This window comes from Pseudomonas sp. JR33AA, from assembly GCF_021378985.1.
Classification (GTDB): Bacteria; Pseudomonadota; Gammaproteobacteria; order Pseudomonadales; family Pseudomonadaceae; genus Aquipseudomonas; species Aquipseudomonas alloputida.
The window spans coordinates 57,672-113,104 of sequence record NZ_JAJSAW010000004.1 but is presented as its reverse complement, the minus strand read 5'-3'; the positions used below and the strand labels follow the sequence as shown (position 1 = coordinate 113,104).

Annotated in this window: 60 protein-coding genes and 1 pseudogene; 28 read left to right on the top strand and 33 right to left on the bottom strand. The window is 62.4% G+C overall.

Features of this window, described 5'->3' with window-relative positions; translation table 11 throughout:
- Positions 1–88: 88 nt before the first annotated feature.
- The 7 genes from LVS58_RS08655 to LVS58_RS08625 all read left to right on the top strand — a co-directional run bounded on the left by LVS58_RS08655 (position 89) and on the right by LVS58_RS08625 (position 5,595).
- Positions 89–535: a PAS domain-containing protein gene (locus tag LVS58_RS08655; RefSeq protein ID WP_233690711.1), complete on the top strand. Its 447-nt coding sequence runs from the start codon at positions 89–91 to the stop codon at positions 533–535.
- A gap of 103 nt (positions 536–638) precedes the next feature.
- Positions 639–1,061: a nuclear transport factor 2 family protein gene (locus LVS58_RS08650; RefSeq protein ID WP_233690710.1), complete on the top strand. Its 423-nt coding sequence runs from the start codon at positions 639–641 to the stop codon at positions 1,059–1,061.
- Entirely contained in the window at positions 1,058–1,810 is a 753-nt protein-coding gene (locus LVS58_RS08645) for an SDR family NAD(P)-dependent oxidoreductase (protein WP_233690709.1), read from the top strand. The genes LVS58_RS08650 and LVS58_RS08645 overlap by 4 nt, the downstream gene beginning before the upstream one ends.
- Before the next feature lie 6 nt (positions 1,811–1,816).
- Positions 1,817–3,064: an NAD(P)/FAD-dependent oxidoreductase gene (locus tag LVS58_RS08640; RefSeq protein WP_233690708.1), complete on the top strand. Its 1,248-nt coding sequence runs from the start codon at positions 1,817–1,819 to the stop codon at positions 3,062–3,064.
- Positions 3,061–3,870: a DUF1365 domain-containing protein gene (locus LVS58_RS08635; protein WP_233690707.1), complete on the top strand. Its 810-nt coding sequence runs from the start codon at positions 3,061–3,063 to the stop codon at positions 3,868–3,870. Before LVS58_RS08640 ends, LVS58_RS08635 begins: the two co-directional genes overlap by 4 nt.
- Complete coding sequence (locus tag LVS58_RS08630) at positions 3,845–5,107, top strand: SAM-dependent methyltransferase (RefSeq protein WP_233690706.1); 1,263 nt, start codon at positions 3,845–3,847, stop codon at positions 5,105–5,107. The genes LVS58_RS08635 and LVS58_RS08630 overlap by 26 nt, the downstream gene beginning before the upstream one ends.
- The gene (locus tag LVS58_RS08625; RefSeq protein ID WP_233690705.1) at positions 5,107–5,595 is read left to right on the top strand and encodes a DUF2878 domain-containing protein; all 489 of its coding nucleotides are present in this window, start codon (positions 5,107–5,109) and stop codon (positions 5,593–5,595) included. The genes LVS58_RS08630 and LVS58_RS08625 overlap by 1 nt, the downstream gene beginning before the upstream one ends.
- Here LVS58_RS08625 and LVS58_RS08620 read toward each other — a convergent pair.
- Genes LVS58_RS08620 through LVS58_RS08600 form a run of 5 tightly spaced genes read right to left on the bottom strand, consistent with a single transcriptional unit; the run spans position 5,533 to position 8,624 of the window.
- A complete protein-coding gene (locus LVS58_RS08620; RefSeq protein ID WP_233690704.1) occupies positions 5,533–5,715 on the bottom strand; it encodes a DUF2256 domain-containing protein in 183 nt (60 codons plus the stop codon). The genes LVS58_RS08625 and LVS58_RS08620 overlap by 63 nt on opposite strands.
- Positions 5,712–7,238, bottom strand: a complete 1,527-nt coding sequence (locus tag LVS58_RS08615; protein ID WP_233690703.1) for a cryptochrome/photolyase family protein — start codon at positions 7,236–7,238, stop codon at positions 5,712–5,714. Before LVS58_RS08615 ends, LVS58_RS08620 begins: the two co-directional genes overlap by 4 nt.
- A gap of 8 nt (positions 7,239–7,246) precedes the next feature.
- Positions 7,247–7,552: a DUF6482 family protein gene (locus LVS58_RS08610; RefSeq protein WP_003254009.1), complete on the bottom strand. Its 306-nt coding sequence runs from the start codon at positions 7,550–7,552 to the stop codon at positions 7,247–7,249.
- The gene (locus LVS58_RS08605; RefSeq protein ID WP_233690702.1) at positions 7,549–8,085 is read right to left on the bottom strand and encodes a DUF3833 domain-containing protein; all 537 of its coding nucleotides are present in this window, start codon (positions 8,083–8,085) and stop codon (positions 7,549–7,551) included. The genes LVS58_RS08610 and LVS58_RS08605 overlap by 4 nt, the downstream gene beginning before the upstream one ends.
- A gap of 2 nt (positions 8,086–8,087) precedes the next feature.
- On the bottom strand, positions 8,088–8,624 hold the full coding sequence (locus LVS58_RS08600) for a chalcone isomerase family protein (RefSeq protein ID WP_233690701.1): 537 nt from the start codon (positions 8,622–8,624) through the stop codon (positions 8,088–8,090).
- Positions 8,625–8,783: 159 nt separating this feature from the next.
- Between LVS58_RS08600 and LVS58_RS08595 the strand changes: the two genes are divergently transcribed.
- The 4 genes from LVS58_RS08595 to LVS58_RS08580 all read left to right on the top strand — a co-directional run bounded on the left by LVS58_RS08595 (position 8,784) and on the right by LVS58_RS08580 (position 11,543).
- Positions 8,784–9,275, top strand: a complete 492-nt coding sequence (locus LVS58_RS08595; RefSeq protein ID WP_233690700.1) for a DUF1543 domain-containing protein — start codon at positions 8,784–8,786, stop codon at positions 9,273–9,275.
- A 76-nt stretch (positions 9,276–9,351) separates the two neighbouring features.
- Positions 9,352–10,122 carry an SDR family NAD(P)-dependent oxidoreductase gene (locus LVS58_RS08590; protein ID WP_233690699.1) on the top strand — a complete coding sequence of 257 codons (771 nt, stop codon included), beginning with the start codon at positions 9,352–9,354 and terminating at the stop codon, positions 10,120–10,122.
- 95 nt (positions 10,123–10,217) lie between these two features.
- Complete coding sequence (locus LVS58_RS08585; RefSeq protein ID WP_233690698.1) at positions 10,218–10,910, top strand: DUF421 domain-containing protein; 693 nt, start codon at positions 10,218–10,220, stop codon at positions 10,908–10,910.
- A gap of 93 nt (positions 10,911–11,003) precedes the next feature.
- On the top strand, positions 11,004–11,543 hold the full coding sequence (locus LVS58_RS08580) for a type 1 glutamine amidotransferase domain-containing protein (RefSeq protein ID WP_233690697.1): 540 nt from the start codon (positions 11,004–11,006) through the stop codon (positions 11,541–11,543).
- A 56-nt stretch (positions 11,544–11,599) separates the two neighbouring features.
- Here the strand turns inward: LVS58_RS08580 and LVS58_RS08575 are convergent, their stop codons facing one another.
- Positions 11,600–12,124, bottom strand: a complete 525-nt coding sequence (locus LVS58_RS08575; protein ID WP_233690696.1) for a hypothetical protein — start codon at positions 12,122–12,124, stop codon at positions 11,600–11,602.
- Positions 12,125–12,318: 194 nt separating this feature from the next.
- Between LVS58_RS08575 and LVS58_RS08570 the strand changes: the two genes are divergently transcribed.
- The gene (locus tag LVS58_RS08570; RefSeq protein WP_233690695.1) at positions 12,319–13,176 is read left to right on the top strand and encodes a glucose 1-dehydrogenase; all 858 of its coding nucleotides are present in this window, start codon (positions 12,319–12,321) and stop codon (positions 13,174–13,176) included.
- A 142-nt stretch (positions 13,177–13,318) separates the two neighbouring features.
- Here LVS58_RS08570 and LVS58_RS08565 read toward each other — a convergent pair whose 3' ends face one another.
- The 13 genes from LVS58_RS08565 to LVS58_RS08505 all read right to left on the bottom strand — a co-directional run bounded on the left by LVS58_RS08565 (position 13,319) and on the right by LVS58_RS08505 (position 23,196).
- Complete coding sequence (locus LVS58_RS08565) at positions 13,319–13,546, bottom strand: hypothetical protein (protein WP_233690694.1); 228 nt, start codon at positions 13,544–13,546, stop codon at positions 13,319–13,321.
- A gap of 79 nt (positions 13,547–13,625) precedes the next feature.
- Entirely contained in the window at positions 13,626–13,799 is a 174-nt protein-coding gene (locus LVS58_RS08560) for a hypothetical protein (RefSeq protein ID WP_233690693.1), read from the bottom strand.
- A gap of 163 nt (positions 13,800–13,962) precedes the next feature.
- Positions 13,963–15,327: a sensor histidine kinase gene (locus LVS58_RS08555; protein WP_233690692.1), complete on the bottom strand. Its 1,365-nt coding sequence runs from the start codon at positions 15,325–15,327 to the stop codon at positions 13,963–13,965.
- Complete coding sequence (locus tag LVS58_RS08550) at positions 15,324–15,986, bottom strand: response regulator (RefSeq protein ID WP_233690691.1); 663 nt, start codon at positions 15,984–15,986, stop codon at positions 15,324–15,326. Before LVS58_RS08550 ends, LVS58_RS08555 begins: the two co-directional genes overlap by 4 nt.
- Before the next feature lie 2 nt (positions 15,987–15,988).
- On the bottom strand, positions 15,989–16,630 hold the full coding sequence (locus LVS58_RS08545; protein WP_233690690.1) for a hypothetical protein: 642 nt from the start codon (positions 16,628–16,630) through the stop codon (positions 15,989–15,991).
- Positions 16,627–17,433: an SDR family oxidoreductase gene (locus LVS58_RS08540; RefSeq protein ID WP_233690689.1), complete on the bottom strand. Its 807-nt coding sequence runs from the start codon at positions 17,431–17,433 to the stop codon at positions 16,627–16,629. Before LVS58_RS08540 ends, LVS58_RS08545 begins: the two co-directional genes overlap by 4 nt.
- Complete coding sequence (locus LVS58_RS08535) at positions 17,420–18,100, bottom strand: TenA family transcriptional regulator (RefSeq protein ID WP_233690688.1); 681 nt, start codon at positions 18,098–18,100, stop codon at positions 17,420–17,422. Before LVS58_RS08535 ends, LVS58_RS08540 begins: the two co-directional genes overlap by 14 nt.
- Before the next feature lie 8 nt (positions 18,101–18,108).
- The gene (locus LVS58_RS08530) at positions 18,109–19,578 is read right to left on the bottom strand and encodes an AMP-binding protein (RefSeq protein WP_233690687.1); all 1,470 of its coding nucleotides are present in this window, start codon (positions 19,576–19,578) and stop codon (positions 18,109–18,111) included.
- Positions 19,568–20,248, bottom strand: coding sequence for a thermostable hemolysin (locus LVS58_RS08525; protein WP_233690686.1), 681 nt, complete (start codon positions 20,246–20,248; stop codon positions 19,568–19,570). The genes LVS58_RS08530 and LVS58_RS08525 overlap by 11 nt, the downstream gene beginning before the upstream one ends.
- A 113-nt stretch (positions 20,249–20,361) precedes the next feature.
- Positions 20,362–21,162 carry an exodeoxyribonuclease III gene (xth, locus tag LVS58_RS08520; protein WP_233690685.1) on the bottom strand — a complete coding sequence of 267 codons (801 nt, stop codon included), beginning with the start codon at positions 21,160–21,162 and terminating at the stop codon, positions 20,362–20,364.
- Positions 21,159–21,401 carry a hypothetical protein gene (locus LVS58_RS08515; RefSeq protein WP_233690684.1) on the bottom strand — a complete coding sequence of 81 codons (243 nt, stop codon included), beginning with the start codon at positions 21,399–21,401 and terminating at the stop codon, positions 21,159–21,161. Before LVS58_RS08515 ends, xth begins: the two co-directional genes overlap by 4 nt.
- 66 nt (positions 21,402–21,467) lie before the next feature.
- Positions 21,468–21,725 (bottom strand): hypothetical protein, encoded by a 258-nt coding sequence (locus LVS58_RS08510; protein WP_233690683.1) that lies wholly within the window; start codon positions 21,723–21,725, stop codon positions 21,468–21,470.
- Positions 21,726–22,695: 970 nt separating this feature from the next.
- A complete protein-coding gene (locus LVS58_RS08505; RefSeq protein WP_233690682.1) occupies positions 22,696–23,196 on the bottom strand; it encodes a peroxiredoxin in 501 nt (166 codons plus the stop codon).
- A 205-nt stretch (positions 23,197–23,401) separates the two neighbouring features.
- Here LVS58_RS08505 and LVS58_RS08500 point away from each other — a divergent pair, with 205 nt between their 5' ends.
- The 8 genes and pseudogenes from LVS58_RS08500 (at position 23,402) to LVS58_RS08465 (ending at position 31,671) form a co-directional block, all read left to right on the top strand.
- A complete protein-coding gene (locus tag LVS58_RS08500) occupies positions 23,402–24,385 on the top strand; it encodes a DUF1852 domain-containing protein (RefSeq protein ID WP_233690926.1) in 984 nt (327 codons plus the stop codon).
- Positions 24,386–24,411: 26 nt separating this feature from the next.
- The gene (locus LVS58_RS08495; RefSeq protein WP_233690681.1) at positions 24,412–25,446 is read left to right on the top strand and encodes a methionine synthase; all 1,035 of its coding nucleotides are present in this window, start codon (positions 24,412–24,414) and stop codon (positions 25,444–25,446) included.
- A pseudogene (locus tag LVS58_RS08490) lies at positions 25,446–25,713 on the top strand (flavin reductase family protein); the annotation flags it as partial. The gene LVS58_RS08495 and the pseudogene LVS58_RS08490, both read left to right, overlap by 1 nt.
- A gap of 330 nt (positions 25,714–26,043) precedes the next feature.
- Positions 26,044–27,453, top strand: coding sequence for a circularly permuted type 2 ATP-grasp protein (locus LVS58_RS08485; protein WP_233690680.1), 1,410 nt, complete (start codon positions 26,044–26,046; stop codon positions 27,451–27,453).
- Between the two features lie 3 nt (positions 27,454–27,456).
- Entirely contained in the window at positions 27,457–28,407 is a 951-nt protein-coding gene (locus LVS58_RS08480) for an alpha-E domain-containing protein (protein WP_233690679.1), read from the top strand.
- Positions 28,404–29,183 (top strand): transglutaminase family protein, encoded by a 780-nt coding sequence (locus LVS58_RS08475; RefSeq protein WP_233690678.1) that lies wholly within the window; start codon positions 28,404–28,406, stop codon positions 29,181–29,183. The genes LVS58_RS08480 and LVS58_RS08475 overlap by 4 nt, the downstream gene beginning before the upstream one ends.
- A gap of 73 nt (positions 29,184–29,256) precedes the next feature.
- Complete coding sequence (locus tag LVS58_RS08470; RefSeq protein ID WP_233690677.1) at positions 29,257–29,979, top strand: proteasome-type protease; 723 nt, start codon at positions 29,257–29,259, stop codon at positions 29,977–29,979.
- Positions 29,980–30,279: 300 nt separating this feature from the next.
- Positions 30,280–31,671, top strand: a complete 1,392-nt coding sequence (locus LVS58_RS08465; protein ID WP_233690676.1) for a D-serine ammonia-lyase — start codon at positions 30,280–30,282, stop codon at positions 31,669–31,671.
- Positions 31,672–31,732: 61 nt separating this feature from the next.
- On the opposite strand, the gene LVS58_RS08460 is transcribed toward LVS58_RS08465, so the two are convergent.
- From LVS58_RS08460 to pedF, 10 genes are all read right to left on the bottom strand, one after another.
- On the bottom strand, positions 31,733–33,403 hold the full coding sequence (locus LVS58_RS08460) for a PAS domain-containing hybrid sensor histidine kinase/response regulator (RefSeq protein WP_233690675.1): 1,671 nt from the start codon (positions 33,401–33,403) through the stop codon (positions 31,733–31,735).
- Positions 33,387–34,550: an alcohol dehydrogenase-like regulatory protein ErcA gene (gene ercA, locus LVS58_RS08455; protein ID WP_004576476.1), complete on the bottom strand. Its 1,164-nt coding sequence runs from the start codon at positions 34,548–34,550 to the stop codon at positions 33,387–33,389. Before ercA ends, LVS58_RS08460 begins: the two co-directional genes overlap by 17 nt.
- An 89-nt stretch (positions 34,551–34,639) precedes the next feature.
- Positions 34,640–34,912 (bottom strand): pyrroloquinoline quinone biosynthesis peptide chaperone PqqD, encoded by a 273-nt coding sequence (gene pqqD / locus LVS58_RS08450; RefSeq protein ID WP_233690674.1) that lies wholly within the window; start codon positions 34,910–34,912, stop codon positions 34,640–34,642.
- 51 nt (positions 34,913–34,963) lie between these two features.
- A complete protein-coding gene (gene pqqA, locus LVS58_RS08445; RefSeq protein WP_071984777.1) occupies positions 34,964–35,035 on the bottom strand; it encodes a pyrroloquinoline quinone precursor peptide PqqA in 72 nt (23 codons plus the stop codon).
- Positions 35,036–35,267: 232 nt separating this feature from the next.
- The gene (gene exaC / locus LVS58_RS08440) at positions 35,268–36,788 is read right to left on the bottom strand and encodes an acetaldehyde dehydrogenase ExaC (RefSeq protein ID WP_233690673.1); all 1,521 of its coding nucleotides are present in this window, start codon (positions 36,786–36,788) and stop codon (positions 35,268–35,270) included.
- 162 nt (positions 36,789–36,950) lie between these two features.
- On the bottom strand, positions 36,951–38,738 hold the full coding sequence (gene pedH / locus LVS58_RS08435; protein WP_019436699.1) for a PQQ-dependent alcohol dehydrogenase PedH: 1,788 nt from the start codon (positions 38,736–38,738) through the stop codon (positions 36,951–36,953).
- 194 nt (positions 38,739–38,932) lie between these two features.
- On the bottom strand, positions 38,933–39,856 hold the full coding sequence (locus LVS58_RS08430; RefSeq protein ID WP_010953597.1) for a quinoprotein relay system zinc metallohydrolase 1: 924 nt from the start codon (positions 39,854–39,856) through the stop codon (positions 38,933–38,935).
- A 38-nt stretch (positions 39,857–39,894) separates the two neighbouring features.
- Entirely contained in the window at positions 39,895–40,656 is a 762-nt protein-coding gene (locus tag LVS58_RS08425; RefSeq protein ID WP_233690672.1) for a quinoprotein dehydrogenase-associated SoxYZ-like carrier, read from the bottom strand.
- Between the two features lie 8 nt (positions 40,657–40,664).
- Positions 40,665–41,540: a substrate-binding periplasmic protein gene (locus LVS58_RS08420; protein ID WP_233690671.1), complete on the bottom strand. Its 876-nt coding sequence runs from the start codon at positions 41,538–41,540 to the stop codon at positions 40,665–40,667.
- Between the two features lie 5 nt (positions 41,541–41,545).
- A complete protein-coding gene (gene pedF / locus LVS58_RS08415) occupies positions 41,546–42,007 on the bottom strand; it encodes a cytochrome c-550 PedF (protein ID WP_233690670.1) in 462 nt (153 codons plus the stop codon).
- A gap of 254 nt (positions 42,008–42,261) precedes the next feature.
- On the opposite strand from pedF, the gene exaA reads away from it, so the two are divergent.
- Together exaA and LVS58_RS08405 are read left to right on the top strand one after the other, a co-directional pair.
- Positions 42,262–44,157 carry a quinoprotein ethanol dehydrogenase gene (gene exaA, locus LVS58_RS08410; RefSeq protein WP_233690669.1) on the top strand — a complete coding sequence of 632 codons (1,896 nt, stop codon included), beginning with the start codon at positions 42,262–42,264 and terminating at the stop codon, positions 44,155–44,157.
- Between the two features lie 66 nt (positions 44,158–44,223).
- Positions 44,224–44,883 (top strand): pentapeptide repeat-containing protein, encoded by a 660-nt coding sequence (locus tag LVS58_RS08405; protein ID WP_233690668.1) that lies wholly within the window; start codon positions 44,224–44,226, stop codon positions 44,881–44,883.
- Between the two features lie 30 nt (positions 44,884–44,913).
- Here LVS58_RS08405 and LVS58_RS08400 read toward each other — a convergent pair whose 3' ends face one another.
- Together LVS58_RS08400 and LVS58_RS08395 are read right to left on the bottom strand one after the other, a co-directional pair.
- Positions 44,914–45,552, bottom strand: a complete 639-nt coding sequence (locus tag LVS58_RS08400) for a response regulator (RefSeq protein WP_003254098.1) — start codon at positions 45,550–45,552, stop codon at positions 44,914–44,916.
- On the bottom strand, positions 45,552–46,826 hold the full coding sequence (locus LVS58_RS08395) for a sensor histidine kinase (RefSeq protein WP_233690667.1): 1,275 nt from the start codon (positions 46,824–46,826) through the stop codon (positions 45,552–45,554). Before LVS58_RS08395 ends, LVS58_RS08400 begins: the two co-directional genes overlap by 1 nt.
- A gap of 150 nt (positions 46,827–46,976) precedes the next feature.
- On the opposite strand from LVS58_RS08395, the gene LVS58_RS08390 reads away from it, so the two are divergent.
- From LVS58_RS08390 to LVS58_RS08365, 6 genes are all read left to right on the top strand, one after another.
- The gene (locus LVS58_RS08390) at positions 46,977–48,170 is read left to right on the top strand and encodes an ABC transporter substrate-binding protein (RefSeq protein WP_233690666.1); all 1,194 of its coding nucleotides are present in this window, start codon (positions 46,977–46,979) and stop codon (positions 48,168–48,170) included.
- Positions 48,171–48,200: 30 nt separating this feature from the next.
- The gene (locus tag LVS58_RS08385) at positions 48,201–49,190 is read left to right on the top strand and encodes a YVTN family beta-propeller repeat protein (protein ID WP_233690665.1); all 990 of its coding nucleotides are present in this window, start codon (positions 48,201–48,203) and stop codon (positions 49,188–49,190) included.
- Positions 49,187–49,927 (top strand): ABC transporter ATP-binding protein, encoded by a 741-nt coding sequence (locus tag LVS58_RS08380; protein WP_233690664.1) that lies wholly within the window; start codon positions 49,187–49,189, stop codon positions 49,925–49,927. Before LVS58_RS08385 ends, LVS58_RS08380 begins: the two co-directional genes overlap by 4 nt.
- The gene (locus tag LVS58_RS08375) at positions 49,924–50,715 is read left to right on the top strand and encodes an ABC transporter permease (RefSeq protein WP_233690663.1); all 792 of its coding nucleotides are present in this window, start codon (positions 49,924–49,926) and stop codon (positions 50,713–50,715) included. The genes LVS58_RS08380 and LVS58_RS08375 overlap by 4 nt, the downstream gene beginning before the upstream one ends.
- 277 nt (positions 50,716–50,992) lie before the next feature.
- The gene (locus LVS58_RS08370; protein ID WP_233690662.1) at positions 50,993–51,541 is read left to right on the top strand and encodes a PQQ-dependent catabolism-associated CXXCW motif protein; all 549 of its coding nucleotides are present in this window, start codon (positions 50,993–50,995) and stop codon (positions 51,539–51,541) included.
- A 54-nt stretch (positions 51,542–51,595) separates the two neighbouring features.
- The gene (locus LVS58_RS08365) at positions 51,596–52,261 is read left to right on the top strand and encodes a response regulator (protein WP_233690661.1); all 666 of its coding nucleotides are present in this window, start codon (positions 51,596–51,598) and stop codon (positions 52,259–52,261) included.
- Between the two features lie 45 nt (positions 52,262–52,306).
- Here LVS58_RS08365 and LVS58_RS08360 read toward each other — a convergent pair whose 3' ends face one another.
- Positions 52,307–54,205: a PAS domain-containing hybrid sensor histidine kinase/response regulator gene (locus LVS58_RS08360; protein ID WP_233690660.1), complete on the bottom strand. Its 1,899-nt coding sequence runs from the start codon at positions 54,203–54,205 to the stop codon at positions 52,307–52,309.
- Positions 54,174–55,337, bottom strand: coding sequence for a nitric oxide-sensing protein NosP (nosP, locus tag LVS58_RS08355; protein ID WP_233690659.1), 1,164 nt, complete (start codon positions 55,335–55,337; stop codon positions 54,174–54,176). The genes LVS58_RS08360 and nosP overlap by 32 nt, the downstream gene beginning before the upstream one ends.
- Positions 55,338–55,433: the final 96 nt, after the last annotated feature.

Here is a 55,433-nt window from a genome sequence, read left to right as displayed (position 1 = left end):
TGGTTCATCATGCAACAAACGGCGCCAAACGCTGCTGCACGCAAGCCTTTGGCGCACATCGCATACGAATTGTCTGTAGGTGAGCCCCATGATCAACGCAAAACTCCTGCAACTGATGGTCGAGCATTCCAACGATGGCATCGTCGTCGCCGAACAGGAAGGCAATGAGAGCATCCTTATCTACGTCAACCCGGCCTTCGAACGTCTGACCGGCTATAGCGCCGACGATATCCTCTACCAGGACTGCCGTTTCCTTCAGGGCGAGGACCACGACCAGCCGGGCATCGCAAACATCCGCGAAGCGATACGCGAAGGCCGCCCCTGCTGCCAGGTGCTGCGCAACTACCGCAAAGACGGCAGCCTGTTCTGGAACGAGTTGTCCATCACCCCCGTGCACAACGAGGCGGACCAGCTGACCTACTACATCGGCATCCAGCGCGATGTCACCGCGCAGATATTCGCCGAGGAAAGGGTTCGCGAGCTGGAGGCTGAAGTGGCGGAACTGCGCCGGCAGCAGGGCCAGCCCAAGCGCTGACAAAAAACCTATACAAGACCGTTGACTTGTATAGATAAAAGCTTAGGCTTCAGTTATACCTGTACAACAATCGAATTTTGTACAGGATTGCCTGGAGCCCAGTATGTCAGCGTACCTACAGCATTTTGCCGAGCGCTTCGCCCGCCTTGACGGGGCTAGCCTCGACACGCTGGATAAACTGTACAGCGACGATGTCACCTTTCGTGATCCCCTGCACCAGATACAGGGGCTGCAGGCCCTGCGCGCCTACTTCGAGCAGTTGTACGCCAACGCCACCGATATCCGCTACGCCTTCACCAGCGCTGACGAGGTAAAGCCCGGCCAGGGCTACCTGCGGTGGACGCTGCAGTTTTGCCACCCGCGCCTGGCTGGCGGCCAGCCGATCACGCTGCAAGGGTGCAGCTGCCTGCAGTGGCGCGACCGTGTGCATTTTCACCAGGACTATTTCGACGCCGGTGCCCTGCTTTATGAGCACCTTCCCGTCATGGGCACTGCGATCCGCTGGCTCAAAGGCAGGCTGGCATGAGCCGCTGCTGGCTGACCGGCGCCAGCAGCGGTATCGGTGCCGCGCTCGCGCAAATCCTCCTGGAGCAAGGCCACCAGGTCGCCGTGGGCGGGCGTCGCGCCGATCGCCTTGCCCCGCTGGCCGAACGGTTTCCCGGGCAGGTACTGCTGGCCATCGGCGATCTTGACAACCCGGAACAGGTCGCCGGCATCGCTGCGCATATCGAGCAGGCCTGGGGCGGCCTGGACATGGCCATTCTCAATGCCGGCACCTGCGAATACCTGGAGCCTGAGCGCTTCGATCCGGCGTTGGTCGAGCGCGTCATGCGCACCAACCTGCTGGGCGTCAGCTACTGCCTGGCGGCGGCTCTGCCCTTGCTTCGCGCCGGCCAGCGCCCCCATCTGGTGGTGATGGGCAGTTCGGTGACCTGGCTGGCCTTGCCCCGCGCTGGCGCCTATGGCGCGTCCAAGGCCGCAGTGCGCTATCTGGTGGAGTCACAGCGAATCGACCTGGCTCGCGAGGGCATCGCGGTCACCCTGGTAAGCCCAGGCTTCGTGGACACGCCACTGACCCGTCGCAACGATTTCCCAATGCCACAGCTGTGGTCTGCGCAGCGTGCCGCTCGGCATATCGCCAGGCGCCTGCCCCGCCGCCCCCTGGAAATCAACTTCCCCGTTCTTTTCACCCTGGTGTTGCGCCTGCTCGGGGCGCTGCCCGCGCGCCTGCGCCTGGCGCTGGGCCAACGCCTCGCCCGTCATGAACAGGAATGATGACCCATGCGTATAGCAATCATCGGCAGTGGCATCGCGGGGCTGACCTGCGCCCATTTGCTGTCACGCAAACACGAAGTCACGGTTTTCGAGGCCGAGCAATGGGTCGGTGGCCACACGCACACCCTTGATGTGGTCTGGGAAGGCCAGCGCCATGCAATAGATACCGGTTTCATCGTCTTCAACGACTGGACGTACCCGCACTTCATCCGCTTGCTCGACCAGCTCAAGGTCCCGTCACAGCCGACCGAGATGAGTTTTTCCGTGCATGACCCGATCACGGGCCTGGAATATAACGGCCACGACCTGAACACCCTGTTCGCCCAACGCAGCAACCTGGTGTCTCCAGGGTTCTGGGGGATGATCCGGGACATTCTGCGTTTCAACCGTCAGGCACTGACCGACCTGGACCACCAGCGTATCGATGCCAGCACCACGCTGGGCGCCTACCTTCAGACGCACCGCTATGGGCAGCGCTTCATCGAACATTACATCGTCCCGATGGGGTCGGCGATCTGGTCGATGTCTCGCGCAGACATGCTCCACTTCCCGCTTGAGTTCTTCGTGCGCTTCTGTCGCAACCACGGCCTGCTGTCGGTCAACCAGCGTCCACAGTGGCGTGTGATCAAAGGCGGCTCGCGCAGCTATGTCGCGCCGCTGTGCCGACCGTTCGCCGAACGTATCCGCCTCAACTGCAAGGTTTACCGCGTCAGCCGCGACGACGGTGGGGTGACCCTCGTGAGTGCGGCCGGCACCGAACGCTTCGACAATGTGGTGTTCGCTTGCCACAGCGATCAGGCCCTGGCACTGCTGGAAAGCCCCAGCAACCAGGAGCGCGCCGTACTCGGCGCCATCGATTACGCCAGCAACGACGTGGTGCTGCACACCGATACTCGCCTGCTGCCACGCCGCCAGCGCGCCTGGGCCAGCTGGAACTACCGCCTGGGCGGCCCTGAGCACGCTCCCGCCGCGCTGACCTACAACATGAACATTCTGCAAGGTATCCAGGCACCGACAACCTTCTGCGTGAGCCTCAACCAGACCGCACTGATAGACCCGGCGCAGGTCATCGCCCGCTTCCAGTACGCACATCCCCAGTACAGCGTTGCAGCGTCGGCCGCCCAGGCATGCCAGGGGCAACTGCAGGGTCAGCAGCACAGTTACTTTTGTGGCGCCTACTGGGGCAATGGCTTTCATGAAGACGGGGTGGTCAGCGCACTGAAGGTGGCCGCGCACTTCGGAGAGCAACTGTGAACAGCAGCCTTTGCCTGGGCTGGATCAGCCACCGACGGCTGACGCCGCGGCTCCACGCGTTCCGCTACCGGATCGGCATGTTCTACCTGGACCTGGACGAACAACCCTGGCTGCTGGGCCTGTCACGCTGGCTGGGGCGCTGGCGCCTGGCGCCGTTGTGCTGGCGCGAGACCGACTACCTGCCCGCCCAGACCCGCCAAGGCGAATCGCTGGCCCAGGCTGCACGCTCGCTGGTCGGGCAGGCGACGGGGCGCCTGCCCGAGGGCCGGGTACAGTTGCTCACGCAACTGCGTTGCTGGGGGCTGTCGTTCAACCCGGTGAGTTTCTATTTCTGCCATGACCGCGACGGGCACCTGACCGCGATCCTGATGGAAGTGCGCAACACGCCCTGGCGTGAACGCTTTCATTACGTGCTACCGGTGCAAGGCAACCTTGCCAGGCCCTTCAGCGTGACCAAGGCCTTCCACGTGTCGCCGTTCATGCCGTTGGACATGGACTATCGCCTGCGCTTCTTCCTGGACACGGACCATGTACGCATTCACATGCAGAACTGGCAAGGCGGCACAAAGGTGTTCGAGGCCGACCTCGCCCTGCGCCGCACGCCACTGGATGGCACAGCGCTACGTCGGTATGTCCTGAACTTCCCATGGATGAGCCTGCGCACTGTCTCGGCCATCTACTGGCAAGCGCTGCGCCTGTTACTCAAACGCACCCCCGTGCATGACCACACCACCTGCCAGGGTGACCTGGCGCTCGGCCAACCTTGCGAGGACCTTGATGATGTCGAATCCCACCCTGAGCGTTAGCAAGTTCGCAGGCCTTGCGCCGTTGCTTGGCGGCCTGGCACGAAGCGCCGTGCTGACCCAGTTGGGCAAGCTGCGTCACGGCCACCTGCGGCTGCTCAGCCACGGGCAGCAGTGGAGTTTCGGTGATGCCGACAGCCCGTTGCAGGCCGAGGTGGAGATCCTCGATGACGCCACCTGGAGCCTGATCGCCGGCAATGGCTCGATCGGTGCTGGCGAAGCCTACATTCACGGCTATTGGCGCAGCCCCGACCTGGCGCTGGTGACCCGCCTGTTCGTCGCCAACCTCGAAGTGCTCGATGCGCTCGAGGGCGGCCTGGCCCGCTTGGGCCGCCCAGCCCTGCGCCTGCTGCACCGGCTCAACCGCAACGACAAGCGCGGCGCCCGGCGCAACATTCTGGCGCACTACGACCTGGGCAATGCCCTGTTCGAGCGGCTACTGGACCCCACCATGATGTATTCGGCCGCGCAATTCGAACACCCTGGGCAAACGCTGGAGCAGGCGCAGTTGCACAAGCTGGAGCGCATCTGCCAGAAACTCGAACTGAACCCTGACGATCACCTGCTGGAAATTGGTAGCGGCTGGGGCAGCCTGGCGATCCACGCAGCCACCCGTTACGGCTGCAGGGTCACCACCACGACGCTCTCCGAGGCGCAGTACAGCCATACCCTGGCGCGTGTTCAGGCCCTGGGGCTGGGGCAGCGCGTGCAAGTGCTGCGCGAAGACTACCGCGACCTTCAAGGCACGTTCGACAAACTGGTTTCGATCGAGATGATCGAAGCAGTCGGCCATCGCTACCTGCCGGTGTATTTCCGCCAGTGTGCTTCGCTCATCAAGCCTGAGGGCCTGATGCTATTGCAGGCGATCACCATCCGCGACCAGCGCTATGCCCAAGCGCAGCGCTCGGTCGACTTTATCCAGCGCTACATCTTCCCCGGTGGCGCCCTGCCTTCGCTAAGCGTGTTGCTCGACACCGCCAGCCGGAACACTGGCCTCAACCTCGTGCACATGGAGGATTTCGGCCTGGACTATGCACACACCCTGCGACACTGGCGCGAAAACCTGCGTCAGGCACGCACTGCGCTGACGGAGCTTGGCTACGACGAGATGTTCCAGCGCCTGTGGGAGTTTTACCTCTGCTACTGCCAAGGCGGTTTCGAGGAACGCGCCATCGGTGTCGCACACCTGCTCTGGGCAGCCCCCCAGGCACGCCGCGCGCCCTTGCCTGGCAGTGCCTGATGCGCAGCCGCTGGCTGATCGCCAATGCCCTCTGGCTGCAAGCCGGCTGGTGGGTCTGCGTGCTGGGCGCCGAGCGCCCCTTGCTGTTGCTGCTGGTGATTCCGGGCGTGGCAGTGCACCTGCGCCTTTGCCCGGACATCAATGCCGAGGTCAAGGCGCTGTTGCGGGTGACGGTTGTCGGCTGCGCGCTCGACAGCGTGCTGGGAGCACTGGGGGTGTTTGGTTTCGATGCCTGGCCCCTGCCGCTGTGGCTGGCGCTGCTGTGGTTGGTGCTGGCCAGCGGTATGCGTCACAGCCTGGCATGGGCCGGCAGGCACTGGCGAAGCGGCGTACTGCTGGGGGCGATTGGCGGCCCTTTGGCCTATGTAGGCGGCGCCAGGCTGGCAGATGTCGCCTTGCCATTCGGCGCGCTGGAAACCAGCCTGCTACTGATGCCGATATGGGCTTTGGCCCTCCCCCTGCTGGTACGCGTCGCGTCGCGGCGCTGACCGGCGACATCGCTCGGAGCAGTAGCGCACCTGCTCCCAACAGCGTGCCCAGCGCTTGCGCCAGTTGAACGGCCGGCCACACACCACGCACACCTTGCTCGGCAGAAGGCTCTTTTTCATAACGCCTGCCCCGCATCGAGCCGCGCCAGCAATGACTGGCCACGTTGCCACACGGCATCGCGACGCCCAGGGGGCATGCCTTCGAGGCTGCGATAGACCAGGGCCAGGCGCGGGTTAGCCGAAAGCTGGGGGCGATGGCGAATGAGAAAGTGCCAATATAAGGCATTGAACGGGCAGGCATCCTCTTCGGTCACCTGGTCGACCCTGTAACTGCACGCCTTGCAATGATCGGACATGCGCTGGATATAACGACCACTGGCGCAGTACGGCTTGGACCCTAGGTAGCCGCCGTCGGCGTGCATCACCATGCCAAGCGTGTTGGGCAGTTCGACCCACTCGAAGGCGTCCATGTAGACCGCCAGGTACCACTCACAAATCGCGGTTGGCACGATACCGGCCAGCAAGGCGAAGTTGCCGGTCACCATCAACCGCTGGATATGGTGAGCGTAGCCCAACCGCAGGGTCTGCCCGATGGCGTGCGCCATGCAGCGCATGCGGGTGCGCCCGGTCCAGTAGAATTCGGGCAGCGCCCGGTCGTTGTTCAGGTGATTGAGCCCGGCATACTCCGGCATACGCTGCCAATAAATGCCGCGCACATACTCACGCCAGCCGATCAACTGGCGAATGAAGCCTTCGGCGGCATTGAGCGGCGCCCGCCCCTCGCGCCAGGCTTTATCGACGTCGTCGCACAGACGACGCACATCCAGAAGCCCGATATTGAGCGCCGCACTGATGCGCGCATGGAACAGGTACGGCTCGCCTTCGGCCATCGCGTCCTGGTAGTCACCGAATGCCGCCAGGCCGAAATCCAGAAAATGCTGCCAGAGCTGTTGTGCCTCGGCGTGGGTCACGGGGTAGTCGAAGCCGTCGATATCCCCATAGTGGTCGCTGAAGCGCTGACGCACCAAGGCCACCACCGCTGCCGTGATGTCGTCTTGCGCGAAATGCGCGGCGAACGGGCCACGCAGCTGCCGTGGCAATGGCTTGCGATTGTCGCGATCAAAATTCCAGGCCCCACCTGCCGGGCTGCCGTCAGGCTCCATGAGCAGGCCGGTTCGCTTGCGCATGCCACGGTAGAAGTGCTCCATACGCAGCTGGCGACGTGCTGTGGCCCAGCGCCCGAAGGCTTCACGCGAGCACAGAAAACGCGTGTCGCGAAACCACACAAGCGGCAGTGCGGCATCACGCAAGGCCTGCTCCAGGCGCCACTCACCGCACTCGGTCAGGTGAATGTGGGTGGCGCCCAAGGTGTGTTGCCATCGACGCAGCTCACCCACGATGCTGCCGCTGTTACCTGCGGCGTCCAGCTCGACATAGTGCACCTGCCAACCCCGTTCACGCAGGGCCTGGGCAAAGTGCCGCATGGCGCTGAAGATAAGCACGATCTTCAGCGGATGATGCGGTACGTATCGGGCCTCCCCTTCCACTTCCGCCATCAGGACCGCATCGCGATCAGGGTCAAGGGACGCCAGACTTGCCAGGTCGAACGACAGTTGGTCACCCAGCACCAGGCCCAGGCGCATCGTTCGGGCTACCACTGGCTAGTGAGCGTGACCGGTACGCGCAGCGGCGCGATGGGGCCGTCGCGTTGCCCGCACATCTCATCGTGCACCACCTGCTGCACCAGCATGCACGGCACCGGTGGCAGGTCAGCCAGCAGCTGCCGCAGTTCGGTCGTGGAGCGCACGCGCACGGGCTGCCCCTGGGCATCGCTCAATGTCACGGGGCCGGCGTCGGTCAGGGCGCGCAGGAGGTAGAAGCCCCCCTCTAGCGACAGCAGTTCAAGTTCCTTTGCTTCGCCGGTCGAAACCAGCTGGGTCAGCGCGATCAGGTTCATGGTGTGCCCTCTGGCAGGCGGCGGAAGAACAAGGTGATCTGGCCAATCTCAACGCCCAGTTTGCTCATGCTCGAGCGGTTGATCAGGGTGTCTTCATCCATGAGGTACATCCAGTCGTCCAGGTCTACCTGCCAGTGCCGCCCGTCGACCGGCAGGTCCAGTTGGTAACGCCATCGCAGCGCGTTGCCCGCCACTTCGCCACGCGCCTCGCCGATCACGTCCCCCGCTGTTCCCCGCCAGCGCCCGGGGCCGTTCGGCACCAGCGTCCAGGTACGCCGCTGGCGTGTGCCATCGCTATACAGGAAATGTTCGTCGAGGATCAGCCGCTCACCCTCGCGGCGGCTGTCGATGCGCACGTGGAAGCGCTTGACCACCTCTCCGGAACGCTTCTGGAACATCCCCCACGCCTGAACCGGGCGCGAGAAGAACGCCGCAAGGTCCAGCTTCGGCTGCTCCTGGGCATAGTGCTCGACACCGACATTGCCACAACTGCCCAGCAGCAGGCAGGAAGCCAGCAACAGCGCTTTGTACATGTTCAGGTTCCTCGGTCATCGCCAGCCAGCCCAAGCAGCCGCTGACGCAATTGTGGGTCTCTGGCCCGCGGGTCGAGCCAGATGGCGAAGAAGGCCCGGGCGAACACCGGATCGTTGATCGCGTGGCTCAGTTTGCCGTCCACGTAAAAGCGGCAACCCTGCCCCGGCAGGTACAAGCCCGTGATGCGCATGCCAGGGCTCACGTCCACGAATGCCTGCTCTATCGCCCTGGTCCATGCCGCGCGTTGCTGTGCCGTCATGCTGCCGCCATCCAGGCGTTGCATTTCCTCGAGGCTGGCCTTGACCAGCGTGTCCCTGGACAATGATCGGTGATAGAGCAGCTCAAGGGCGAACGGCTGGTTCCAGTCCTGAACCGGGCCCACTGCCCATAACCGGGCGGTATACAGCCGCAGGCCAAACCAGGTGAAATCACCTGCGCCCAGCCGTTGCGCCGCCGGCAGTTCTGCTCGCCAGTCTGCTGCCGACGACATGGCGGCTAGCAGCAGGCACAGACAGGTCCAACGTGCGGGGTGCGCCATTCTGACCTCGAGCACTTCAGAAAATATTATACAATAATAGACGCTTGTACACATTTATGATGATACATGTACAGTTTTTTATGCTTGGCATGCACATTTCTGCAAGCGTCGCGTCCCGTTATCGAACCCCCATGAAAGTCGAGATAGAAGGATTTGCTCATGCTGTACGTCGTCATGCTCGGTGGACGCCACCCACGGGCCAATATCGAGGTCCACGACGTGTTGTTCGCGCAGGCGGACTCACTTGAACAGGCCTACCCACATCTGCGCCAAGCCTGGTTCGGGAGCCGAACGGGCCTGCACATCGACGCGTGGATGGAAGTCGACGGTATTGACCGCTACCGCGTCGAATTCAGTCAGGTAGCGCCTGGCCCACATGATCCCAGGTTGTTCTTCATCAACCTTGGCGGCTACGAGCCCGGGGTGTTTGGCGAGGCACACCGCTACCTGCTGGTGGTGGCCAGGGACAAGGCCGAGGCCAGGCAACTGGGCAAGCAGCGCCTGCAGGCAGACTGGCTCAAGCCGCATACCGACGCGGTACTGGACGTAGACGATTGCCTGCCGATCGACTGGGTGAACGGCTGTTACGTGCACCTGATCGAAGGGCCCCATGCCGGCTTACGGCAGTACAGCGACTATATCCTGCTGTGAGCTTACCCCTGCCTTGTAACAACGTTGGCCGGCACCACTGGACGAGGCGCCAGTGCCTAGCCAAGAGGACACGCCGATGAGCCTGATAAACGACCTTCACACACCCGCCAACGTGCTGGTCTGCGGGGCCAGTGAAGGGATTGGCCTTGCATTGTGCACGCAGTTGCTGGCGCGCAATGACATCGGGCTGGTGTTCGCCGTTTCGCGACGCGCCACCACCAGCCCTGCGCTGAGTACCTTGTTCACCGAGCACGCGCAACGGTTGGTTCGCCTCGACTGCGACGCCCGATCCGAGCAGGCACTGCAAACACTGGCCGCGCAGGTGGGCGCCTGCTGCGACCAGCTGAACCTGGTCTTCAGCACGCTTGGCGTGCTGCAAGAAGGCCCCGCACGGGCTGAAAAAGCGCTGACCCAGCTTGATATGGCGGGGTTGCTGAGCAGTTTCACAACCAATTGTTTCGCCCCCGTTCTGCTGCTCAAGCATTTGCTACCGCTGCTGCGTCGGCAACCGATGGCCTTCGTCGCCTTGTCGGCGCGCGTCGGGTCGATCGGTGACAACCACCTGGGCGGTTGGTACAGCTACCGTGCCAGCAAAGCCGCGCTCAACCAGCTTCTGCGCACTGCAAGCATCGAGCTGAAGCGACTGAACCCGGCTTCCACGGTACTTGCATTGCATCCCGGGACCACTGATACCCAGCTTTCCCGGCCCTTTCAGGGCAACGTGGCGCCGGGCAAACTGTTCTCGCCCGCGTTTGCCGCCACCTGCATCCTGGCGCTTGTGAGCCGTCACGGCCCGGCGCAGAGCGGAACGTTCTGGGCGTGGGATGGCACGCCGATTCCCTGGTAACGCGCATGGAGGGCTTCCAGCCAAGTCGATGAACCAGGCATGAGCGAGAATGGTCAACCCGTTATCAGAAAACAGCGGAAAGAAGGGTGGAACGAATGGTTTCGTTTGATCTGCAACGGATGCTGCTAGGTGACTTCCCTTTTACCTTTCTTCTGGAGGTTGCTGTGCGAGTATCGGCAGCCTTCCTGGCCGTGTTCTTTTTTCTGAAATTCAGTGGGCGGCGCGGTATCAGACAGCTGTCCCGGTTCGAGCTCGTGGTCATTCTCACCCTGGGCTCAGCGGCTGGCGATGTGACCTTTTATGAAGATGTGCCGCTGCTTCCGGTGGCCTTGGTTTTCCTCACGCTGTTCATGCTTTACCGAGGAACGGTTTACCTCATGAGGCGAAACAGAACCTGCGAGGCCTGGATCGATGGCGTGCCGGTCACGGTAGTAAAAGACGGCATGTACGAAATCCATTCACTGCATCACATGAACATTTCACCGAATGAGCTGTTCATGGAGCTACGCCAACAAGGTGTCGAGCACCTGGGCCAGGTTCGTCTTGGCCTTCTGGAAACCGATGGCGACCTCAGTTTGTATTTCTATGACCAGCAAGACACGCGCCCCGGCCTGTCAGTGCTGCCGGTCGAGCATCGCCCAGAATACACATCGCCGCCCGGCGCCGGGTTGCATTGCTGCGTGAGCTGTGGTTTTCCGGCCTACCACGAGCCTCACGATACCCTGGCGTGTCCACGTTGCGGTCATACCGTGTGGTCACCTGCATTGGAGACTGTACGCAACCGTTAGCCTGTTCTTCCTCTACCGCCAAGCATCGAGCAGGAACTTTGCTTGCTGTTTGCAGGCCCTTATGAGAGGCCTATCAGTACGAGGAGAGCAATGATGAGTGCACAATTGAACGGCAAGCGCGTGGCCTTTCTGGTCACCAACGGCTTTGAACAGGTGGAACTGACCGGTCCGCGTGATGCCCTGGAAAACAGCGGCGCGGTGGTCGATATCCTGAGCGAGAAAAAAGGCACGGTACGTGGCTGGAACCATGACGAACCCGCGGACGCGTTCCGCGTGGATGCGACTTTCGACAGCGCGCAGCTTGACCTCTACGACGCCTTGGTGCTGCCGGGTGGTGTGCAGAACTCCGACACAATTCGCATGATCCCCGGCGCGCAGAAGCTGGTAAAAAGCCATGAGGCGGCCGGCAAGCCGCTGGCGGTTATCTGCCACGGCGCGTGGCTGCTGATATCGAGCGGGTTGGCCAAAGGTAAGCGAATGACCAGCTACAAGACCTTGCAGGATGACATTCGCAACGCGGGTGGTATATGGGTGGATGAACAAGTGGTGGTCGATGGCAATCTCATCACCAGCCGCCAGCCGGATGATATCCCCGCCTTCAATGAGCAACTGATCAAGGCGCTGGCAGGCTGAGCCTGCTGCTCTTCAGCGCGTACTGGTCGCCCATTGCGCCGACCAGCACGCGTTGATCACGCCAGCTGAATGAAAACCGAATAGCTGCCCAGCACAACCCAGAAGCACAGGAAAATCCAAGGCGTGCGCAAGGAAAACAGCAACGATTTGCGGTGCCCCGCCTGGGAGGTTTCAGCCTCGCAGAACAACGGCGACTCATCGTAGGCCAGGCCCATTATCGGCTCGCTGCGCAACAAGTGGCTCTGCTTCATCTGCCAGTGCTCGATAATCCGGAAGGCCGCACGGATGCCAGGCCAGGCATTCAGTGTACTGAGCACGCCGAGCAGTGCGAGAAAAGCCGGCACCATCAGGGTGAACATCTCGCCCCAGCCTTGGTTCAGGTTGCCCATCGATGACACGTAGGCGATTACCAGGAACGACTGGGCGGTAAGATACGCGTCGGTACGGTTGGCCAGGATGGTGGTTTCATACTGAATTTCGCGTCGATAGAAATCCAGCCGCTCTTTGGGCGTACCGAACATCCTCTCGTTCGTCTGATCGATCTCATGTTCCGGTGTCGAAGGCGTGATGATTCGAGGCACAGCAGGCTCCTTGATAACGTGGGCCTCACCCATGCCAGCAAGCCCCGTCAGCGGTAGAGCGATGCGGTGGGTAAAAATTCATTGGGATTGGGTGCATCAACCGCTCGTCGCTCACCACGAAGATCCACTTCAACACTGGCTTGTCGCGCCTTTCGAACGGAAATGAGCGTTCCAAACCTGCAGGAGATTCCAGCATGAGCGACTACCCTACCCCTCCATTCCCCTCCCAACCGCAAAGCGTTCCAGGTTCCCAGCGCAAGATGGATCCGTATCCGGACTGCGGTGAGCAGAGCTACACCGGCAACAATCGCCTCGAAGGCAAGATCGCCTTGATAACCGGTGCCGACAGCGGCATCGGGCGTGCAGTAGCGATTGCCTATGCCCGAGAAGGCGCTGACGTTGCCATTGCCTATCTGAATGAACACGAGGATGCGCAGGAAACCGCGCGCTGGGTCAAAGCGGCTGGCCGCCAGTGCCTGCTGCTGCCCGGCGACCTGGCACAGAAACAGCATTGCCATGACATCGTCGACAAGACCGTGGCGCAGTTTGGTCGCATCGATATCCTGGTCAACAACGCTGCGTTCCAGATGGCCCATGAAAGCCTGGACGACATCGACGACGATGAATGGGTGAAGACCTTCGATACCAACATCACCGCCATTTTCCGCATTTGCCAGCGTGCTTTGCCCTCCATGCCAAAAGGCGGCTCGATCATCAACACCAGCTCGGTCAACTCCGACGACCCGTCCCCCAGCTTGCTGGCCTATGCCGCGACCAAAGGGGCCATTGCCAATTTCACAGCAGGCCTTGCGCAATTGCTGGGCAAGCAGGGCATTCGCGTCAACAGCGTCGCGCCCGGCCCGATCTGGACACCGCTGATCCCGGCCACCATGCCTGATGAGGCCGTGAGGAACTTCGGTTCCGGCTACCCCATGGGGCGGCCGGGACAACCTGTGGAGGTAGCGCCAATCTATGTCTTGCTGGGGTCCGATGAAGCCAGCTACATCTCGGGTTCGCGTTACGCCGTGACGGGGGGCAAACCTATCCTTTGAACGTGCTGCAGAGACCCGTATACGCGGGCCCCGGTGCTTCTGGCAGCGCGCAATCGAACCTGGACCTCGAAGCGCGCCTTGCCAGAAAGCGTTTTCATACAGGGTTGGGCAGTGAAAATCCGCCAGTACCCTGCTGCGCTATTCAAGCGTCATCGGTCCAACGCACGTCACCGGACGCTGGCTGGGCTTTCAACAACAATGTGAAGCTGCCGGTCAGCTGCTGACGCAGCTCTTTGGGCATGGAGAACGCGAAATGCACAAGCCATGAACCATCCCCTAAATGGAACGTTTCACGGCGGTACAACGTGACTTGCTGTTCGGAAATGCCGATGCGCACGGCTACCGAAAAATCGCTTGGTGCTTCGTCCACGGCAGAGCCCCTGGCAGGCAAGCGCGCGCGGCGCTCGGATGGTGTGGCCCATGCAGGCAGATAAACACGGCCGGCATCCTCAAGGCTTGACCGTTCGCCCTTTTTTCCACTGCGCCCTGGAGACACCGTCAACATAGCCGGTGACACCGATCGCTACCTGCTGAATGCGACCGCCATGTTGAAGGAAAGCTTCGACCTGCTCGCAGATGCGCACATGGGCTTTGTGGGCCGCGCTGGGGTACGTCTGGGACATGTTGGCATCTCGGTTATGAGCCACTGAACGACAGTCACCCGAGCAGGCACTATACACCCTGCATTGCCATCAGCGTCTGAAGCCTGCCAAAACCCTGCTTTTGTCGACCGAAGGGCGTGGCCATGGGTGAGCTGCAAGCGCACAAGCCTGAAGCAAACGTGATTCAAGACAGTGGAAACGACAAAGTAGCCGCCAACCCGCCACCCGCTCTGTTTTCAAGGCGTATCTGCCCCCCCATACGGTCGACGATGGTCGCGACGATGGAGAGCCCAAGGCCAGCACCATTTGGGCTATTTCGGCTATAAAAGCGCTCGAATACACGGGATAGGTTCTCCTCAGCGATACCCGTCCCTTCATCCTCGACGACCAGTTCGACACTGCTGGCCAGGCGCCTCAGTGACACGGCTATGCGCCCACCAGGCGGTGAATGTTCTACCGCGTTCGACACCAGGTTCTGTAGCGCAATGCCCAGCGCGCCAGCGTCGACCTGCAGGTGATGGTCCCCTTCGTCCATGTCCAGCGAGGGTTCCAGGCCACGGTCCAGTATCCATGGGGTCAGCTCAGCCAGGGTTTCGGTGACAACCTCGTCCACGTCGATCCGGGTGCTGGCTCGCAGCCCCAGTCTTGGCTCGACACGGGCCAATGTCAGCAACTGGTTGACCACCCGTGTCAGCCGGTCGACACCGCCCACAAGAAAGCCCAGGGCTTTCTGGCGCTCGGCATCATTGCTGGCGGCCAGTGCGTTCTGCGCGTGCAGCCGCAGTACGGCCAGCGGCGTACGCATTTCGTGGGCGGCATCGGCAATGAAGCGATGTTCACGTCGCAGCAAATCGTCGATCTGCGCCAGCAAGCGATTGATGGCGGCCTGCATGGGCTCCAGCTCAGTGGGAAGCGGTACCAGTTGCAGCGGCTCCAGCGAATCTGCATGGCGTCTGCGGATGACATTGGCCATGTTCTGCAGTGGCCGTAGCCCCCAGCCGATCGCAGCCCACACCAGCAGTGCCAACGCCAGGCTGCCAAGCAGGAACGGCAACAGCGTGTGGCGAACGATGCGGTCGATCAGGTCGTAGCGCACATCATCACGCTCACCCACCCAGATCAGCCAGTGTTTTTCCGGCACCGGCAAAACGAAACCGCGCCATTGTTCACCGCCACTGGAAAAGTCGTAGAACCCTGGGGCAGTGGGTGGCGGGTCAATGGGCGGCGCACTGGGTGTATGCACCAGCAACGCCATGCCTTCACCCCAGACCTGGAACGCCAGCTTGCTTTCGTAAGGGTGGCCCACCTGATGCCGCCCCGCCTTGCCCAAGGCATCGTTGAAGGCCTGATACAGCGCCTCACGCGAGCCTTCTTGTACCGGCATGCTCATTACACCTTGCAGCAAACGCGCGTTCTGGGCCAGGTGCGCGTCATACACCTCGTTAATTTCGTGGCTGCTGTCATGGTAGTTATAAAGCGCGAGCAGGCCGGTGCCCAGTAGCAGCAAGAGCATCACGCGCCACAGCGTACGCTGGCGTAACGAGCTCATGCCTTGACCTCGACCAGATAGCCAATGCCGCGCACCGTGCGAATCAGGCCGTTGAACAGCTTCTTGCGCAGGTGGTAGATGTTCACCTCCAGCGTGTTGCTCTCCGGCTCTTCATCCCAGCCATACAGCAGTTGAGTCAGGCGCTCACGCGTGAATACCTTGCCGGGATGTGCCAGCAACTCATGCAGCAGCACATACTCTTTGGGGGTGAGCACAACTTCGACGCCGTGGTAATGCACTTGCTGGGTGGTCGGGTCCAGGCTGACCCCGGCATGCTCGATCAGTACCTTGGCGCGCCCGACGCTGCGCCGCAGCAAGGCGCGCAAGCGTGCCTTGAGCTCGTTGAGGTCGAAAGGCTTGACCAGGTAATCATCGGCGCCGGCGTCCAGGCCGGCAATGCGATCCTCGAGGGCATCCCGCGCGGTGAGGATCAGCACCGGCAAACTGTCGCCGCCGGCGCGTAATCGCCTGAGTAGCTCGATGCCATCCATACGCGGCAATCCAAGATCCAGGATCACCAGGTCGAAGGACTCGTGTTGCAGCGCATGCAAGCCACTGACACCGTCACGCAACCAGTCGAGGGTGTACCCCTCCTGGCGCATGCCATCGCAGATCCCTTCCCCCAGTGCCATGTCATCCTCAACCAGCAGCAGCCGCATGTTCAGTCCTGTTTGTCCTTGATGGCCTTGAGTAAAGCATCGATATCGGCACGCCGGCCCTGGTCAGCCAACTCACGCCCCGGCCGGGGTTGTGCCTGCAAGGCTTTCTGCAGGGCTGCGGTCGCTTCAGGGTAGCGCTTTTGCCGATACAGATGATCAGCCCAGAAATAGTTGCTGTCGATACCGTCGGGGTTGATCTGCAAGGCTTTGCGCAGCATCTTGTCGGCCATGTCGGCATCACCGAAACCGACAGGCCAGCCTGGCACCTGATCATACAGCGTGCCCAGGCTGGTGTAGGCCGAACCTTGCAGTGCGTTGGGGTCCAGCTTCATGGCCTGCTCCAGGCTGGCTTTCGCCGCCTTGACCTTGCCCAGCGCACCGAGGCCTCCCGTCGCCCCCGCCCAACTGCTGTTGATGATGCCCTCCCAGATCAAGGGTTCAGGTGTGCCGGGATACTGATGAACAAACGTTGCTGCATCGCCCGCCAGCTTTTCGAAGGCGTCGGCACGCTTGTCCTTAGGCATTTGGTACTGAATCTGCGCCCAGCGCTGCTGCAGATCGCTCAGGCGCTGGCTGCCGGCCTGGTCCAATGCCCAGGTGAAGGGTGCGAATGCCAGCAAGCTGGCAATGAACAGACGCTTCATTTGTTCGACTCCTTGGAGTGGCTGCCGATATAACGGCGAATGACAGGCAGTTGCTTGCGCAGTGCGCGATCGACCATGCCCGGCAACATGCCGTTGATACGCACGAAGAGCTTTTCGGGCCACCCCAGGTAAAGCTCGGTACGCTCCGACTGCACCGCCTGAAGCACAGCACGGGCGACGTCCGCAGGGTCGTCCATGCCAACTTTCAGCGCTTGATTGAGCGCAGTCGCAGCGCTGCTGTTCATCGTTGTGCGGGTCGCCCGGGGGGCGGCATACAGCACGTTCACCGTGGTGTCGGCCAGCTCGCGGCGCAGCGCTTCCGAAAAACCACGCAGCGCAAACTTGCTGGCGCAGTAGGTGGCGTAGCCGGGGTAGCCGATCGACCCATAGGTCGACCCGACATTGACCACCAACGCCTTGGGCTGAGCGCGCAGCAACGGCAGGCAGGCGCGTGTCAGTTGCAAGGGTGCCTTCAGGTTGATGTCCAATAGCTCGTCCAGTGCATGCTCATCCAGCTGGTCGAGCAGAGCGAAGCGATTCACGCCAGCAGCGTTGATCAGCACATTGACAGCCCCCATCTCGCGAGCCCGCTCGATGACATGTTCGCGCCCCGACGAGCTGCGCAGGTCGGCTTCCTGCCAGCGCAGACGATCAGGGTACCGATTCATCAGGCCAGCCAGCTTGCCCATATGCCGACTGACGGCCAACACCTGGGCACCGGCAGCGCAGAGCTGTTCAGCCAGCTCCAGGCCTATGCCCCCACTGGCGCCGGTGAGGATCACCACGGACTCAGCCAAACGCATGGTGCACCTCTTGCTGCCCGGCACGCGGCAAGCCCTGGAACATATCGGTGTACAAGCGGTAGACGACCTTGGCCGCGTGGAGGACGGCCTGCTGGTCACCGGCATCGTCCAGGCGATCCATCAACTGTTTGTAGGTCACCATGTGCTCCTGGTCGAGCGCACCGTGCGAGCTGAGGTAGCTGAACGCCTGGTCTGGCAGTGCCAATGTGTGCTGGATAACGCCCGCCGCCTGGGTGGCCAGGGCGATGCTGGTGCCTTCAAGCACGTTGACCATGCCGAACAACCCGACCGGGTTGCCACGGGCGATCAGGTCGTACAGGTAGGCGACCATCAGCTCGATGGACTGCACCGGCTGGCCATCGCGCACGGCCTCCCAGTCACCGCCGCACGCTTTGATGTCGTTGAGGATCCACTGCTCGTGGCCGTACTCCTCTTCAATGTATTCGCAGACCGCGCCGCGCAGCCACTCCAGCCGCAGTGGCAATCGGGCCCCACAGGCCATCATCAGCGGCACGGTATGGCGCACGTGGTAATAGGCCTGGGTCAGGAAGGCGACGTAGCTGTCCAGGCTGACCTGGCCGGCCAGGGCTTCGCGGATCACCGGTACCGCGAACAGCGCTTGACGCTCTTGGGCGGTTTGTACTTGCAGGGTGTCGAAAAAGGACATTATGAACCTCACAACGAAATGTCGGACAACAGGGTGTGGTAACGCTGCAGGATCGCCTCACGTCGCGGGCGGCCATTGGCAGTCAGGGTTTCGTCAAGCGTGCTCAGAGGCACTGGCAAGCGGCGCCAGGCGTGCACCCTGGCGTAATCGGGCAATCGCGCGTTGCATTGCTGCACGACCTGATCGATGGCCTCGTCGCTGATGCCGGGATCCAGCGGCCAGAGCAAGGCAAGGTTGCGTGGCAAGGCCTCGCCATGCACGAAAGCCTGGGCGATCACACCACTTTGGCTCAGCTCGGCTTCCACCCACTCCGGGTTGACGTTGCGCCCGAAGCTGGTGATGAACTGGTGCTTCTTGCGGCCATCCAGGTAGAGGTAGCCATCCTCATCGAGGTGCCCTACATCGCCTGTTGCCCACCACTGCCCGGTGACAGGCGGCTCTCCCAGGTAGCCCAGCAATATCGAGCCGGCCACCAGCACTTCGCCATCGTCGGCGATGCGCACTTGCACATGCGGCAATGGCTTACCAACGCTTCCATGGCGTACAGCCCCTGTGCGGTTGAGCGCCACTACCGAGGCGCACTCGGACAAGCCGTAACCTTCGAACACCGGCAAACCGACCGCCTCGGCCCGCGCGAGCAGGCTTGGCGATACCCGAGCACCGCCTACCGCCACCAAACGCAGTGAGCCGACACGCATCAGCCCACGTTCAATCGCTGTAACCAAACCCATCAGCAGTTGCGGCACAAGGATCAGGCTTTGCGCACCACTGAGGGCGATTGCGCCCAACAGGCGCTTGAAATCGACCTGGCTTGCGCCTCCCATCCCCAACTGCTGCTGCGGATAGAGCTGCACACAGGCGCCAGCCATTAGCGCGGCGTAGACGCCCAGGTTTTCCAGCAGAACACCCAATGGCAGAACCGCCAGGTATCGCTGCGGCTCGGTTGGGCGGCTGGCGGCCTCCAGCTCATGGGCCACACGCAGCAGAGTTTCAGCGCTCAGGCACACGCCCTTGGGCGTGCCGGTGCTGCCGGAGGTATAAGTAATCTTGGCAGTGCCCTCAGGCAGCGCCGGGGCGACAACACTGTCACGCAGCCAGACACCAGCGGGTGCCTGCCGGTCAAAGCCAAGCGCCATAAGCTGTTCGGCCCACTGCGCCTCGCACACGACCGCCGTGACTCCGCTTTGCTGCAAGCAGTGCTGGAACTGGGCCGCGCTGAAAAACGACGGCACTATCACACTGGCGCGCTCGGCGAACAGCGCCGCCAAATCCCAGAACAGCGCCTCGGGGCCGTTATCCAGCACCACGGCGAAGGTTCCCGGTGGCTGGCTGTGCAGGCAGCCCGCACGAGATTCGACTTCATCGAGCAGTTGCCGGTAGGTGTAACGCTGCGCATCGCCCTGGACGGCCACGGCGTCAGGACGCTCCTGGGCGTGCTGGCGCAACAGTGCCTTGAAAGCTGTCAGCTCATGCCGCATGGCCAGTCTCCAGGGCTAACATGGGAAACCCGAGCCGCTCGAACATGCCCGCTTGCTTCAGGGCATCGAAGCCAAAGCCTATGTTGCCGGCAAATACCTGTGGTCGCTGGTCGTAGTAGGTCCCCCACTGGTCCACCTGACCCCGCAAGCGCGCAGGATCAGCTGAGGCCAGAACCGTGGGCACCAGCCCCAGTCGCCGGAAACTGTTGAACAGTGTCGCGGCCCCCGTGAATGCGACCCACTCCAGACCCCGCATGGCCAGTAACCACGTGACGGCGATGATCATTATTCGAGCGCTGCCGGCGCTGAGCGAGGCCAGGTTGCCGACTTCTACCATGCAGTTGCGATCCGGTGAGGCACCGGTTACCCGCAAGACCGCGGACTCCAGAGGCTCGTCCAGGTACCGCTCGAGGAAGAGCGGCCCTTCGCTGGCCGGTCGCATGCCTGCCGCCGCGATCAGGCGACCGTGGCTACCCTGCAAGGCAAGCAGCTCCGGCAGGTAATGATGCACATCCGCCTGGTGCACGCTGGCAAAGCGCTCGTGTATGAAGTGCTCCAGCTCTTCGCGCCCATGATCGCCGCTGAGGTGAAGCGAAAGATGCGCCTGATGATCGGCATGGCTACCGATGGGTAACGGCAGCAAACTGTGCCATTGATGAGTCTGAGTCATGAAATTTCCCCGCCTGGGTGCGACGGAGGAAATTATCGGGGCCGAATCTGAATGCAATCTGAAGTCGGCTACTGTCCGAGCGCCTCAGCCCGGCGCTCGTTCGTGTGCTGAATTCACGGTGATCGAGCACGACGCGTACCCAACTCGATCCAGACGGGTGCATGGTCGCTGGCCTTGGCCTCGTTACGCACCCACGCATCGACACCCGCCCGTTTCAGATAAGGTGCAAGCTCGGGGTTGAGCAACAGATGATCGATTCGCAACCCGGCATTGCGCGCCCAGTGGTTACGGAAATAGTCCCAGAAGGTGTAGACACGCTCGTCCGGGTACAGATGGCGTATGGCATCGAGCCAGCCCTGGTCAAGCAGTCGTTGGTAACACGCTCGCGACTCAGGCTGCAGCAGTGCGTCTTTCAGCCACGAACGCGGGTTATAGATGTCCATGTCGGTGGGCACGACATTGAAATCCCCTGCCAGCAGTGTGGGGTGGCCACTTTCATAGAGGCTGCGCGCATGCTGGATCAGGCATTCGAACCAGTGCAGCTTGTAATCGAACTTGGGCCCGGGCTGCGGGTTTCCGTTTGGCAGGTAAAGGCAAGCGACCAACACCCCGTGTGCCGCAGCTTCCAGATAGCGGCTCTGGGGGTCCTCTTCCAGGCCGGGCAAGCCGCGGCGCACCTCGAGCGGATCGCTGCCCCGCACCAGGATGGCCACGCCGTTCCATGACGGTTGCCCATGATGAAGGCTGCCATAGCCTGCCGCCTCCAGCGCCGCGCGAGGGAACTGCTGATCGGCCGCCTTCAGCTCCTGCAGGCAGGCAATGTCGGGCTGCTCCCGCTCCAGCCAGGCCAGCAGCGCCGGCAAACGGCTGCGGATGCCATTGATGTTGAAGGTGGCAATCTTCAGCGCTTTCATGCGTCCGGGTCGCTCACATGGGCCTGGACCGCATCTTCCAGCGCGCGGACATGCGCCTCATCGGCCAGCGCCTTGAGCGTCAACCAGTCGTCCCAGTCGATGGCACCGTCGTCGCGCAGGGCCTCGGCTGTGCGAAGCAGTTCATGGTGGTAGGCATCCGGTGACTCGCGCCGGTAACTGATGTCGTCGTACTGGGCGTACCAAGCTTCAAGCTCGGGAATGCTGCGTTCGATGCTCATGAAAGCGTCCTCGCTGTACCCTTTGCTTGTCAGAACCCGGGCACAGCGCGACGTTCAATCAGGACGTCACTCAAAGTAATGGGGATACAGTGCCATGTCGCTCTCCAGCTTGTCCGCATCCGCTGCCCTCTTGCGCACTTCGGCATAAAAAAGCTGGCACTGGTTCTGAAACCTGGTGAAATCGCGGTTGGCGGTTTCAATGGCACTGCTCAGGTCGCGCCCCTGGAGGCCTTCAACAAGTCGCTGTGACGAGGTATACGCCTGCCAGCAGGCCTCAACCTGCTGCAGCCCCTTCGCAAGGTTCTCGGTTTCGATAGTCGCCATTGCAGCACCCTCTTTGGACCGAGCCCGGTCCGTCGGTGTGAATCGCCAGAGCGACGATAACGGGGTGAAGCCGGTAACGATGCGCTTCGGCTGAGAGCGTAGACCATTCCAGCGCAGATGACGCCGGGTCAACGCAGACAGTCCTGAACCCACTTCACCCAACAATCGCGAAAGGGCCGGCCCTGCTGGCCAATTTCCACCCGCCATTCACCGTTGCCGCCGCCACCGTATTCGCGGGTAAACCCGCTCCTACCACGGGGGGTGGACACACATCGGGATGTTGGACACAGGCCGCTGTAGGAGCGGGTTCAGCCGCGAAAGGGCCGGCCCTGCTGGCCATTTTCCACCCGCCATTCACCGTTGCTGCCGCCACCGTATTCGCGGGTAAACCCGCTCCTACCAAGGTGGTTGACACACATCGGGATGTTGGACACAGGCCGCTGTAGGAGCGGGTTCACCCGCGAAAGGGCCGGCCCTGCTGGCCATTTTCTACCCGCCATTCACCGTTGCTGCCGCCACCGTATTCGCGGGTAAACCCGCTCCTACCAAGATGGTTGACACACATCGGGATGTTGGACACAGGCCGCTGTAGGAGCGGGTTCACCCGCGAAAGGGCCGGCCCTGCTGGCCATTTTCCACCCGCCATTCACCATTGCTACCGCCACCGTATTCGCGGGTAAACCCGCTCCTACCACGGGGGGTGGACACACATCGGGATGTTGGACACAGGCCGCTGTAGGAGCGGGTTCACCCGCGAAAGGGCCGGCCCTGCTGGCCATTTTCCACCCGCCATTCACCATTGCTACCGCCACCGTATTCGCGGGTAAACCCGCTCCTACCAAGGTGGTTGACACACATCGGGATGTTGGACACAGGCCGCTGTAGGAGCGGGTTCACCCGCGAAAGGGCCGGCCCTGCTGGTCAATTTTGCGGCAGGTTCTGGAAGTCCTGACTGGCCTGAAAGGTATGGCTAGCGCAACACAGCCAGCATGCTGGCCGCATCGCTGACCTCGAACTTGCCGGGGCTTTCAACCGCAATGTACTGGACTACCTGGTCGTCGACCAACATCGCATACCGCTGCGAGCGCCGCCCCAAACCGCGTGCCGCAAGGTCCTGGGTCAGGCCCAGCGCCTCGCTGAATTCGCCATTACCATCGCCAATCATCTTGACCGCATCACCTACCTGCAAGCTGTTACCCCAGGCGTTCATGACAAAGGCATCGTTCACCGAGACGCACAGGATCTCGTCAATGCCAGCCGCGAACAACGCCGGGGCCGCCGCGACATAACCGGGAACATGACGTTCAGAGCACGTCGGCGTGAACGCGCCCGGCAATGCGAAGATCAGCACCTTCTTGTGCTTGCAACGCTCGCGAATGGAAAAGGCCATTGGGCCGATCGCGCAGGCGCCTGCGTCATTGTTGTATTGATAAAGGGTAACGTCGGGCAGTTGATCGCCGGTTTTGATCATCGTTGTGTCCTGGGTGAGGTGAAGGCCTGGCAGCCATGATGCCGCACTCGACCAGGCAACGCATCATGAGCGGAACTAAAAAACCTGTGAAATAACTTCAATATCATTCATGCAGCGTCGCACCTACGATACGCCTCACTCAAAGACAACACCAAAGTTACGTCAGCCTGAATGGCTGACACTCAGGCACCTGGAAGCCGTCACCATGGATAAAGCGCCAACATTCACCGTCAAGCGCATTGCGTTCGACGAACATTATCACCCTGCCGAAAACACCCGAATCACGACCAACTTCGCCAATTTGGCACGGGGTGCAAACCGCCAGCAAAACCTGCGCAACACCTTGACGATGATCGATAACCGTTTCAATGCGCTGGCGCACTGGGACAACCCCGAACATGATCGCTACCACGTGGAGCTGGACATCATATCGGTGGAAATGAACCTTGAAAACGCGCAGCACGGTAATGCCCTGCCACTGATCGAAATATTGAAAACCCATATTGTCGACCGCAAAAAAAATACTCGGCTCGAAGGCATGGTAGGCAACAACTTTTCCTCGTATGTGCGCGATTACGACTTCAGCGTACTGTTACTGGAACATAACAAGGATAGGTCGACCTTCAGCGTTCCCGATCATTTCGGCGAGCTGCACGGCAACCTGTTCAAGTGTTTCGTCAACTCGCAAACGTACCAGGAGCATTTCAGCAAACCACCGGTTATCTGCCTGAGCGTATCGAGCAGCAGGACTTACCTGCGCACCGAAAATCAGCACCCTGTGCTAGGTGTTGAGTACCAGCAGGATGAACACTCGCTGACAGATGAATACTTCAAGAAAATGGGCTTGAAGGTGCGCTATTTCATGCCGCCGAACAGCGTCGCCCCGTTGGCGTTTTATTTTGCCGGTGACTTGCTGGCTGACTACACCGACCTTGAGCTGATCAGCACCATCAGCACCATGGACACCTTCCAGAAAATCTACCGACCCGAGATCTACAACGCCAATTCTCCCGCGGGCAAAGCCTACCAGCCCAGCCTGCAGAACCAGGACTACTCGCTTACGCGCATTGTCTACGACCGGGAAGAGCGCAGCCGCCTGGCGATCGAGCAGGGCAAATTTGCCGAGGAGCAATTTGTCAAACCCTACCAGGCCACGCTGGCGCAATGGTCCGCTCAATACGCACGTTGAACACTCAAAACACAAGGTCACTGTTCATGAACACATTGCTACCTACCTCCACGGCCGGCAGCCTGCCTAAACCCGCCTGGCTTGCTCAACCCGAAACACTTTGGTCACCGTGGAAGTTGCAAGACGAGCAACTGATTGAAGGCAAACAGGATGCCTTGCGTCTGGCCTTGCAAGAACAACAACAGGCCGGTATCGACATCGTCAGTGACGGCGAACAAACTCGGCAGCACTTTGTCACCACGTTTATCGAGCACCTCAGCGGCGTTGATTTCGAACAACGGAAAACCGTCAGAATCCGTGATCGCTACGATGCAAGCGTACCAACGGTTATGGGTGCTGTCGCTCGACAAAAGCCGGTGTTTGTCGAAGATGCCAAGTTTCTCCGCCAGCACACCACACAGCCGATAAAATGGGCGCTGCCTGGCCCCATGACCATGATCGATACACTGTATGACAACCACTACAAAAGCCGCGAGAAACTGGCCTGGGAGTTCGCCAAGATTCTCAACCAGGAAGCCAGAGAACTGGAAGCCGCGGGCGTGGACATCATTCAGTTCGACGAACCGGCATTCAATGTTTTCTTTGACGACGTGAATGACTGGGGCGTGGCTACCCTGGAAAGGGCCATCGAGGGCCTCAAGTGCGAAACGGCCGTCCATATTTGCTATGGCTATGGCATCAAAGCCAACACCGACTGGAAAAAGACCCTCGGTTCAGAATGGCGGCAATATGAACAGGCCTTCCCCAAACTGCAGCAGTCCAGCATCGATATCATTTCGCTGGAATGCCATAACTCCCATGTTCCGATGGACCTGCTCGAGCTGATTCGCGGCAAGAAAGTCATGGTCGGCGCCATCGATGTGGCCACCCATGTCATTGAAACACCCGAACAGGTCGCCGCCACCCTGCGCAAGGCACTGCAATTTGTCGATGCCGACAAGCTCTACCCTTGCACCAACTGCGGCATGGCGCCCCTGCCCCGCCAGGTAGCCAGCGGCAAGCTCAAGGCCTTGAGTGCAGGCGCGGCTATTGTCCGCCAGGAACTCGCTAACGCACGTTGAAAAGAGTCGGCATTTCCAACCAGTTTGCACGGCGCGGCGCCAACAAGTGGCATGGCGTCGAATGGCAAGCGTCGCCATTAGGCAACCCGATAATTGCCGGCAGCCTGCACTGGCTTGATTGCGATTCACGCCGAACATACCACCGGGGATCACCTGATCGTGATTGGCGAAGTCAAAGCGTTGAACCTGCAGGCAACTGCTGCAACGCAGCCGCTGCTGTATTTCAAGGGGCAGTATTGCAACCTCGCCGTGCATGACGTGGCTTGAGCCTCACCCCACTCTCTCCCGCCGGGCACCGTCCTGCGCCCCATTTCGGTTCAAAACCCGCGCCCGGACCAAAAGCGCCCTTTTTTGATGCGCCGGCCCTTGCGGCCAGGCAGCTCACATCGGGTGTGCCCCTCACATTTCCCGCCCCCCAGAGCCACCATGCGTATTCGGCACTTTTATTGCACAGACTGATTGTGCTCAACGCACAGGCCATCTACCGAAACCGAGGTTAACACGAGGCACAGCGCCCACTTACCCCAGCAAGGCAGCACCCTGAAAGACGCAGATGAACCGCAATGAAGCTGCCGGCAACGGCGGCAAGGAGTGGGTATGTCCCGGGCTTTTTTCAATGAAATGTACGAAGCGAACGGTAATTGCCGCCCGCATTACCAGGAGTTCGCCCGCTGGCTGGCCAACACCCCGCTGGAATTGCTGGAACAGCGCCGGCGGGAGGCCGACCTGCTGTTTCACCGCGCTGGCATCACCTTCACCTTGTACGGCGACAAGCAGGACACCGAGCGCCTGATCCCCTTCGATATCATCCCGCGCAGCATCCGCGCCAGCGAATGGCGCACGGTCGAGCGTGGCTGCATTCAACGGGTACAGGCGCTGAACCTGTTCCTGCAGGACATCTACCACGACCAGCGCATCCTCAAGGCCGGCATCATCCCGCCAGAGCAAGTGCTGGCCAACGAGGGCTACCAGATCGCCATGCAGGGCCTGGACCTTCACCGTGGGCTGTATGCGCATATTGCCGGTGTCGACCTGGTACGTGACGGCGATGGCAGCTACTTCGTGCTGGAAGACAACCTGCGCACCCCCAGCGGCGTCAGCTACATGCTCGAAGACCGCAAGATGATGATGCGCCTGTTCCCCGAACTGTTTGCCGCCCAGCGCATCGCGCCCATCGACCACTACCCCAACCTGCTGCTGGACACGCTCAAGAGCGCCAGCCCACTGGACAACCCCACCGCGGTGCTGCTCACGCCCGGCCGTTTCAACAGCGCCTATTTCGAGCATGCCTTCCTGGCCCGGGAAATGGGCATCGAGCTAGTCGAAGGCGCCGACCTGTTCGTGCGTGATGAGCATGCCTACATGCGCACCACGGCCGGCCCCAAACAGGTGGACGTGATCTATCGTCGCCTGGACGACGACTACCTCGACCCGCTGTCCTTCAACCCTGACTCGATGCTGGGCGTACCGGGGCTGATCTCGGTTTACCGCGCCGGCAATGTGGTACTGGCCAACGCCGTCGGCACTGGCGTGGCCGATGACAAATCCATCTACCCCTTTGTCGACGACATGATCCGCTTTTACCTGAGCGAAGAACCCATCCTTAACAACGTGCCTACCTGGCAGTGCCGCAAGCCGGCGGACCTGTCCCATGTACTGGCCCACCTGCCCGAACTGGTGGTCAAGGAAACCCAGGGCTCCGGCGGCTATGGCATGTTGGTCGGGCCCGCCTCGACCAAAGCCCAGATCGAGGACTTCCGCGCGCGCATCAAAGCCCGCCCGCACGCCTATATCGCTCAACCGACGCTGTGCCTGTCAACCTGCCCGACCTTCGTCGACAGCGGCATCGCACCGCGTCACATCGACCTGCGCCCGTTCGTGTTGTCGGGCAGTGAAACCCGCCTGGTGCCCGGTGGCCTGACGCGCGTGGCGCTCAAGGAAGGCTCGCTGGTGGTCAACTCGTCGCAAGGCGGCGGTACCAAGGACACCTGGGTGGTGGAGGACTGAACCATGCTTTCGCGAACCGCTTCCGACCTGTACTGGATGTCCCGCTATCTGGAACGTGCAGAAAACCTCGCGCGCATGCTCGAGGTCAGCTACTCGCTATCGCTGATGCCCCAGGCCGGGCGCAGCGACGGCCATGCCGAACTGGCCATGTCGCTGATGGCCTCGGGCATGCTGGACGACTACCTGCGTCGGCACAATGAGCTCGACACCGAGCGCATGCTGCACTTCTTTGCCCTCGACGCCACCAACCCCAGCAGCATCTATTGCTGCCTGCAGGCCGCCAGGACCAATGCCCATGCCGTGCGCGGCCGGATCACCGCCGACATGTGGGAGAACATCAACGCCACCTGGATCGAAATGCGCAACATTGCCAGCAACGGCCTTGGCCGCTATGGCATCAGCCAGTTCTGCGACTGGGTCAAGGAGCGATCGCACCTGTTCCGCGGCGCGACCTCCGGCACCATCATGCGCAACGATGCCTACAGCTTCATTCGCCTGGGGACCTTCCTGGAACGGGCGGACAACACCCTGCGCCTGCTCGATGCGCGCTATGAAATGTTCGGCGAGGCCTCCGAAGAGGTCAGCGACGACTCCGCCCGCGGCTATTACCAATGGAGCGCCCTGCTGCGCGCGCTGACCTCGTATGAAGCCTTCAACGAGCTCTATCGTGCCGCACCCAGTGCCCGGCCGGTGTCCGAGTTGCTGCTGTTGCGGGTGGACGTGCCGCGCTCGCTGCATGCCTGCATCGAGGAACTGGACCTGATCCTGGCTGGCCTGCCGGGCAGTACCGGGCGTGCCGCCCAGCGCATGGCCGCCGAACTGAACGCGCGCCTGCGCTACACCGCAATCGACGAAATCCTCGATGCCGGGTTGCATCCCTGGCTGAGCGACTTCATCGGCCGCATCAACCAACTGGGCCAGGCCGTCCATCACTCCTACCTGGAGGTTGTATGAAACTGTCCATTCGCCACGACACGACCTATAGCTACGCCAGCGACGTGTGCAACAGTATCCAGTTCCTGCGCCTGACGCCGCGCAGCAGCGAACGCCAGCGTATCAATCAATGGCAACTGGACCTGCCCTGCAAGGTCAAGGGCCAGATCGACCCTTACGGCAACATCCTGCATGTGCTGACACTGGACAAACCCCATGGCCACCTGGCGCTTACCGCACACGGTCAGGTCGAGATCGACCCGGATTGCGAACACGAAACCGAGAGCCAGTCGCCCTTGCCGTTCCTGCGCGGCAGCCACCTGACACTGGCCGACAACACCCTGGTTGCTTTTGCCGCCCGGCAATGTGGCAGTCACCGCGACCGGGCAGCACTGATCGGGCTGATGCAAGGCCTGGCCGATCACATGCCCTACAGCCCTGGGGCCACGTCGGTGGGCACAACGGCCATCGAAGCCTTCAACGGTGGCGCAGGTGTGTGTCAGGACCACACCCACGCCTTCCTGGCCTGCGCACGTAGCCTGGGGGTACCGGCACGCTATGTGTCCGGCTACCTGTGCACCGAGGACGAACAACACCTGGCCAGCCACGCCTGGGCCGAAGCCTGGGTCGACGAAGCCTGGTACAGCTTCGACATCACCAACCGCCTGACCCGGCCGGAGCGTCACCTGAAGCTGGCGGTGGGTCTGGACTACCTCGATGCCTGTCCGGTCAGGGGCGTACGCCGCGGCGGCGGCGCCGAATCGATGCAGGCCAGCGTCCACGTGCATCGCCAGTGACAGGCGGGCTTCAGACCGGTCTTGCCGCGCGAATGCGGCAAGACCCTTCCACACGCAACACAAGGGAAACCGCATGACTTACTGTGTCGCCATGCACCTGGAGGACGGGCTTGTCTTCATCAGCGACTCACGCACCAACGCCGGCATCGACCAGATCTCCACGTTCACCAAGTTGTTCGTCTTCGGCGTACCGGGCGAGCGGCTGATCGTGCTGCAGACCGCCGGCAATCTGGCGACCTCGCAGTCGGTGGTTAACCTGCTGCAGCAACGCACCGAGGGCAACGGCCCCCACCTGCAGAACGTTGCCACGCTCTACGATGCAACGGTGCTAGTCGCCGACACCCTGCGTGAGGTGGTCAAAAGAGACCGCAGCAAGCTCACGGCCGATATCGACCTTAGCAGTTCGTTCATCGTCGGCGGCCAGATAGCTGGCGGCCCCATGGCCATCTACAACGTCTATGCACAAGGCAATTTCTTCCAGGCCACACCGGACACCCCGTTTCTGCAACTGGGTGAAAGCAAGTACGGCAGGCCAATACTCGACCGCAACCTGGATTACCGCACGCCGCTCGATGAAGCGCTGCGCTGCGGCCTGATTTCGTTCGACTCCACCATCCGCAGCAACCTGTCGGTGGGCATGCCGCTGGACTTGCTGGTGTACCGCAACAACAGCCTGGAAAGCATGACCCGCAAGCGCATTACCAGCGACGATGCCTATTACCAGCAGATTCGCAGGCAGTGGAGCGACGGTTTGAAAACCCTACTGGCCGAACTGCCAGCGCCGCCTTATGGCTGAACAAGCAAACTGTTCAGCTCCGTGATGCGCCAAGAAACCAACCCGGTGCAAGACATGCGCCGTAGACGTAGCGGGTTTACACGCCAACCAGGCGACGCGGAGCATGGCACCGGCTGCGCCGGTGTTCGCGGGTGAACCCGCTCCTACGGGGGTGAGCGGGCAAGCCCGCGAAGGGGCCGGTACAGGCGACACCTCAGTAAAGCCAATGTGTAATGTTCGAGACGCCGTGGGTTATCCTGCCCCTTCCCCCTGTCACGAGACTGCTGCTGGCGGCCCACAGACTGCAATGCAGGTGAAATCATGATTCACGGAAAAACCCTGGAAGCCTGGCAACAAAGCCACCCGATCATCGCCGAGCTGGTGGCCCTGAAACCCACCAGCTGGTTCAACCCTGGCATCGCCAAGGCTGCAGTAGCCCTGCACGACGTCGGCCTGACGGCGGCCGACGTGCAAGCCACCAGCGCGCGGCTGCAGCGGTTCGCGCCTTACCTGGCCACTGTGTTTCCCGAGACGGCAGCGGCCGGCGGGGTCATCGAGTCGCACATCACCCCGCTGCCACAGCTGCGTCAGCGGCTTGTCGAGGAGGGATCACTGCAGAACGTGGGCAGCCTGTGGCTCAAGGCGGACAGCGACTTGCCTATCTCCGGTTCGATCAAGGCCCGGGGCGGCATCCATGAGGTGCTCAAGCACGCCGAGGACCTGGCCCTGGCTGCCGGCTTGATCACGCCAACGGATGACTACACCAAACTGGCGAGCGACCAGGCCCGCGCATTCTTCAGCCAGTACACGATCGCCGTGGGCTCGACCGGCAACCTGGGGCTGTCGATTGGCATCATGAGCGCCAAGCTGGGCTTCCAGGTGAGCGTGCACATGTCGTCTGACGCCAGACAATGGAAGAAGGACAAGCTGCGGGCCAACGGCGTCACAGTGGTCGAACACGCCTCCGACTACAGCGTGGCGGTCGAGCAAGGCCGCCAGCAGGCGGCATCAGACCCCAGCTGTTACTTTGTGGACGACGAAAACTCCCCGCAGCTGTTTCTCGGCTATGCCGTCGCCGCCGAACGGTTGGCGCGACAATTCGACCAGGCGGGCATCCAGGTTAACGCAGATCATCCGTTGTTCGTTTACCTGCCGTGCGGCGTAGGGGGCGGCCCAGGCGGTGTTGCGTTCGGGCTGAAGCTGGTATTCGGCGATGCGGTGCACTGCATCTTTGCCGAGCCCACCCATTCCCCCTGCATGCTGCTGGGTGTCTATACCGGCCTGCACGATGAAACCTGCGTGCAAGACTTTGGCATCGACAACATCACCGCCGCCGACGGCCTGGCGGTCGGGCGCCCATCAGGGTTTGTCGGCAAAGCCATGCAGCGCCTGATCGATGGTTACTTCACCGTGACCGACGAAGAACTGTACCGCTTGATGGTCATCGCCCATGAGCAGGACAAGGTCAAACTGGAACCCTCTGCCCTGGCCGGCGTACCCGGTATGCTGCAGGTGCTGCAAGCAGGCGAGTACCTGGCTCGCCAGGGCTTCACCCCAGCCCAGTTGCAGCAGGCTACCCACCTCGTCTGGGGGACGGGTGGCAGCATGGTGCCGGACGATGAATTCAACGCCTATCTGGCGAGAGGACGCAGCCTGCAGACATATGTGTCACCGCGAGGGCCGGTTAGCGGTCCTGCAGCGGACCATGGATGAGCTGCACGCCCGCCGTGCTGAATTACGTCAGACACGTCGGGCCCTCCACCCGGCAGCCCAATCAATGCACCAAGAGCAACTGGCTCAATACTGCCCGCAATTTCCCGGGTTTCACAGGTTTGTTCAGTAGCGGCGCCCCCAGCTTCTGCAACCCCCGCCGGCACTGATCGCTGCGGTCTGCGGTAATGATCACTGCCGGTATGGCAGTCGCAAAATGCTCACGCAGGTACCTCACCACCTCGCAACCCACTACGCCATGGTCCAGGTGGTAGTCAGCCAGGATCAGTTCCGGGGCTCGCCCCTGCAACGCCAGCAGGGCGCCCTCCTGGTCGGTCGCAGTGACCACTTCACACCCCCACTGCCCCAACAGCGCGCCCATGCTCTCGAGTATGCTCACTTCGTTGTCCAGTACCAGCAGGCGGCGGCCCGGCAGCGGATTACCGGCGCTGGGCAGCGGCACAGCCTGGTGAACGGCCAGCGGCACTTCCTTGCCAAGAGGTACCTCGATGCTGAACACCGAGCCACGCCCCGGCCAAGAACGCACTTCAATCCGGTAACCCAGAATCTTGGCGATCCGTTCGACAATGGCCAGCCCCAGGCCGACACCCTTGCGATCTGCAGCGCGGCCAACGTCCAGCTGGTTGAACTCGAGAAAAATGGCCTGCAGACGATCCTGCGCAATGCCCCGTCCGGTATCCCACACCTCCAGCCGCAAATGGCCGCCACGGCGCCTCGCCCCAAGCAGGATCCGCCCCTCGTCGGTGTACCGGCAAGCGTTGCTGAGGAAGTTACGCAAAATGCGTGTCAGCAAACGCAGGTCAGTGCTGATGGCACAGTCCGGGATGCGCGCATGCAGCCTCAGGCCTGCAGCTTCGGCTACCGAGCTGAACTCCGAAACCAGCGGCGCGAACACCTCGTCAAGGCGGTACACAGCCACGTCCGGCCTGACGGCGGCCTGGTCGAGCCGGGAAATGTCCAGCAGGTCGGTCAGCAGGTCTTCCGCGCCCTCCAGGGCCTGATGGGTACGCTCCACCAGCACATGCTCGGCCTCTGGCAATGGCCGCTCGCGCAAGGTCGAGATCAGCAAGCGCGCTGCGTTCAGCGGTTGCAGCAGGTCATGGCTGGCGGCGGCGAGGTATTTGTCCTTGCTGCGGTTGGCGGCTTCAGCAGCATCGCGCGCCTCCAGCAATTCATCGGTACGCGCAGCGACCCGTTGCTCCAGTTCGTCATTGAGCTGTTGCAGGCGCTGCTGGGCCAGCTTGCGTTCGGTAATGTCGGCAACGAACCCCTCCACCAGCCCTTCATGGCCGGGTTTGAGCAGCAGGTTCATCAGCACATCGAGGTGGCTGCCGTCCTTGCGCCGCAAACGGGTTTCGTAGCCGTGCAGGCTGTGCTCACGGGCGAGGACCTCGGTAATGGCCTGCAACTCCTCGGCACCGCCATCAAACAGGTTGGCGGCCAGGTCAGTCAGGGAAAAAAGCACCGATTGCGGGTCGTCATAGCCGAGCATGCGCGCCAGCGCCGGGTTGGCGGCACGCATACCGTCCTGCAGGCTGGCCTGGAAAATACCGTGCACGGCATTTTCGAACAGCCATTTGTAACGGTTGCGTTCGGCTTCCAGTTCATCCAGGCGGGCGGACAGCTCTGGGTAATGGCTTTTGCGCGCCGAGTGGTCACCCAGCCCCAGCAGCCCGGCCAGCGCCCTTTGCTGCTCGTCAGAGGGCCTCGCCATAGACCACCTCGACATCACGCTGGCTCGACGCACGGGGGTTGGTGAGGATGCACGGGTCGTCCATCGCGTGTTGCGACAGGAACGGGATATCGGACGTGCGCACCCCGTGCAGGCCCAGGGTTTCATGGAAGCCAATGGCACGCTTCAGGGCAATCAGGTGCTCCACCAGCCGCCCGCAGATCTGCCGGTGATTGAGGCCGCGGCAGTCGATGCCAAACACCTCGGCGATCACCTTGAAACGCTCCGGCGCCGAGCTGTAGTTGAAGGCCACCACGTGCTCCACCAGCACCGCGTTGCACAAGCCATGGGGCAAGTCGAGGAACCCCCCCAGGCTGTGCGACATGGCGTGCACTGCGCCCAGGATCGCATTGGAAAACGCCAGCCCCGCCTGCATGCTGCCGAGCATGATCTTCTCGCGCAGTGCAATATCGGTGGGGTTGGCGATCATCTCCACCAGGTTGCCATTGATCAGGCGCATGGCTTCCAGCGCGTGGGGGTCGGTCAGCGGCCCGTGGCCGGTAGACACGAAGGCCTCGATGGCATGCACCAACGCATCGATGCCGGTGCAGGCCGACAGGAACGGGTCCATGCTCAGGGTGGTCTGCGGGTCGATCAGCGACACGTCCGGCACCACCGCCTTGCTGACGATGGAGAACTTCATGCGTTCCTGCTGGTTGGAAATGATCACGAACTGCGACACATCCGCCGAGGTACCCGCGGTGGTCGGGATCAGGATCAGCGGCGGGCTGGGCACGCGGATCATGTCCACGCCCTCGAATTCGAGAATGCTGCGCCCATGGGCAACCACGATACCGATGGCCTTGCCGCAATCCATCGGGCTGCCGCCGCCAACGGCAACAATCACATCGCAGTGGTTCTGCCGATAGATCTCGGCGCCGAGCATCACCTCTTCGACCCGCGGGTTGGGCGACACCGCTGTGTACAGGCAGTAATCGATACCCTGGGCCTGCAGGCTGGCCTCCACATCCGCCACCCAGCCAGCCGCGATCACGCCAGGGTCGCTGACCACCAGTACCTTGCGCGCACCGAAGGTTTTGGCGTAATTGGCCACATTGTGCCGGCAGCCGGCACCAAAGATGATTTCAGGCGATACGAACTTGCGAAGGGGGCTGAAACTCTGGCTCATTGGTAAGCCTGTTCTTATTGTTCTGGAAGGTAACCGCCAGCGTAAAGCATCCCACCGCGAAAGCAACCAGACCAAAGCGGGGCTACCGGTCATTCTATCCAGGATTTGGCGCGGGCCACCTCCAGAAACGCCAGTACGTCCTCTTCGAGCCCCGGTACATTGGGGAAGCGTTGCGCCAGGCGGTCGATGATCGTTGCCACGGTACTGTGGCCGTCCAGCAGCGCCAGTACCCAGCCGGCACTGGCATTGAGCTCGATGATGCCCCCGGCGGACAACAGTACGTGGCAAGCCTTCTGGGGCTCCCAGTCCAGACGCAAGCCTCGCCCCAAGGCAAGGGCCTGCTGGCGATCTATCAGGTTCACAGGCGCATGCTCCAGAAGGATCCGGCCACCGTGGCGATGGCCGGGCATTCATCAACGATTAGCGAAATACATCGTCACTTCGAAGCCAATGCGCAAGTCGGTATAGGCGGGTTTGTTCCACATCGGGCAAGTCCTCTTCTTGTGCCGGAGGATTCCGGTAGAAGCATTAATGCACGGGGGCGGACCAGACCGAATGCTACTTTGGAACGAGCTTGCGGGGTGCGTTGGTAGGGGTAGACCGTTGCATGTGCCGGCCTCTTCGCGGGCAAACCCGCGCCCACAGGTTCTGCACCGGTTCTGGAACCAGCGGTGAACCTGTAGGCGCGGGCGAGCCGGGGGAAGGCCGCGACGCGGCTTAGAAGAAGCCCAGCGGATTGATGTCGTAGCTGACCAGCAGGTTCTTGGTCTGCTGATAATGGTCAAGCATCATCTTGTGGGTCTCACGGCCAACACCGGACTTCTTGTACCCGCCGAACGCTGCATGCGCCGGGTACAGGTGGTAGCAGTTGGTCCACACTCGCCCGGCCTTGATCCCACGGCCCATGCGATAAGCGCGGTTGATGTCGCGGGTCCACAGGCCGGCGCCCAGGCCGAACTCACTGTCGTTGGCGATCGCCAGCGCTTCGGCTTCGTCCTTGAAGGTGGTCACGCCCACCACCGGCCCGAAGATTTCTTCCTGGAACACGCGCATCTTGTTGTTGCCCTTGAGCAGGGTTGGCTGAATGTAGTAACCGCTGGCCAGGTCACCCTGCAGCCGCTCGGCACCACCGCCGGTGAGCAGCTGCGCGCCCTCCTCCCGGGCAATGTCCAGGTACGAAAGGATCTTGTCGTACTGTTGCTCGGACGCCTGGGCACCCACCATGGTTTCGGTATCCAGCGGGTTGCCGCGGGTGATCTTGGCGATCTTCTTCATCACCTCGGCCATGAACGGCTCGTAGATCGACTCCTGGATCAGCGCCCGTGACGGGCAGGTGCACACCTCACCCTGGTTGAAGAACGCCAGCACCAGGCCTTCGGCAGCCTTCTCGATGAACGCCGGCTCGGCATGCATGATGTCTTCGAAGAAAATGTTAGGCGACTTGCCACCCAGTTCGACGGTGGACGGGATGATGTTCTCGGCCGCGCACTTCATGATGTGCGAGCCCACCGGGGTAGACCCGGTGAACGCGATCTTGGCAATGCGCTTGCTGGTGGCCAGCGCCTCGCCGGCCTCACGACCAAAGCCCTGGACGATGTTCAGTACGCCTGCAGGCAACAGGTCGGCAATCAGTTCGGCAAAGACGGTAATCGACAGGGGCGTCTGCTCAGCGGGCTTGAGCACCACGCAGTTGCCAGCGGCCAAAGCCGGGGCGAGCTTCCAGGCGGCCATCAGCAGCGGGAAGTTCCACGGGATGATCTGCCCTACCACGCCCAGCGGCTCGTGGATGTGATAAGCCACGGTGCCTTCGTTGATCTCGCCTACGCCACCCTCCTGGGCGCGGATGCAACCGGCAAAATAGCGGAAGTGGTCCGCTGCCAGCGGCACGTCGGCATTCAAGGTTTCGCGTATGGCCTTGCCGTTGTCCCAGGTTTCGGTAACCGCTAGCACTTCCAGGTTCTGTTCGATGCGGTCGGCAATCTTGAGCAGTACCCGCGCACGGTCTTGCACCGAGGTCTTGCCCCAGGCTTCGGCGGCGGCATGCGCAGCGTCCAGGGCGCGGTCGACGTCCTGGGCCGTGGAGCGCGGGAATTCGGCAATCGGCTGGCCATTGACCGGCGAGCTGTTGGTGAAGTACTGGCCAGCCAACGGCGGCACGAACTCGCCATTGATGAAGTTGCCATAACGGGGTTTGAAGGATACGACGGCGCCTGGAGTTCCGGGTTGTGCGTAGATCATGCTGAGCCTCTGGGGGTCGGTGCCTGTCCCACGACAGGCGATGCACCGATGGTAAGAAGCCCCGCGTGCCGGGCGAATGCATCGTTGGCAGCGGGGCTCTCGTCATTTGGTAGTAGGGCCGCTTGCCGCCGATCAGCGGCAGCAAGCGGCAGTAGGCAGGCGTTATGGCTTGGCGCTTGCCGTTTGCTGCAACTGCTTGGGCAACTTGAAGGTCCAGAGCATGCCACCCTGGTTGAAGTCCTTGACCCGCTTGGCCACTTCGCCACCCCACAGCGGCACCGCGCCGCCCCAGCCGGAGACCACCGAAACGTATTGCTCGCCGTCCATTTCCCAGGTGACGGGTGAACCGAGCACGCCTGAGCCGGTCTGGAATTCCCAGACCTTGTCGCCGGTCTTGGCGTTGAATGCCTGCAGGAAGCCCTCTGGCGTGCCCGTGAACACCAGGTTGCCCTTGGTGGTCAGCACACCGCCCCACAGCGGCGCGTAGTTCTTGTGGCGCCACACTTCCTTGCCGCTGACCGGGTCGATGGCGCGCAGCACGCCGATGTAGTCTTCGTTGAGCGGCTTGATGGTGAAGCCGGCACCGAGGAACGCCGCACCTTTCTTGTAGGCGATGCCTTCGTTCCAGATGTCCATGCCCCACTCGTTGGACGGCACGTAGAACAGCCCTGTGTCCTTGTTGTAGGCCATCGGCATCCAGTTCTTGGCGCCGAGGAAGGCCGGCGCGACGAACACCGAGCTGCCCTTGGCCTCGCTGCCGGGTGCGCCCGGGCGGCTGGCGTCGTTGTAGATCGGCCGGCCGTCCTTGTCCAGGCCAGTGGCCCAGGTGATCTTGTCAACGAAGGGGAAGCCGCGGATGAACTTGCCGTTGGTGCGATCGAGCACGTAGAAGAAACCGTTGCGGTCGGCCGTAGCGGCAGCCTTGACCTCCTTGCCGCCGTCCTTGTAGTTGAACGAGATCAGCTCGTTGACGCCGTCGAAGTCCCAGCCGTCATGCGGCGTGCTCTGGAAGTGCCACTTGATGGTGCCGTCGTCCGGGTTCAGTGCTAGGCGTGAGGAGGAGTACAGGTTGTCACCGGGGCGCAGGTGCGAGTTCCACGGGGCCGGGTTACCGGTACCAAACAGGATCAGGTTGGTTTCCGGGTCGTAGTAACCACCCAGCCACGGCGCGGCGCCGCCGGTCTTCCACAGGTCGCCAGGCCAGGTCTTGCCCGCCTCACCGCCGGAAATACCGTTCTCGATCGCCTTGCCGTCCTTGTACACATAGCCCATGTGCCCTTCCACGGTGGGACGCATCCACAGCAGCTCGCCGTTCTCCGGGTTGTACGCCTGGATCTTGCCCACCACGCCGAACTCGCCGCCGGCAACGCCTGTAATCAGCTTGCCATTGACGATCATCGGCGCGGCGCTGATGGAGTAGCCTTCTTTGTGGTCGGCGACCTTCTTGCTCCAGACCACCTTGCCGGTGTCCTTGTTCAGGGCCACCAGCTTGGCGTCCAGCGTGCCGAAGAACACCAGGTTGCCGTACAGCGCTACGCCGCGGTTGATCACGTCGCAGCAGGGGCGGATGTCATCCGGCAGACGTGCATCGTACTGCCACAGTTTCTTGCCGGTGCGGGCGTCCACGGCGAACACCCGCGAGTAGGAGCCGGTCAGGTACATCACCCCGTCCTTGATCAGCGGCTGGGCCTGCTGGCCGCGCTGCTTCTCACCGCCAAAGGAGAACGCCCAGACCGGGCGCAGTTCCTTGACGTTATTGACATTGAGCAGATCCAGCGGGCTGTAGCGCTGGCCCTGCACGCCCAGGCCATTGGTCACGATCTGTTGCGGGTTCTTCGGGTCCTGAAGAATTTCTTCATTGCTGACAGCGGCGTGTGCCGCGCCGGCAAGCAGCATGGCGCTGAGCACCAGGCTCACGGCGAACAAGGGGCGACGTGGGGATCGGGTCATGACGGCTACCTTTGGTTTTTTTGTTGTGCCCGGGAAAATTTCCCGGTGTGCCGGGAATTCTTGGTCCCGACCCGATTGCCAACAATTGCCCGCAGTGCGGAGTTTTCTAGTTCCTTGGTAGGGGCCTGAGCGATGGATGGAGGCAGACATACAGCGCTGCGCAGGCGGCGCGGGGTCTCACAGGGACTATAACGTCATGGCAAGCGCTGTAGCTGCTGGCGCTCGTAACGCGGATACAGGTGGCTGACACTGCGGATCAGCTCATAACGCGTCAGGCTGATGCCGGCAAACCGTTCGGGAATGGGGCTGCGGATCATCTCGGCCATGTCGTCACCGCGCGCCGCGCCATCGCGCATCAGGCCATCGAGCCAGCCCAGGTAGTCACGCATCTGTACGAACGGCTGCGCATCACTGGCCAACGGGCCATGCCCGGGTACAAGCTGCTTCCAGGGCAGTGCCTGCAGGGTATCCAGGTCCTTGAGCCACACGTCCAGCCCCGGGCTGTTGGGCGTGGTCAGGGCGCGTTGGTAAAACACCAGGTCGCCGGCGAACAGCACACCGGTCTTTTCATCGAAAATCGCCAGGTCGGCACCCGTATGCCCGCCCAGCCCCAGCAACCTCAGGCGGTGCCCACCCACCTCATGCACACCCGGCTGCAGCACCCGGGTTGGCAGTACCACTTCGGTACCACGCATCCAGTCGCCGACCAGGCGATACATGTTCTCGGCCATGGCATCGCCTTGCTGGCGCAGCAGGTCGCGGGTGCCGGCCAAGGCACCGATCGGCACATCGGCAAAGGCCTGGTTGCCCAGCACATGGTCAGGATGATGATGGGTCAGCAGTACCTCCACTACCGGCTTGTCGGTGAGGGTGGCAATTGCCTTGCGCAACGCCTCGCCATAGCCCTTCGAAGGCCCGCTGTCGATCACCACCACACCGCTGTCGGTGACGATGAACGCGGTGTTGACCACGTTGCCGCCGTTGGCCTTGGCGAAATTGTCGGTGCTGCCTTCCAGCAACCAGGTGCCCTCGGCGATTTGCCGGGGGGTGAGCCGGTATGCCAGATCAGCCTGGGCCGGTAGCCCCAGGCACAGCAGCAACAACAGGATCCAACGCATGACGGTGCCTCGGGTCAGAGTGAAGTCAGACAACGCGCTCAGGGCAGCGCCGCCTCGAACTGGTTGCCGCTGTTGTCCCGCAACAGCAGCCGTGTTGGCCCAGGGCCCTGGATGTCAAAGCCCAGGTTGGGGTTTTCGCTAACCGCCGGGTACAGCTCCAGGCTGGCCAGGCGCTGGCCATCTGCACCTTGCAACTCGGCATGGTTGAGAAAGAATTCAGGAATGCCGCTGACCAGGCCGTTATCCATCGGGTGGGCCACCTGCAGGCGCAGGCGGCTGCTGTCGCCACGCGGGTAGCGCCCGCCCAGCACCTCACCGAGGTGCTCCTCCCAGCCGGGCTGGGTGCGCACCACGCTGGGTGCGGTACAACCGCCGCCCGCAGCATCGATCAGGGTGGAACCGACGTGCCACAGGCCATCGCGTGTCAGTACGGCGGCGCGCAACGGTGTGGCCTGTTCGATGCGGATGCGGATAGACAACCAGGGCAACACGCGCTTGCCGGGCTGAAAGTCGACGATGCGCGGCAGAGGGTTCAGTTCTGCCCAGGCGATTATCCGCACCACCTCGCCCGTGAACGCCCGGGCGTCGATCTCCAGCGGTACCTGCCGCGCATCCTCGGCAAAGGGAGGCGCCAGAAGCTTCACGCGGTCATCGAACACGAACGCCGCCTGCCCCAGCAACTGCTTGTGGTAGAAGTCCCACATCACAGAAGGCACCGGGTCTGTCTGGGTGCCTTGTGTTGCAGCCTGAGCGGCCCAGGGCATCCAGCAGGCCAGCAGGAAAGTCGCTCGCCAGTTCATGGCCACTCCTATTGATACATCTCCGGGACCTCGTAACGCAGGCCGTATGCGGCATACATCGCCTTGAGCCGGCCATCGCGAATCATCGCCTCCATGGCCTCCTCCACGGCATAGGCCAGCTGCCGGTTGCTTTCATGCACGGCCATGCCGATTTCCCAGGCCTGTTTGCCAAGGTTCGGGTAGGCGTTTTCTGCCAGGGCCAGTTGCGAGTCGGCGGCCTGATGCAGCTGCCAGTCAACCTCGCCGCGCATCGCCATCACTGCGTCCACCTGGCCGGCCTGCATCGCAGCGAAAGCCTGCTGCACGCTGGGGTAATGGTGGGTCTTGGCGCTGAGCATGCCGTTGAACACCGACGTCAGGTAGAACGACGGCACGCTGTCCACCTCGACCCCGATAGGATGCTGCTGGAATACCGCGACACTGGCCACCGAGGCCAGGCGACGGCGATCGTAGGCCACCTGCCAACGCTCCTGCTGATAGGGGCCGAACATCACCACCTGGGCGTTTTCAAGCTCACCCAGCTCGTTGCGCCGCTGCGCGTAGGCGCGATCGTAGGGCACCCGCATCATCAGGTCGGCCAACTGTTGATGACGCAGCGGGCTGCCACGCCAGATGTAGTCGCGCAGGTCATCGTCGAGCTTTTCTCCAGGCGGTGCCCAGATCAGTTGCAGACGTACCCCCAACGCCGTGGCCAGGGCCTGCGCCAGCTCCACATCGACACCACGCGGCTGGCCGTGGTCCTGAAAACTGTAAGGGGCAAAATCCTTGTACACCGCCACCTTGAGCTCGCCGGCGGCGATGATCGCGTCATAGTTGCGCACCTGCGCCTGGGCTGCCGCGCAACACAGCAGCAGGCCACTCAACAGCACCGCCCACAGACGCATGGCCGTCACTCCTCGACGTGCACGCTGTCGAGGTAGGTGCGCACCGCCCACAGGGCTTCCTGGCTGAGGTAATCGGCCATTTTCGGCATGTATACGCGGCCGTCCCGAACCGCGCCGTGGCGTACCCGCTCAACGAACCATTCGTCGCCGGCATCACCCGCATCGAGCATGCGCAAGTCAGGTGCAATACCACCAGACTTGGCCTCCAGGCCATGACAGGCAGCGCAGTTCTGGTTGTAGGCCGAGGCGCCGATTTCCACCGCCTTGTCGTGTTCGGGCGAGCTGCGGTACGGGTTGACCGCGGCCCAGCCGTCGCCGTCCAGGCTCACGCCAGTGTCCTTGATCGGGGTCAGGCCCTTGGTCTCCACTGCCTGGGGCACCACGTTGCCATGGGCCCAGGCTGTACCGGTCACCACGGCTGCGGCCAGCAACCCGGCAGCAAGCAACACATTGCATTTTGTTGTCATTGTTATGCCCTCACCATTGCACACAAAGCCTCAACCACAGAGGCCGTGCCGCCATCTTAGAAACAGCCCGCGGGCGGCCGAATGCTGCTTTGGTGGCCGGGCCTTAATCCCTTGGTAGTAGGGCTTGTGGCGAAGGGCCAATTGAGGTGCCGTGCGGGAACTATTCCCGGCAAGGGCGGGACATTTTCCGTATCCCGCGACAGCCGCTGCGCCCCACCCTGTGCAGGCCAAAACCTCCACTGGGAACTGCAACCATGACAATAAGATCGCTACCCGCCCTTTCCCCTCTGGCCCTGAGCGTGCGCGTCCTGCTAATGGCCGGTAGCCTGGCCCTGGGCAATGTGGCAACAGCGGCCAGCACACCCGCTGCACCTGCCGGCAAGAACGTCACCTGGGAAGACATCGCCAATGACCACCTGACCACCCAGGACGTGCTGCAGTACGGCATGGGCACCAATGCCCAGCGCTGGAGCCCGCTGGCCCAGGTCAATGACAAGAACGTGTTCAAGCTGACCCCGGTCTGGTCCTACTCCTTCGGCGACGAGAAGCAGCGCGGCCAGGAATCCCAGGCCATCGTCAGCGATGGCGTGATCTACGTCACCGGCTCGTACTCGCGGGTATTCGCCCTCGATGCCAAGACCGGCAAACGCCTGTGGACCTACAACCACCGCCTGCCCGACAACATTCGTCCCTGCTGCGACGTGGTCAACCGCGGGGCGGCGATCTACGGCGACAAGATCTACTTCGGCACCCTGGATGCACGGGTGATCGCCCTCGACAAGCGCACCGGCAAAGTGGTGTGGAACAAGAAGTTCGGCGACCACAGCGTCGGCTATACCATGACCGGTGCGCCCGTGCTGATCAAGGACAAGACCAGCGGCAAGGTACTGCTGATCCACGGCAGCTCCGGCGATGAATTCGGCGTGGTCGGCCAATTGTTCGCGCGCGACCCGGACACCGGCGAAGAAGTGTGGATGCGGCCCTTCGTCGAGGGCCACATGGGCCGCCTGAACGGCAAGGACAGCACCCCGACCGGCGACGTCAAGGCGCCGTCCTGGCCAGACGACCCGACCACCGAAACCGGCAAGGTAGAAGCCTGGAGCCACGGTGGCGGTGCCCCTTGGCAAAGCGCGAGCTTCGACCCCGAAACCAACACCATCATTGTCGGCGCCGGCAACCCCGGCCCGTGGAATACCTGGGCGCGCACGTCGAAGGACGGCAACCCGCATGACTTCGACAGCCTGTACACCTCCGGCCAGGTCGGCGTCGACCCAAGTACCGGCGAGGTCAAGTGGTTCTACCAGCACACCCCCAACGACGCCTGGGACTTCTCCGGCAACAACGAGCTGGTGCTGTTCGACTACAAGGACAAGAACGGCAACGTGGTCAAGGCCACCGCCCACGCCGACCGCAACGGCTTCTTCTATGTGGTCGACCGCAACAACGGCAAGCTGCAGAACGCCTTCCCCTTCGTCGACAACATCACCTGGGCCAGCCATATCGACCTGAAGACCGGCCGCCCGGTGGAAAACCCCGGCCAACGCCCGGCCAAGCCGCTGCCGGGTGAAACCAAGGGCAAGCCGGTGGAAGTCTCGCCACCGTTCCTGGGTGGCAAGAACTGGAACCCCATGGCCTACAGCCAGGACACCGGGCTGTTCTACATCCCCGGCAACCAGTGGAAAGAGGAATACTGGACCGAGGAAGTGAACTACAAGAAGGGCTCGGCTTACCTGGGCATGGGCTTCCGGATCAAGCGCATGTACGACGACCACGTCGGCACGTTGCGCGCCATGGACCCGACCACCGGCAAGCTGGTCTGGGAACACAAGGAGCACCTGCCGTTATGGGCCGGTGTGTTGGCGACCAAGGGCAACCTGGTGTTCACCGGCACGGGTGACGGCTTCTTCAAGGCCTTCGACGCCAAGACGGGCAAGGAACTGTGGAAGTTCCAGACCGGCAGCGGCATCGTCTCGCCGCCCATCACCTGGGAACAGGACGGCGAGCAGTACATCGGCGTGACCGTGGGCTACGGCGGTGCAGTACCACTGTGGGGCGGCGACATGGCCGAGCTGACCAAACCGGTGGCTCAGGGTGGTTCGTTCTGGGTGTTCAAGATCCCAAGCTGGGACACCAAGACCGCACAGCGTTGACCTACAGCGGGGAGCGGCCTCCGGCCCTCCCCCTTTCTGCCCTTCTTCTGCCCAGAGGCCTTCGCCATGAATTACCTGCCTTTTACCTTGCTGCTGGCGCTATCCCCTGCCCTGGCAGTGAACGCCGACGACGTCGGCAACGATACCCCCTTGACCATCAACGGCTGCGTGATTGCCGAAGCCAGCCAGTGCCCGGGGGCCAACCTGCGCGGCGCCAACCTGGCCAACCAGGACCTGCGCAAGATGAACCTGGCCGGTGCCGACCTGCGCGATGCCGATCTGCGTCATGCCCAGCTGGACCTGGCAAACCTGGAAAAGGCCCGCCTGCAAGGTGCCAACCTGACCCGCGCCAGCCTGCAACAGAGCAATCTGCGCCTGGCTGACCTGAGCAACAGCAGGCTGGTGGCCATTCAAGGCTGGGGCTTGTTCGCCCAGGGCGCACAGTTTGAAAAGGCGGACCTGCGCGCAGCCTACCTGCAGTTCGCCAGGCTGTCCGGGGCAAAGCTGCAGCAGGCCAACTTGAAGGCGGCGGACCTGGAGATGGCCTGGTTGAGCAAGGCCGACCTGCAAGAGGCCAACCTGGGCGACGCCAACCTGCAGGAGGCCAAGTTTGGCCAGAGCAACCTGGCACGCGCCGATTTGCGCGGAGCGCGGCAACACTACGGGAACTTTCAGGAGGCCAACATGGAGGGGTGCAAGGGGTGCCCTGAGACCTGGGACAAATGAGCGAAGGGTTCGCCGTGGCAGGCGCTTACCTCACCCCGCCACCCGCACCACCCCCAGGTCAATCCCCAGATGCACCAGCTCGGCATGTGAGCTGACCTGCAACTTGCTCTTGAGCAAGGTCAGGTGATTGGACACGGTCTTGGCACTGATACACAACTGCTCGGCAATCACCCGCGCCGGGGTACCCTTGGCCAGCATCGTGAATATCTCCAGTTCGCGCTGGGTCATGCGCTGCAACCGCGGGTCACTGGTGCTTTGCTGTGACAGGCAAGCCAGCTGGGTGGCCAGGGGCTGCTCGATGTAGGCATGCCCGGCCAACACCCGCTGCACCGCCTCGATCAGCACCTCGGGCGCCGAGTTCTTGGTCAGGTAGCCCGAGGCCCCCGCATCCAGCGCCTGGCGCACCAGCGGCAGCTCATCGTGCATGCTGAAAAACAGCACCCTCAACTGCGGCAGGCGCTGGCGCAGGCGACGGGTGGTTTCCAGGCCACTGATACCGGGCAGGCCAAAGTCCATGATCACCAGGTTGGGTACCTGCTCCTGTACCCTGGCCAGCGCCTCTTCACCACTGGCGGCCTCACGCACCTGCACCAATGGCAGCACCGCCCGCAGCAAGCTGGCGTAACCTTGGCGCACCACGGCGTGGTCATCGACCAACACGATATTCATCACACCTCCTCGGGAATGTTAAGGGCCAGCGCCCAGCCACCCCCCGGGCGGCTGAAAATGCGTAACTCCCCCCCAAGGCTACGGGCGCGCTCGGCCATCGAGTGCAGGCCTACCCCTGGGCGCTGGGGCTGGCTCGCGCCGCAGCCGTTGTCGCGAATAAACAGGCGCAAGCCCTTGGTACTGCGCTGCAGGCGCACCCGCACCTGGCTGGCACCGGCATGCCGGGCGACGTTGGTCAACGCCTCCTGCAGCAAGCGGTACAAATGCGCCCTGCTCGCCTCAGGCAGCGCCGGCAAGTGCTCGCCAACCCGCAGCCGGCATTCGATGCCTTGGCTGGCCTGCCACTGGCTCACCAACAGGCCGAAGGCCTCGGCCAACGGCATGTAGTGCAGCGCCACCGGATACAAGTTGTGCACCAGTGCGCGAAAACCTTGCTGCAGGCGCTCGCAGTTTAACTCAAGGGCGTGCGCCGTCTGCGTCACCACTTCAGGCTGTTGGGCCACCATACGCAGCAGGCATAGCTGGGCACGCATGCCTGCCAGGTATTGCCCCAGATCATCGTGCAGGGTCTGAGCCAGCTGGGTACGTTCCTGCTCCTGCACTGCCAACAGGGCCTGGGTCAGTTGGGCATTGTCGGCCTGGGCCTGCTCCAGGGTGGCGGCCATGCGGTTGAAGTGTTTGGCCAGCCGGCGCGTTTCCGGCAGGCCGGCTTCGCGCAGGCGGGCCGTCAATTGCCCGCCTGAGACCTGATGCAAGGCCCCCAGCAGCTCATCCAGCAGGCCCATGGCGCGCCGCACCGCCCAGCGGATGGTCAACAGGCTCAACAACAATGCCAGGCCACAAACGCCAAGCAATTGTTGCAGGGAGTCCCAGACTTCATCGATTTCATCCCGTGCATCCACGGCAATCAACACGCGGCGGCCATCACTCAAGTCCAGCAGCCGGCTGCTGTGGTAGCGCTCGCCGAACAACTGGCGGCCGAGCCAGGCATCCATACCGGCCTCTTGCGGCAGCCTTGGCACCTCATCCGGTGCCAGCCAATGCACCCGCACATGGCGCAGGCTCTTGGTCAAGCCGGGCTGCAGGTTCGCCGGGTCGCGTTCGGCGGTGTCGCCCAGGTAAGCCACCACGGCTTCGGCTGACTGCAACTCACGCTCGACGTCGGCCACCGCCTGGTGCAACAGCACCCCGGCACAAGCCAGCGTTACCAAGGCGAAGCATAACGTGACCCAGAGGTTGACACGCCACAGGGCCGACAAGTTGACAAGGCGCACAAGTGGTTCTCCTCAGGCCGTTGTGGGCCATCGTAAAACTGCGGCTCCCGCACTGAATTACTACCTTGGTACCGGCCGAGCGCTACTTTCTGCATATTTCCCCCTCCCGGCGGGCTTCCTATGCTGGCGCCATCTGCCGTGGAGTGTGTTATGCGCCAGCCTGCCCACCTTGCCTTGACCTGCCTGCTGGCCTTGGCCGCAACGCTGGCTACGCCCCTGGCGCCCGCCGCTCAGGGCCAGGCCACAGCCCCCCTTCACATCGGCATCGGCTACCTGGGCTATCGTCCCGCCACTGGCCCGCTGTTGTCCAATGTCATCCCCGAACCCGGCGACACCGGGCTACAAGGTGCCGAACTGGCCATTGTCGACAGCAACAGCACCGGGCGCTTCCTCAAGCAGCAATTTCAGCTGACCAGCGCCAATGTCGACAGCCCCGAGGCCCTGCTGCAAGCCGCCAGGGCCCAGCATGAGCAAGGCCTGCGCCTGTTCGTGGTGAATGCCCCGGCCGACAGCCTGCGCGCACTGTCTACCGCCCTGCCCGACAGCCTGTTGTTCAACGCCGGCAGCCCCGACGACAGCCTGCGCAGCAGCCAGTGCCTGGGCAATGTACTGCACAGCCTGCCGAGCCGGGCCATGCTGGCCGATGCCTTGGCGCAGTTTCTGGTACTGCGCAAATGGCAACGGGCACTGCTGGTGGTCGGCCAGACCCCGGACGACCAGGCTTACGCCGCTGCCCTGCGCCGGGCGGTGAAGCGTTTTGGCGTGCAACTGGTCGCGGAAAAAACCTGGACCTTCGATAACGACCAGCGCCGCAGCGCCCAGGCCGACATGCCGCTGTTCACCCAGACTGCCGAATACGACGTGGTGCTGGTGGCAGACGAGCGCGGTGACTTCGGCGAGTACCTGCCCTACCAGACGTGGTATCCGCGCCCGGTGGCCGGTACCCAGGGCCTGACCCCCACGGGCTGGCACAAGACGGTGGAAACCTTCGGGGCGGCGCAGTTGCAAAAACGCTTCGAGGCCCAGGCCGGGCGCTGGATGAATGACCGTGACTTCGCCGCCTGGATGGCCGTGCGCAGCGTCGCCAGCGCGGCCAGCAAGCTGCGCCAGGCCGAACCTCGCGCACTGCAGCAACTGCTGCTCAGCGAGCAGTTGCCGCTGGACGGTTTCAAGGGGCGCAAGCTCAGTTACCGCCCGTGGAACGGCGAACTGCGCCAGCCAATCCCGCTGGTTCAGCCCCGCGCCCTGGTCAGCACCTCGCCGCAGGAGGGCTTCCTGCACCCCTTCAACGAAATGGACAGCCTGGGCTACGACAAGCCCGAAGTGACGTGTAGCTACCCCTGACCCGACAACCACAACAATAAGGAATTCGCCATGCGCCGCCCCCTCTTCCACCGGGCCCTGCTTTACCCCAGCCTGCTGTCGGGCGCCCTGGCGCTGGCCAGCGGTCACGTCATGGCCGCCACCGCGTGGGTCTCCAACGAGAAGGACAACAGCCTCAGCCTGATCGACATGCAAACGCTGGAAGTCACCGACACCCTGCCGGTGGGCCAGCGCCCGCGGGGCTTGCTGCTGTCACACGACAACAAGCTGCTGTACATCTGCGCCAGCGATTCGGACCGGGTGCAGGTGATGGACGTGGCCACCCGCAAGATCATCAAGGAGCTGCCTTCCGGCAAGGACCCCGAGCAGTTCGCCCTGCACCCCAACGACCGCTGGCTGTATGTGTCCAACGAGGACGATGCACTGGTGACGGTGATCGACACCGTCACCGACCAGGTGCTCGGGCAGATCGACGTCGGCATCGAACCCGAAGGCATGGCGGTCAGCCCCGACGGCAAGTGGGCGGTCAACACCAGTGAAACCACCAACATGCTGCACTGGATCGACACCAGCACCCAGACCCTGGCCGACAGCACGCTGGTCGACCAGCGCCCGCGCTTCGTCGAGTTCAGCAAAGACGGTTCGCGCCTGTGGGCCTCGGCAGAAATCGGCGGCACGGTGACCATACTCGACGTGGCCACCCGCCAGGTGCTGAAAACCCTGAATTTCCAGATCAAGGGCGTGCACCCGGACAAAGTCCAGCCAGTGGGCATCAAGCTCAGCGCCGATGGCAAGTACGCCTTCGTCGCCCTGGGCCCGGCCAACCACGTGGCGGTGATCGATGCCAAGACCTTTGATGTGCTTGACTACCTGCTGGTCGGGCGGCGGGTCTGGCAGCTGGCATTCACCCCGGACCAGCGCCAGTTGCTGGCCACCAACGGTGTCAGCGGTGACGTTTCGGTCATCGATGCGCAGAACCTCAAGGTGCTCAAGTCGGTGAAGGTCGGGCGTTACCCCTGGGGTGTGGTGGTGACACCATGAACGCCCTCGAGGTCAGTGACGTGAGCTTTGCCTATGGCCAGCGCGAGGCACTCAGGCAGGTCGGGTTCAGCCTGGCACCCGGGCGTTTCGCCGCATTGCTGGGCCCCAATGGTGCCGGCAAGTCAACCTTGATCGCCCTGCTCACGCGCCTGTATGACCTGCAGCATGGCGACATCCGCGTGTGCGGCTGCTCGCTACGCAATGCAGCACGCCCGGCCTTGCGCCAGCTGGGCGTGGTGTTTCAGCAAAGCACCCTGGACCTGGACCTGAGCGTTGAGCAGAACCTGCGCTACCACGCCGCGTTGCATGGCCTGTCGCGGCAGCAAAGCAACTTGCGGGTCGAAGCCGAACTGGCCCGCCAAGGCCTGGGCGAACGCCGGCGCGATCGTGTGCGTGAGCTGAACATCGGCCATCGGCGGCGGGTGGAGATTGCCCGCGCGCTGCTGCATGAGCCGCGCCTGCTGCTGCTGGACGAAGCCAGCGTCGGCCTCGATCCGGCCACCCGCCTGGCGCTTAACCAGCACCTGCGCCGGTTGTGTCGCGAGCAGCAACTCAGCGTGCTGTGGGCCACTCACCTGCTGGACGAGGTGCAGCCCAGCGATGACCTGTTGATTCTGCATCAGGGGCGCCTGGTGGCCAGTGGCACCGCCGATGCGCTGAGCCTTGAGCACGGCGGTGACCTCGATAACGCCTTTGCCCGCTTGACCAACGCGCCCTCAGGAGCCAACGCCCGATGAACGCTTACTGGCAATGTTTCAACGGCATCATGCTGCGCGAATGGCTGCGCTTCGTGTTGCAGCGTACGCGCCTGCTCAGCGCCCTGGTGCGCCCGCTGCTGTGGTTGCTGGTATTCGCAGCCGGGTTTCGCGCAGCGCTGGGCATTGCCATCATCGAGCCCTACGACACCTACATCCCCTACGAGGTGTACATCATCCCCGGCCTGGCCTGCATGATTCTGCTGTTCAACGGCATGCAGGGCTCGCTGTCGATGGTCTACGACCGCGAAATGGGCAGCATGCGCGTGTTGCTGACCAGCCCGCTGCCACGCCCGTTCCTGCTGGGCAGCAAACTGCTGGCAACTTCGTTGATTTCCCTGCTGCAAGTCTATGCCTTCCTCGCCATCGCCTGGCTATACGGCGTACAGCCACCGGCTGCGGGCTTGCTGATGGCACTGCCGGCGTTGCTGCTGGTGGCCTTCATGCTCAGTGCCCTGGGGCTGTTGTTGTCGAACGCCATCCGCCAGCTGGAGAACTTCGCCGGGGTGATGAATTTCGTGATCTTCCCGCTGTTTTTCCTGTCGTCGGCGCTGTACCCGTTGTGGAAAATGCGCGAGGCCAGCCAGTGGTTGTACTGGCTGTGTGCTGTAAACCCCTTCACCCATGCCGTGGAGCTGGTGCGGTTTGCACTGTATGAGCGGCTGAACCTGCTGGCGCTGGCGGTGTGCATGGGGTTGACCGCAGTGTTCACCCTGCTGGCGATACTCACCTTCAACCCCCAGCATGCAGCGCTGCGCAAGCCGCGCTGAGCTTATGTTACTTGCTCTGTGTAGGAGCGGCCTTGTGTCGCGATGGGCTGCGCAGCAGCCCTCAGGATTCCAGCTGCACTGTTTGAATTGCCGGGGCTGCTGCGCAGCCCATCGCGACACAAGGCCGCTCCTACAAGCGTCCGCGTCAGGGCTGAAGTGGCATCTCACTTTTTAACCGCAAGCTACTACTTTAGTACTGCCTTTGCTGTCTAATCGTCGCATTCACAAAGCAGCGCCACTGGCATGTAATGGGCCTATAACAAAAAGGAAAATCCCCATGCCACGTGCCCTGCGCCCCTTGCTGGCTGCCCTTTCGCTGTGTCTGTCATTGAGTGTTGCCCAGGCCGACACCACCCCACTGTTCTCCGCCGAAGGCTATCGCACCACGCTCTACCGCAGCCCGACCCCGCAACAAGTCGAAGGTGGCCAGGTCATCGACACCGCCACGCTGCAACGCTTGCTAGACCAGGCCCCCAGGCCGGTGCTGGTGGACGTCTATCGCCGCCAATGGCTGCAAGGCCGCTTCATCGAAGACGAGCCGCACAGCAACCTCCCCGGCAGCCTGTGGCTGGCCAACACCGGCGACGGCGAACTGAGCCCGGCATGGCAGGACTACTTCGTGCGTAACCTGCAAAAAGCCACGGCCGGGCACCCGGACCAACCACTGGTCTTTTACTGCCGCTCCGATTGCTGGTTAAGCTGGAACGCGGTAAAACGCGCAAAAGCCTTGGGCTATAACAACCTGTATTGGTACCGCGACGGCCTGGATGCCTGGCAGCAAGCCAACCTGCCCTTGCAGCCTGCGCAACCGGTGCCGTTCCCCTGAAATGCCTGCGTATGCGTGCCCCGCTCCATCCAATAAAAACAAGGTGAAAAGGCCATGTACAAAATTCTGATTGCCGACGATCACCCGCTGTTTCGCGAAGCCATTCACAATGTCATCAGCGATGGCTTCCAGGGCAGCGAGGTCATGGAGACCGCCGACCTTGAAAGCGCCCTGGCCCTGACCCAGGTGCATGACGACCTCGACCTGATCCTGCTCGACCTGAACATGCCTGGCATGCACGGCCTCAACGGCCTGATCACCCTGCGCAACGAGGCGCCGACCACACCGGTGGTCATCGTTTCGGCTGAGCAGGAAAAGCAGATCGTGCTGCAGGCCATTACCTACGGTGCCGTGGGCTTCATCACCAAGTCGTCGCCGCGCTCACAGATGATCGAAGCGATCGAGCAGATCCTCAATGGCAATGTCTACCTGCCGCCAGACATCATCCGCGCACAGAAAAGCAATACCAGCCGGCGCCATAACGATGCCCCAAGCTTCCCGCCGGAAATGCTCCAGGCCCTGACCCGCAAGCAACTGCTGGTGCTCGAGCGCATGACCAAAGGCGAATCGAACAAGCAGATCGCCTACACGCTGGACATCGCTGAAACCACGGTCAAGGCCCACGTTTCGGCCATTTTGCGCAAACTCAATGTGCACAACCGGGTGCAAGCCATCCTCAGTGCTGGCGATATCGATTTTGCTGATTATCTGCGCCGTTGACCTGTTCCGGCTGCTTCGCGGGCAACCCCGCGAAGCGGCCAACCGCTATGCCACGCCACTGGCCAGCAGATGGCTCATCGCCGTCTTGAGCTTCATCGGCCGTACCGGCTTGTGCATGAGGGTGTGGCCAAGCTCGCGGATCTGCTGCTTGAGGTCGTTGCTGTAGTTGGCGGTAATCATCAGTGCCGGTAGCGGCTGGGCGCGGCGGGCGTTGATCCGCGCGACGGCGTCGACACCATTGCAGTCGTTGTCCAGGTGATAGTCGGCAATCAGCAGGTCGGCCTCGGCATGGTAGTTGTCCACCTGGCGCGCCAGGTCTTCCTCCGACAGCGCAGTGACCACCCGGCAACCCCAACCTTCCAGCAAGGTACGCATGCCCGCACAAATCGCCGCATCGTTGTCCAACACCCATACCCGCGCCCCGCGCAGGCGTTCGAGCATCGGCTCGCAGATCGCCTGGCTCGGCTGGGCCTTGGGTGCAGTGGCGCTCAGCGGCACTTCGACAGCGAACACCGAACCTTTACCCAGCCATGAACGCACGCGGATCCGATGGCCGAGGATGCCGGCGATCTTCTCCACGATTGCCAGGCCCAGGCCCAGCCCACGGTCCTGGTCCGGGCGCTGCACATCACCCCGCTTGAACTCCAGGAACATGTCTTGCAGGTGTTCTTCGGCAATGCCGATGCCGCTGTCCCATACTTCAATCCGCACGCCTCCACGCTGGCGCCGACACCCCAGCACCACGCGCCCGCTGTGGGTGTAGCGGATGGCATTGCTAAGCAGGTTGCGCAGGATGCGCGCCAGCAGCTGGATGTCGCTTCGCACTACGGCAGAACACCCCACAAAATGCAGCGCCAACCCTTCGCTACGTGCCACCTGGGCGTATTCGGCAGCCAGGTTGTCCATCAGTTCGTGAAGGGCGAACGGGGCGACATCGGCCTTGATCACCCCGGCATCGAGCTTGGAAATATCCACCAGGGTACCCAAGAGGTTTTCCACATCCTCCAGCGAATTGCTGACATTACGCACCAGGTGGGCAGCCTTTTGCGGGTCGTCGCGTTCGAGCAACGCGCTGGTAAACAGCCGCGCCGCGTTCAGCGGTTGCAACAGGTCATGGCTGACTGCAGCAAGAAACTTGGTTTTCGACAGGTTGGCCTGCTCGGCCTCGCGCTTGGCCTCGCGCAGACGCGACTCAGCCTGGCTGCGCTCTTCGATTTCGCGCAGCAACTGGTCATTGAGGCTGGTCAGCTCGGCCGTGCGCTCGCGCACCCGTTGCTCCAGGTGCTGATAGGCCTGGTGCAACGCCTGTGCGGTGTTGCGCCGCTCGGTGATGTCGCGGATCAGCACGAAGATACCCACCACTTCGCCACTGGCCAGGCGGTTCGGTACGTAGGAGCGCAGCATGTAGCGTTCCTGGCCGTTGATATTGGTCTCGGCAAATTCAAACGTTACGCTCTCCCCCGCCAGCGCCCGCGCCACGTAGCCTTCCAGGCGCTGGTAATGCTGCTCGCTGTGGGCCTCGCGCAGGCTCTGGCCCAGCATCACGCCGTGCGGCCAGCAATACCACTCTTCGTAAACCTTGTTGGTGAATTCGTAGACCAGATCGGCGTTGAGGTAGGCGATCAGCGCCGGGACGTTGTCGGTAATCAGGCGAATCTGGTGCTGGTGGGCCGTCTCGGCCCGCTGGCGGGCCTCGCTGAGCAGGCGGTTGACGGCCTTGAGCTCGGCCATGGCCTGGTTCAACGCATCGGTGCGTTCGCGCACCTGCTCGGCCAGCACCACCGAATGCTGGAACGCGGCGTATGGGTCGTTGCCCCGGGTCACGCCCGACTCGATACGCTCGATCAGTGCATCATTGATACGCTGCAGCTTGTGGTTCTGGTGCTGCAGCCGGGTCAGCTCGGCCTGCAGTTCAGCGACCGACAGGAGGCCGGTTGCGGGCAATGGCGACCCCGGTGAAGGTCTGGTTGATGTGCATGCCATTGAACTGTTCTCCGTAGGTGTTGAAGCCGATCACCCGTTGCTCGCGCAGGAACGCGCCGACCGGCTCCAGATCGTGCCTGGCCTCCAGTTCCAGCCGCCGCAGGAAACAATCACAACCGATGGTCAGCAACAACGGTCCAAGCCGTTGGCGCAGGCCATCGAACAGTTGGTGCAGGTTCGGCAACAGCGGGCCCGGGGTCATGGCGGTGAGCACGATGCCGTTCTCCACCGCGCAATAGAAGCTCAAGCTGAGGTCAGGATGCATTTGCTGGATCGCCCGCACGTAGTACTGATCATGAATGCGCACGGCCAGCGGGTGGGCGGCGAACACCCGGTGATCGAGTGCAGCCACTGGCACCCCGATATGGCGGGCATATTCCTCGGCCGCCGGCTCGGCATTCAGTTCGAAAACCCGGCGCTGGGCGCTGTCGGCACCGGTTACCACCAGCTTTTCCTGGCGCGGCAGAATGTGATGCGTGGTGAACACTTCGAAGTCGAGCCAGGTGTTGACCAGCACCACCACGGCTGCGCCGTTGTGGAATGTACCGCCGTAGTACACATGGGTGCGGTTGAGGTAGTTGTCGTCACCGGCCGAACCGCCGAAGTGCGGGATATCCCCCAGCGCTGCGCTGAGTGCGGCAAGCACCATCTCCTCGCGGCTGGACAAGCCATCGAGCAGCGTGAGTGCAAAGCTGTGGCCCTTGATCGGTGCCAGGGTATTGCTGCGGCAGGTGCCGACCAGCCGCTCGACCATCTGCTGCGCGTCGATCAGGCTGAAGTGCTCCATTTCGTCGATCAACGCGGTGGCGATCGAAAAGTGCCGGTGATCGAAGCCCACCGCCGTCACGCAATTGCGGCCGTAGCCCAACGGGGTGATTTCACCGGCGCTGGTGCAGCCGACCAGGCGTATGCCGCCAAAATCCTGCTCCAATGCTTCGCCTAAAGCCTGCAAGTCGTATTCGGCAGAGCAGAAGAACAACACGAAACCCAAATGCGGGTGCAGCAACTGCCGCGCCAGGTCCTGAGCGGCCAGCCGTGCGTCGGTGGCCTGAGACATGGCACTGACCACACCGTCGTTATGAGCCTGCTGCATCGTCGTCTCCGGCGCGGGGTGGCTGAGGGATCAGTTTAAGGAGCGGGTGACGGGTGACGAATGCTACTTGGGTAGCGGGTGGGCCGTTCCATGGGC

Coding starts and splice junctions, on each gene's coding strand:
- LVS58_RS08655 (WP_233690711.1), top strand. CDS start 89: ATGATCAACGCAAAACTCCTGCAACTGATGGTCGAGCATTCCAACGAT.
- LVS58_RS08650 (WP_233690710.1), top strand. CDS start 639: ATGTCAGCGTACCTACAGCATTTTGCCGAGCGCTTCGCCCGCCTTGAC.
- LVS58_RS08645 (WP_233690709.1), top strand. CDS start 1,058: ATGAGCCGCTGCTGGCTGACCGGCGCCAGCAGCGGTATCGGTGCCGCG.
- LVS58_RS08640 (WP_233690708.1), top strand. CDS start 1,817: ATGCGTATAGCAATCATCGGCAGTGGCATCGCGGGGCTGACCTGCGCC.
- LVS58_RS08630 (WP_233690706.1), top strand. CDS start 3,845: ATGTCGAATCCCACCCTGAGCGTTAGCAAGTTCGCAGGCCTTGCGCCG.
- LVS58_RS08625 (WP_233690705.1), top strand. CDS start 5,107: ATGCGCAGCCGCTGGCTGATCGCCAATGCCCTCTGGCTGCAAGCCGGC.
- LVS58_RS08620 (WP_233690704.1), bottom strand. CDS start 5,715: ATGAAAAAGAGCCTTCTGCCGAGCAAGGTGTGCGTGGTGTGTGGCCGG.
- LVS58_RS08615 (WP_233690703.1), bottom strand. CDS start 7,238: ATGCGCCTGGGCCTGGTGCTGGGTGACCAACTGTCGTTCGACCTGGCA.
- LVS58_RS08610 (WP_003254009.1), bottom strand. CDS start 7,552: ATGAACCTGATCGCGCTGACCCAGCTGGTTTCGACCGGCGAAGCAAAG.
- LVS58_RS08605 (WP_233690702.1), bottom strand. CDS start 8,085: ATGTACAAAGCGCTGTTGCTGGCTTCCTGCCTGCTGCTGGGCAGTTGT.
- LVS58_RS08600 (WP_233690701.1), bottom strand. CDS start 8,624: ATGGCGCACCCCGCACGTTGGACCTGTCTGTGCCTGCTGCTAGCCGCC.
- LVS58_RS08595 (WP_233690700.1), top strand. CDS start 8,784: ATGCTGTACGTCGTCATGCTCGGTGGACGCCACCCACGGGCCAATATC.
- LVS58_RS08590 (WP_233690699.1), top strand. CDS start 9,352: ATGAGCCTGATAAACGACCTTCACACACCCGCCAACGTGCTGGTCTGC.
- LVS58_RS08585 (WP_233690698.1), top strand. CDS start 10,218: ATGGTTTCGTTTGATCTGCAACGGATGCTGCTAGGTGACTTCCCTTTT.
- LVS58_RS08580 (WP_233690697.1), top strand. CDS start 11,004: ATGAGTGCACAATTGAACGGCAAGCGCGTGGCCTTTCTGGTCACCAAC.
- LVS58_RS08570 (WP_233690695.1), top strand. CDS start 12,319: ATGAGCGACTACCCTACCCCTCCATTCCCCTCCCAACCGCAAAGCGTT.
- LVS58_RS08560 (WP_233690693.1), bottom strand. CDS start 13,799: ATGTCCCAGACGTACCCCAGCGCGGCCCACAAAGCCCATGTGCGCATC.
- LVS58_RS08555 (WP_233690692.1), bottom strand. CDS start 15,327: ATGAGCTCGTTACGCCAGCGTACGCTGTGGCGCGTGATGCTCTTGCTG.
- LVS58_RS08550 (WP_233690691.1), bottom strand. CDS start 15,986: ATGCGGCTGCTGCTGGTTGAGGATGACATGGCACTGGGGGAAGGGATC.
- LVS58_RS08545 (WP_233690690.1), bottom strand. CDS start 16,630: ATGAAGCGTCTGTTCATTGCCAGCTTGCTGGCATTCGCACCCTTCACC.
- LVS58_RS08540 (WP_233690689.1), bottom strand. CDS start 17,433: ATGCGTTTGGCTGAGTCCGTGGTGATCCTCACCGGCGCCAGTGGGGGC.
- LVS58_RS08535 (WP_233690688.1), bottom strand. CDS start 18,100: ATGTCCTTTTTCGACACCCTGCAAGTACAAACCGCCCAAGAGCGTCAA.
- LVS58_RS08530 (WP_233690687.1), bottom strand. CDS start 19,578: ATGCGGCATGAGCTGACAGCTTTCAAGGCACTGTTGCGCCAGCACGCC.
- LVS58_RS08525 (WP_233690686.1), bottom strand. CDS start 20,248: ATGACTCAGACTCATCAATGGCACAGTTTGCTGCCGTTACCCATCGGT.
- xth (WP_233690685.1), bottom strand. CDS start 21,162: ATGAAAGCGCTGAAGATTGCCACCTTCAACATCAATGGCATCCGCAGC.
- LVS58_RS08515 (WP_233690684.1), bottom strand. CDS start 21,401: ATGAGCATCGAACGCAGCATTCCCGAGCTTGAAGCTTGGTACGCCCAG.
- LVS58_RS08510 (WP_233690683.1), bottom strand. CDS start 21,725: ATGGCGACTATCGAAACCGAGAACCTTGCGAAGGGGCTGCAGCAGGTT.
- LVS58_RS08505 (WP_233690682.1), bottom strand. CDS start 23,196: ATGATCAAAACCGGCGATCAACTGCCCGACGTTACCCTTTATCAATAC.
- LVS58_RS08500 (WP_233690926.1), top strand. CDS start 23,402: ATGGATAAAGCGCCAACATTCACCGTCAAGCGCATTGCGTTCGACGAA.
- LVS58_RS08495 (WP_233690681.1), top strand. CDS start 24,412: ATGAACACATTGCTACCTACCTCCACGGCCGGCAGCCTGCCTAAACCC.
- LVS58_RS08485 (WP_233690680.1), top strand. CDS start 26,044: ATGTCCCGGGCTTTTTTCAATGAAATGTACGAAGCGAACGGTAATTGC.
- LVS58_RS08480 (WP_233690679.1), top strand. CDS start 27,457: ATGCTTTCGCGAACCGCTTCCGACCTGTACTGGATGTCCCGCTATCTG.
- LVS58_RS08475 (WP_233690678.1), top strand. CDS start 28,404: ATGAAACTGTCCATTCGCCACGACACGACCTATAGCTACGCCAGCGAC.
- LVS58_RS08470 (WP_233690677.1), top strand. CDS start 29,257: ATGACTTACTGTGTCGCCATGCACCTGGAGGACGGGCTTGTCTTCATC.
- LVS58_RS08465 (WP_233690676.1), top strand. CDS start 30,280: ATGATTCACGGAAAAACCCTGGAAGCCTGGCAACAAAGCCACCCGATC.
- LVS58_RS08460 (WP_233690675.1), bottom strand. CDS start 33,403: ATGGCGAGGCCCTCTGACGAGCAGCAAAGGGCGCTGGCCGGGCTGCTG.
- ercA (WP_004576476.1), bottom strand. CDS start 34,550: ATGAGCCAGAGTTTCAGCCCCCTTCGCAAGTTCGTATCGCCTGAAATC.
- exaC (WP_233690673.1), bottom strand. CDS start 36,788: ATGATCTACGCACAACCCGGAACTCCAGGCGCCGTCGTATCCTTCAAA.
- pedH (WP_019436699.1), bottom strand. CDS start 38,738: ATGACCCGATCCCCACGTCGCCCCTTGTTCGCCGTGAGCCTGGTGCTC.
- LVS58_RS08430 (WP_010953597.1), bottom strand. CDS start 39,856: ATGCGTTGGATCCTGTTGTTGCTGCTGTGCCTGGGGCTACCGGCCCAG.
- LVS58_RS08425 (WP_233690672.1), bottom strand. CDS start 40,656: ATGAACTGGCGAGCGACTTTCCTGCTGGCCTGCTGGATGCCCTGGGCC.
- LVS58_RS08420 (WP_233690671.1), bottom strand. CDS start 41,540: ATGCGTCTGTGGGCGGTGCTGTTGAGTGGCCTGCTGCTGTGTTGCGCG.
- pedF (WP_233690670.1), bottom strand. CDS start 42,007: ATGACAACAAAATGCAATGTGTTGCTTGCTGCCGGGTTGCTGGCCGCA.
- exaA (WP_233690669.1), top strand. CDS start 42,262: ATGACAATAAGATCGCTACCCGCCCTTTCCCCTCTGGCCCTGAGCGTG.
- LVS58_RS08405 (WP_233690668.1), top strand. CDS start 44,224: ATGAATTACCTGCCTTTTACCTTGCTGCTGGCGCTATCCCCTGCCCTG.
- LVS58_RS08400 (WP_003254098.1), bottom strand. CDS start 45,552: ATGAATATCGTGTTGGTCGATGACCACGCCGTGGTGCGCCAAGGTTAC.
- LVS58_RS08390 (WP_233690666.1), top strand. CDS start 46,977: ATGCGCCAGCCTGCCCACCTTGCCTTGACCTGCCTGCTGGCCTTGGCC.
- LVS58_RS08385 (WP_233690665.1), top strand. CDS start 48,201: ATGCGCCGCCCCCTCTTCCACCGGGCCCTGCTTTACCCCAGCCTGCTG.
- LVS58_RS08380 (WP_233690664.1), top strand. CDS start 49,187: ATGAACGCCCTCGAGGTCAGTGACGTGAGCTTTGCCTATGGCCAGCGC.
- LVS58_RS08375 (WP_233690663.1), top strand. CDS start 49,924: ATGAACGCTTACTGGCAATGTTTCAACGGCATCATGCTGCGCGAATGG.
- LVS58_RS08370 (WP_233690662.1), top strand. CDS start 50,993: ATGCCACGTGCCCTGCGCCCCTTGCTGGCTGCCCTTTCGCTGTGTCTG.
- LVS58_RS08365 (WP_233690661.1), top strand. CDS start 51,596: ATGTACAAAATTCTGATTGCCGACGATCACCCGCTGTTTCGCGAAGCC.
- nosP (WP_233690659.1), bottom strand. CDS start 55,337: ATGCAGCAGGCTCATAACGACGGTGTGGTCAGTGCCATGTCTCAGGCC.